This is a genomic window from Novosphingobium hassiacum (assembly GCF_014196055.1).
GTDB lineage: Bacteria > Pseudomonadota > Alphaproteobacteria > Sphingomonadales > Sphingomonadaceae > Novosphingobium > Novosphingobium hassiacum.
In genome coordinates this window covers 625,545-683,215 of sequence record NZ_JACICY010000001.1, presented here as the reverse complement: position 1 = coordinate 683,215, position 57,671 = coordinate 625,545, and the positions used below count along the sequence as shown (strand labels likewise).

Annotated in this window: 48 protein-coding genes and 1 pseudogene (2 of these 49 cut by a window edge); 29 read left to right on the top strand and 20 right to left on the bottom strand. The window is 62.0% G+C overall.

Annotated elements, in window-relative coordinates; genetic code table 11:
- Together GGQ88_RS03435 and GGQ88_RS03430 are read right to left on the bottom strand one after the other, a co-directional pair.
- A protein-coding gene (locus GGQ88_RS03435) for a diguanylate cyclase (protein ID WP_183611687.1) crosses the window boundary here: on the bottom strand, positions 1 to 815 show its 5' portion. Its footprint begins 187 nt before the window's first position; 815 of the gene's 1,002 nt are visible here — the first part of the coding sequence; its start codon is at positions 813 to 815; its stop codon lies beyond the left edge, outside the window.
- Positions 808 to 1,017: a hypothetical protein gene (locus GGQ88_RS03430; RefSeq protein WP_183611686.1), complete on the bottom strand. Its 210-nt coding sequence runs from the start codon at positions 1,015 to 1,017 to the stop codon at positions 808 to 810. The genes GGQ88_RS03435 and GGQ88_RS03430 overlap by 8 nt, the downstream gene beginning before the upstream one ends.
- A gap of 276 nt (positions 1,018 to 1,293) precedes the next feature.
- Between GGQ88_RS03430 and chrA the strand changes: the two genes are divergently transcribed.
- Positions 1,294 to 2,604, top strand: a complete 1,311-nt coding sequence (chrA, locus tag GGQ88_RS03425; protein WP_183611685.1) for a chromate efflux transporter — start codon at positions 1,294 to 1,296, stop codon at positions 2,602 to 2,604.
- Positions 2,605 to 2,735: 131 nt separating this feature from the next.
- Here the strand turns inward: chrA and GGQ88_RS03420 are convergent, their stop codons facing one another.
- Positions 2,736 to 3,653, bottom strand: a complete 918-nt coding sequence (locus GGQ88_RS03420; RefSeq protein WP_183611684.1) for an SDR family NAD(P)-dependent oxidoreductase — start codon at positions 3,651 to 3,653, stop codon at positions 2,736 to 2,738.
- Positions 3,654 to 3,733: 80 nt separating this feature from the next.
- Entirely contained in the window at positions 3,734 to 7,180 is a 3,447-nt protein-coding gene (putA, locus tag GGQ88_RS03415; protein ID WP_183611683.1) for a bifunctional proline dehydrogenase/L-glutamate gamma-semialdehyde dehydrogenase PutA, read from the bottom strand.
- Between the two features lie 103 nt (positions 7,181 to 7,283).
- Between putA and GGQ88_RS03410 the strand changes: the two genes are divergently transcribed.
- A complete protein-coding gene (locus GGQ88_RS03410) occupies positions 7,284 to 7,754 on the top strand; it encodes an Lrp/AsnC family transcriptional regulator (protein WP_183611682.1) in 471 nt (156 codons plus the stop codon).
- Here the strand turns inward: GGQ88_RS03410 and bioD are convergent, their stop codons facing one another.
- Genes bioD through bioB form a run of 3 tightly spaced genes read right to left on the bottom strand, consistent with a single transcriptional unit; the run spans position 7,755 to position 10,581 of the window.
- Complete coding sequence (gene bioD, locus GGQ88_RS03405) at positions 7,755 to 8,375, bottom strand: dethiobiotin synthase (protein ID WP_183611681.1); 621 nt, start codon at positions 8,373 to 8,375, stop codon at positions 7,755 to 7,757.
- On the bottom strand, positions 8,372 to 9,523 hold the full coding sequence (locus tag GGQ88_RS03400; protein WP_183611680.1) for an 8-amino-7-oxononanoate synthase: 1,152 nt from the start codon (positions 9,521 to 9,523) through the stop codon (positions 8,372 to 8,374). The genes bioD and GGQ88_RS03400 overlap by 4 nt, the downstream gene beginning before the upstream one ends.
- Complete coding sequence (bioB, locus tag GGQ88_RS03395) at positions 9,523 to 10,581, bottom strand: biotin synthase BioB (protein ID WP_183611952.1); 1,059 nt, start codon at positions 10,579 to 10,581, stop codon at positions 9,523 to 9,525. The genes GGQ88_RS03400 and bioB overlap by 1 nt, the downstream gene beginning before the upstream one ends.
- Positions 10,582 to 10,781: 200 nt before the next feature.
- Between bioB and GGQ88_RS03390 the strand changes: the two genes are divergently transcribed.
- From GGQ88_RS03390 to fdhD, 7 genes are all read left to right on the top strand, one after another.
- A complete protein-coding gene (locus tag GGQ88_RS03390; protein WP_183611679.1) occupies positions 10,782 to 11,669 on the top strand; it encodes a LysR family transcriptional regulator in 888 nt (295 codons plus the stop codon).
- A 68-nt stretch (positions 11,670 to 11,737) separates the two neighbouring features.
- Positions 11,738 to 12,154, top strand: a complete 417-nt coding sequence (locus GGQ88_RS03385; protein WP_246385414.1) for an NAD(P)H-dependent oxidoreductase subunit E — start codon at positions 11,738 to 11,740, stop codon at positions 12,152 to 12,154.
- The gene (locus GGQ88_RS03380; protein WP_183611677.1) at positions 12,151 to 13,665 is read left to right on the top strand and encodes an NADH-ubiquinone oxidoreductase-F iron-sulfur binding region domain-containing protein; all 1,515 of its coding nucleotides are present in this window, start codon (positions 12,151 to 12,153) and stop codon (positions 13,663 to 13,665) included. The genes GGQ88_RS03385 and GGQ88_RS03380 overlap by 4 nt, the downstream gene beginning before the upstream one ends.
- 118 nt (positions 13,666 to 13,783) lie before the next feature.
- Positions 13,784 to 14,317, top strand: a complete 534-nt coding sequence (locus GGQ88_RS03375; protein WP_183611676.1) for a molybdenum cofactor guanylyltransferase — start codon at positions 13,784 to 13,786, stop codon at positions 14,315 to 14,317.
- Positions 14,307 to 17,159, top strand: a complete 2,853-nt coding sequence (gene fdhF, locus GGQ88_RS03370) for a formate dehydrogenase subunit alpha (protein WP_183611675.1) — start codon at positions 14,307 to 14,309, stop codon at positions 17,157 to 17,159. Before GGQ88_RS03375 ends, fdhF begins: the two co-directional genes overlap by 11 nt.
- Complete coding sequence (locus GGQ88_RS03365; RefSeq protein ID WP_183611674.1) at positions 17,156 to 17,422, top strand: formate dehydrogenase subunit delta; 267 nt, start codon at positions 17,156 to 17,158, stop codon at positions 17,420 to 17,422. Before fdhF ends, GGQ88_RS03365 begins: the two co-directional genes overlap by 4 nt.
- Positions 17,403 to 18,197, top strand: a complete 795-nt coding sequence (fdhD, locus tag GGQ88_RS03360) for a formate dehydrogenase accessory sulfurtransferase FdhD (RefSeq protein ID WP_183611673.1) — start codon at positions 17,403 to 17,405, stop codon at positions 18,195 to 18,197. Before GGQ88_RS03365 ends, fdhD begins: the two co-directional genes overlap by 20 nt.
- Here the strand turns inward: fdhD and GGQ88_RS03355 are convergent.
- Positions 18,151 to 18,555 (bottom strand): response regulator, encoded by a 405-nt coding sequence (locus GGQ88_RS03355; RefSeq protein ID WP_183611672.1) that lies wholly within the window; start codon positions 18,553 to 18,555, stop codon positions 18,151 to 18,153. The genes fdhD and GGQ88_RS03355 overlap by 47 nt on opposite strands.
- A gap of 178 nt (positions 18,556 to 18,733) precedes the next feature.
- Here GGQ88_RS03355 and GGQ88_RS03350 point away from each other — a divergent pair, with 178 nt between their 5' ends.
- From GGQ88_RS03350 to GGQ88_RS03330, 5 genes are all read left to right on the top strand, one after another.
- Positions 18,734 to 19,480 (top strand): TonB family protein, encoded by a 747-nt coding sequence (locus GGQ88_RS03350; protein WP_246385413.1) that lies wholly within the window; start codon positions 18,734 to 18,736, stop codon positions 19,478 to 19,480.
- A gap of 209 nt (positions 19,481 to 19,689) precedes the next feature.
- Positions 19,690 to 22,062, top strand: coding sequence for a glycosyltransferase family 4 protein (locus tag GGQ88_RS03345; RefSeq protein WP_183611671.1), 2,373 nt, complete (start codon positions 19,690 to 19,692; stop codon positions 22,060 to 22,062).
- The gene (locus tag GGQ88_RS03340; RefSeq protein WP_183611950.1) at positions 22,049 to 23,335 is read left to right on the top strand and encodes a glycoside hydrolase family 130 protein; all 1,287 of its coding nucleotides are present in this window, start codon (positions 22,049 to 22,051) and stop codon (positions 23,333 to 23,335) included. Before GGQ88_RS03345 ends, GGQ88_RS03340 begins: the two co-directional genes overlap by 14 nt.
- A gap of 53 nt (positions 23,336 to 23,388) precedes the next feature.
- A complete protein-coding gene (locus tag GGQ88_RS03335; protein WP_183611670.1) occupies positions 23,389 to 24,429 on the top strand; it encodes a mannose-1-phosphate guanylyltransferase in 1,041 nt (346 codons plus the stop codon).
- On the top strand, positions 24,426 to 25,229 hold the full coding sequence (locus GGQ88_RS03330; protein ID WP_183611669.1) for a cupin domain-containing protein: 804 nt from the start codon (positions 24,426 to 24,428) through the stop codon (positions 25,227 to 25,229). The genes GGQ88_RS03335 and GGQ88_RS03330 overlap by 4 nt, the downstream gene beginning before the upstream one ends.
- 90 nt (positions 25,230 to 25,319) lie before the next feature.
- Here GGQ88_RS03330 and GGQ88_RS03325 read toward each other — a convergent pair whose 3' ends face one another.
- Positions 25,320 to 26,396 carry a polysaccharide biosynthesis/export family protein gene (locus tag GGQ88_RS03325; RefSeq protein WP_343057069.1) on the bottom strand — a complete coding sequence of 359 codons (1,077 nt, stop codon included), beginning with the start codon at positions 26,394 to 26,396 and terminating at the stop codon, positions 25,320 to 25,322.
- A 211-nt stretch (positions 26,397 to 26,607) separates the two neighbouring features.
- The gene (locus tag GGQ88_RS21635) at positions 26,608 to 27,735 is read right to left on the bottom strand and encodes a glycosyltransferase (protein WP_183611667.1); all 1,128 of its coding nucleotides are present in this window, start codon (positions 27,733 to 27,735) and stop codon (positions 26,608 to 26,610) included.
- 518 nt (positions 27,736 to 28,253) lie between these two features.
- Here GGQ88_RS21635 and GGQ88_RS03315 point away from each other — a divergent pair.
- From GGQ88_RS03315 to GGQ88_RS03270, 10 genes are read left to right on the top strand one after another with little or no spacing between them, the layout of a single operon-like run.
- A complete protein-coding gene (locus GGQ88_RS03315; protein WP_183611666.1) occupies positions 28,254 to 29,363 on the top strand; it encodes a KpsE/RkpR family capsule polysaccharide export protein in 1,110 nt (369 codons plus the stop codon).
- On the top strand, positions 29,363 to 30,172 hold the full coding sequence (locus GGQ88_RS03310; RefSeq protein WP_183611665.1) for an ABC transporter permease: 810 nt from the start codon (positions 29,363 to 29,365) through the stop codon (positions 30,170 to 30,172). The genes GGQ88_RS03315 and GGQ88_RS03310 overlap by 1 nt, the downstream gene beginning before the upstream one ends.
- Complete coding sequence (locus GGQ88_RS03305) at positions 30,169 to 30,822, top strand: ABC transporter ATP-binding protein (RefSeq protein ID WP_183611664.1); 654 nt, start codon at positions 30,169 to 30,171, stop codon at positions 30,820 to 30,822. The genes GGQ88_RS03310 and GGQ88_RS03305 overlap by 4 nt, the downstream gene beginning before the upstream one ends.
- Before the next feature lie 55 nt (positions 30,823 to 30,877).
- On the top strand, positions 30,878 to 32,641 hold the full coding sequence (locus GGQ88_RS03300; RefSeq protein WP_183611663.1) for a hypothetical protein: 1,764 nt from the start codon (positions 30,878 to 30,880) through the stop codon (positions 32,639 to 32,641).
- A gap of 15 nt (positions 32,642 to 32,656) precedes the next feature.
- On the top strand, positions 32,657 to 34,228 hold the full coding sequence (locus GGQ88_RS03295) for a DUF4214 domain-containing protein (RefSeq protein ID WP_183611662.1): 1,572 nt from the start codon (positions 32,657 to 32,659) through the stop codon (positions 34,226 to 34,228).
- Entirely contained in the window at positions 34,225 to 37,347 is a 3,123-nt protein-coding gene (locus GGQ88_RS03290) for a glycosyltransferase (protein ID WP_183611661.1), read from the top strand. The genes GGQ88_RS03295 and GGQ88_RS03290 overlap by 4 nt, the downstream gene beginning before the upstream one ends.
- On the top strand, positions 37,340 to 38,437 hold the full coding sequence (locus GGQ88_RS03285) for a glycosyl transferase family 90 (RefSeq protein ID WP_221214473.1): 1,098 nt from the start codon (positions 37,340 to 37,342) through the stop codon (positions 38,435 to 38,437). The genes GGQ88_RS03290 and GGQ88_RS03285 overlap by 8 nt, the downstream gene beginning before the upstream one ends.
- Positions 38,438 to 38,455: 18 nt before the next feature.
- Entirely contained in the window at positions 38,456 to 39,256 is an 801-nt protein-coding gene (locus GGQ88_RS03280) for an FkbM family methyltransferase (protein ID WP_183611659.1), read from the top strand.
- A 12-nt stretch (positions 39,257 to 39,268) separates the two neighbouring features.
- Complete coding sequence (locus tag GGQ88_RS03275; RefSeq protein WP_183611658.1) at positions 39,269 to 40,123, top strand: class I SAM-dependent methyltransferase; 855 nt, start codon at positions 39,269 to 39,271, stop codon at positions 40,121 to 40,123.
- A 16-nt stretch (positions 40,124 to 40,139) separates the two neighbouring features.
- Entirely contained in the window at positions 40,140 to 41,081 is a 942-nt protein-coding gene (locus tag GGQ88_RS03270; RefSeq protein WP_183611657.1) for a UDP-glucuronic acid decarboxylase family protein, read from the top strand.
- Between the two features lie 38 nt (positions 41,082 to 41,119).
- Here GGQ88_RS03270 and GGQ88_RS03265 read toward each other — a convergent pair whose 3' ends face one another.
- Positions 41,120 to 42,436, bottom strand: a complete 1,317-nt coding sequence (locus tag GGQ88_RS03265; RefSeq protein ID WP_425490402.1) for a capsule biosynthesis protein — start codon at positions 42,434 to 42,436, stop codon at positions 41,120 to 41,122.
- Between the two features lie 170 nt (positions 42,437 to 42,606).
- On the opposite strand from GGQ88_RS03265, the gene GGQ88_RS03260 reads away from it, so the two are divergent.
- Complete coding sequence (locus GGQ88_RS03260; RefSeq protein ID WP_343057068.1) at positions 42,607 to 44,073, top strand: LTA synthase family protein; 1,467 nt, start codon at positions 42,607 to 42,609, stop codon at positions 44,071 to 44,073.
- On the opposite strand, the gene GGQ88_RS03255 is transcribed toward GGQ88_RS03260, so the two are convergent.
- A complete protein-coding gene (locus tag GGQ88_RS03255; protein ID WP_343057067.1) occupies positions 44,054 to 44,809 on the bottom strand; it encodes an SDR family NAD(P)-dependent oxidoreductase in 756 nt (251 codons plus the stop codon). The two genes, GGQ88_RS03260 and GGQ88_RS03255, sit on opposite strands and share 20 nt — an antisense overlap.
- 243 nt (positions 44,810 to 45,052) lie before the next feature.
- Between GGQ88_RS03255 and GGQ88_RS03250 the strand changes: the two genes are divergently transcribed.
- The gene (locus GGQ88_RS03250; RefSeq protein WP_183611655.1) at positions 45,053 to 45,676 is read left to right on the top strand and encodes a sterol desaturase family protein; all 624 of its coding nucleotides are present in this window, start codon (positions 45,053 to 45,055) and stop codon (positions 45,674 to 45,676) included.
- On the opposite strand, the gene GGQ88_RS03245 is transcribed toward GGQ88_RS03250, so the two are convergent.
- From GGQ88_RS03245 to GGQ88_RS03225, 5 genes are read right to left on the bottom strand one after another with little or no spacing between them, the layout of a single operon-like run.
- The gene (locus GGQ88_RS03245) at positions 45,673 to 46,875 is read right to left on the bottom strand and encodes a glycosyltransferase family 4 protein (RefSeq protein ID WP_183611654.1); all 1,203 of its coding nucleotides are present in this window, start codon (positions 46,873 to 46,875) and stop codon (positions 45,673 to 45,675) included. The two genes, GGQ88_RS03250 and GGQ88_RS03245, sit on opposite strands and share 4 nt — an antisense overlap.
- The gene (locus tag GGQ88_RS03240; protein WP_343057066.1) at positions 46,872 to 48,353 is read right to left on the bottom strand and encodes a capsular polysaccharide export protein, LipB/KpsS family; all 1,482 of its coding nucleotides are present in this window, start codon (positions 48,351 to 48,353) and stop codon (positions 46,872 to 46,874) included. The genes GGQ88_RS03245 and GGQ88_RS03240 overlap by 4 nt, the downstream gene beginning before the upstream one ends.
- Positions 48,350 to 48,964 carry a histidine phosphatase family protein gene (locus tag GGQ88_RS03235; protein ID WP_183611653.1) on the bottom strand — a complete coding sequence of 205 codons (615 nt, stop codon included), beginning with the start codon at positions 48,962 to 48,964 and terminating at the stop codon, positions 48,350 to 48,352. Before GGQ88_RS03235 ends, GGQ88_RS03240 begins: the two co-directional genes overlap by 4 nt.
- Positions 48,965 to 48,974: 10 nt before the next feature.
- Positions 48,975 to 49,790 carry a 3-deoxy-manno-octulosonate cytidylyltransferase gene (locus tag GGQ88_RS03230; protein ID WP_183611652.1) on the bottom strand — a complete coding sequence of 272 codons (816 nt, stop codon included), beginning with the start codon at positions 49,788 to 49,790 and terminating at the stop codon, positions 48,975 to 48,977.
- 43 nt (positions 49,791 to 49,833) lie between these two features.
- Positions 49,834 to 50,832, bottom strand: coding sequence for a KpsF/GutQ family sugar-phosphate isomerase (locus GGQ88_RS03225; protein WP_183611651.1), 999 nt, complete (start codon positions 50,830 to 50,832; stop codon positions 49,834 to 49,836).
- 187 nt (positions 50,833 to 51,019) lie between these two features.
- On the opposite strand from GGQ88_RS03225, the gene kdsA reads away from it, so the two are divergent.
- The 3 genes and pseudogenes from kdsA to GGQ88_RS21750 form a co-directional block, all read left to right on the top strand.
- Complete coding sequence (gene kdsA, locus GGQ88_RS03220; protein ID WP_183611650.1) at positions 51,020 to 51,850, top strand: 3-deoxy-8-phosphooctulonate synthase; 831 nt, start codon at positions 51,020 to 51,022, stop codon at positions 51,848 to 51,850.
- A 50-nt stretch (positions 51,851 to 51,900) separates the two neighbouring features.
- Positions 51,901 to 52,923: a phytanoyl-CoA dioxygenase family protein gene (locus GGQ88_RS03215; protein WP_183611946.1), complete on the top strand. Its 1,023-nt coding sequence runs from the start codon at positions 51,901 to 51,903 to the stop codon at positions 52,921 to 52,923.
- Positions 52,924 to 53,004: 81 nt separating this feature from the next.
- Positions 53,005 to 53,103: pseudogene (locus GGQ88_RS21750) on the top strand (IS5/IS1182 family transposase); the annotation flags it as partial.
- A 40-nt stretch (positions 53,104 to 53,143) separates the two neighbouring features.
- On the opposite strand, the gene GGQ88_RS03205 reads toward GGQ88_RS21750, so the two are convergent.
- The 3 genes from GGQ88_RS03205 to GGQ88_RS03195 all read right to left on the bottom strand — a co-directional run.
- Complete coding sequence (locus tag GGQ88_RS03205; protein ID WP_183611945.1) at positions 53,144 to 54,064, bottom strand: formylglycine-generating enzyme family protein; 921 nt, start codon at positions 54,062 to 54,064, stop codon at positions 53,144 to 53,146.
- A gap of 661 nt (positions 54,065 to 54,725) precedes the next feature.
- Positions 54,726 to 57,020 (bottom strand): TonB-dependent receptor, encoded by a 2,295-nt coding sequence (locus GGQ88_RS03200; RefSeq protein WP_183611649.1) that lies wholly within the window; start codon positions 57,018 to 57,020, stop codon positions 54,726 to 54,728.
- A gap of 272 nt (positions 57,021 to 57,292) precedes the next feature.
- Positions 57,293 to 57,671, bottom strand: the end of a protein-coding gene (locus GGQ88_RS03195; RefSeq protein WP_183611648.1) for a TonB-dependent receptor. The gene runs 1,808 nt beyond the window's last position; the window shows 379 of its 2,187 coding nt (coding positions 1,809-2,187); the start codon falls outside the window, past its right edge; it ends in the stop codon at positions 57,293 to 57,295.

Sequence of the window (57,671 nt, the reverse complement as noted above, 5' to 3'; positions counted from 1 at the left end):
TGCTCTGCGATCTTGCAGCGTATCCGTTCGGCTACCATCAGCCCATCGGCGTGCCTGACGTCTGTGAGCAAGATTCCGAACTCTTCGCCCCCGAGGCGGCCGAAACTGTCGCTGCCGCGCAGGAAACCTGCGCAAACTTCAGACATCGCCTTAAGCACGATGTCTCCGGCCGGGTGGCCATAGCCATCGTTGACCGATTTGAAATGGTCGATGTCGAGCAACACGAGCACGCTGCTACCGCCATTCCGGCTGTGGTGCACGATCTGCTTGTCGACCTGTGCCACGAAGCCACGTCGGCTGAGCGCGCCGGTCATGTGATCGGTCTGCGCGATCCTGCGCAGTTCCAGTTCATCGACGACCAGCGAAGCAAAGCTGCTGAGGATGCTGATCTGCGCGGAAGTGAACTCGCGCGCGACGGTGTCGATCGCGCACAGCGCGCCGACATTATAGCCATCGGGGGTCTGCAACGGTGCGCCTGCATAGCTGCGGATATGGGGCGCACCGGTAACGAGGGCGTTATCTGCAAAGCGCGCGTCGGCCAAGGCGTCGGGCACGATCAGAACGGCCTTGTCCATGATGGTGTGCGAGCAGAACGAGACCGACCGCGCGGTTTCGGTGACGGACAGGCCCTGAACCGACTTGAACCACTGGCGTTTGCGATCGACCAGCGAAACTGCAGAAATCGGCACCTGCAGCACGTCGCGCACCAGCGCGGTGATCTTGTCGAATGGCTCGGCAGGCGGCGTGTCGAGCACTTCGTAGCGGTGCAGAGCGGCGATCCGGCCCTGTTCGTCGATCAGTTTGGGATCAAGCACGGGCACCTCCGACGGCTTTGACGGCTTCGACGAGTTGTGAGCGGTAAGTGCCCATCAGTTGATCGACGGCGATTTCGATGGCGTTGTCGTCAAGCCCCACGGTGCGCAACTTGCCGATCAGGTCGGCGATATGGCCCTGATGGCGGTCGGCGAGGTCGCGCAGCTCCTGAGGTATTTCGATGCCGTAATAGGGGTCAACCATCGTCGCCTCACCTTTGTGCCGAAGCGGATTTATGGGAGGAATTGGTTAACGCTTCGATAGCAAAAGTGTCTATTTTCAAAGCATTGTAGTTTACAAATGCTGAGGGTGAAGCTCCTGCGTTGCCATCGCTCGAGCGATGATGCAGAAGGCGACAGTCGGGGCAAAGCAACCTCCCGGCCCGGCTTTCGGCCAGTCAGACTTCGGTGCTTCCGTTGTCCAAGCGTTGCCTGTTTCGTCCGCTGCGAGCGAGCGGACCGCAGGTCGTGGGTCGAGGATATGAGTGTTTCGCTGGTTCACCCTACATTTGATGAATTGCTGCGCGTTGCGGCGCGGGTCGGTTGCTTGAGCTTCGGCGGTCCGGCGGGCCAGATCGCGCTGATGCATCGCGAAATCGTCGAGGAACGGCGCTGGGTCAGCGAAGAGCAGTTCCTCCACGCGCTCAATTTCTGCCATTTGCTGCCGGGTCCCGAGGCGCAGCAGCTTGCCACCTGGATCGGGTGGAGGTTGCATGGGGTGCGCGGGGGGCTGGCCATGGGCCTGCTGTTCGTGCTTCCGGGGGCGGCGGTGATCCTCGCGCTGTCGGTGCTCTATGCCTATGCCGCAAACTTGGGCTGGTTTGCCGCGCTGTTCCTGGGGATCAAGGCGGCGGTGCTGGCGATCGTCGTGCAGGCGCTCGTGCGGATCGCGGGGCGTGCGTTGCAGACGCGGTTCAAGCAGGGCTTGGGGGTGGGCGCTTTCATCGCGCTGGCGCTGTTCGGGCTGCCGTTCCCGCTGGTCGTGCTGGGCGCGGGCGCGATCGGAATGTTCGTGGCGCGCAGGCGGCCCGATCTGCTCGGGGTAAGGCCTTCCAATGGCGCGCCGTCCCATGGAGCGCGGCCGTGGATGGGGACGATCAGGGCCTTGCTGGCAGGGTTGGCAATCTGGGGCTTGCCGCTGGCGGTAGTGCTGGTGACGCTCGGCCCCGATCATGTGCTGTGGCAGATCGGGGTGTTCTTTTCGAAGCTCGCGGTGGTGACCTTCGGCGGGGCCTATGCGGTGCTGTCGTACATGGCGCAGCAGGCGGTCGACGGATACGGATGGCTGAAACCCGGCGAGATGGCTGACGGGCTGGGCTTGGCCGAAACGACGCCGGGGCCGCTGATCATGGTCACGCAGTTCGTCGGTTTCCTTGGCGCATTCCGCGTGCCCGAGCCATTCTCGCCGCTGGTGGCAGGCGTGATCGGGGCGGTGCTGACGACGTGGGTGACGTTCGTTCCCTGCTTCACCTGGATCTTCGCGCTCGCGCCGTGGATCGAGCGGCTGGAGAACGCACCAGCGCTGAAAGGCGGGCTTGGCGCGATCACGGCGGCAGTGGTCGGTGTCATCGCCAATCTGACGCTGTGGTTTGCGATCCACGTGCTGTTTCGTGCGACCACGGCGGTATCGCTTGGGTCTAACGACCTGTCGGTGCCGGTGCTGCAAAGCTTCGACTGGCGGGTCGGCGCGGTCGCGGTACTGGCAGCGGTGCTGATCTTCGTGCGGCGGATGGGGATCATGCCGGTGCTGGCGATATGCGGGCTGGCAGGGCTCGCTGTATCGGCGATCTGATCTCACCGCGCCTTTTTTTGTTAACTAGTGAAACCTGCGTTATCTCAACGCGTTAGGTTTGCAGGATGAGACGCATGACCCCTTGCGGGGGACGCCGGTTACAGCAGCCGGTGTCCCCCGTTTTTGTTGGGTCAGGTAAGGTCGGCAAGGCTGATCGATTTGCCCGCCGCAGCCGCCTTGTTGCCCGCGCGGCGCAGGGCCTCGATCTGCAGGCGGCCTTGGGGAATCGCCTCCTTTGGCAAAGCGGCGAGCGAGGTTTGGTAGATTTCCTCGAAGTCCTCGGCAAATTCGCCATGGGTCAGGATCAGGCCGTCGTTGGCGATCATCCCGGCAAGCGTCTTCTGGCCGACTTCGAGCGGGTCCATGCCGAGTTCGAAGGCGGTGCCGAATTGTTCGAGTTCGGCCGCATCGGCGGGGGCGAAGCCAGACTCGGCGAAAGCACCGGGCCGTTTCAGTGCGCTGGACCAGGCGTTGGTTCGGGTGAGGCCCGGGCACATCAGCGACACGCCGATGCCGTGGGGCGCCAGGTTGTAGCGCAGGCATTCGGTGAGCCCTCGCACCGCGAACTTGCTGGCGGTGTAGATCCCGGCCTGCGGACCCGACAGGTACGCGGCCATCGAGGCGACATTGATCACGTGGCCACCCTCGCCATGAGCCTTCATGCCCGGCAGGAACGAGACGAGGCCGTTGACCACGCCGCCGTAGTTGACGCCCATGATCCAGTCGTGATCGTCATAGCTGGCCTCGTCGGTCGGCCCGAACACGCTGACGCCTGCGTTGTTGACGAGGACATGAACCTTGCCCGCCTCTGCCGCCACCGCTGCAAAGCGGATACGGTCGGTGACGTCGAGCTGGACGAAGCGCGCGGGCGGCAGGCCGTTGTCGGCCAGCCAGCGTGCGGCATCATCGCGGTCCTGTTCCTTGCGGTAGCTCAGGATCAGGTCCATCCCGGCCATCGCGAAGGCACGAGCGATGCCGAAGCCGATGCCGTTGACGCCGCCCGTGATGAACGCGGTCTTGCCCGCAAAATCGCGTGTCGTACCAATCATGTGTGGTTCCTCTTCCGTTCGGTAGCCTAACGATTGTGATGATCGTCGGCAACCGGCGGAAGTGAAACCTCGCGCAGATCTTACGCCAGCGCCATCAAGCTGGCATTGCCGCCCGCAGCGGTGGTGTTGATCGAGAGCGACACCTCGCTGACCAGCATCGAGTCATCGTCTGCGGGGCACAGCACGGGCACGATCGGGCCATCGAGCGCCGCGACCGCGCGCTGGATCGCGAGCGTGAACGGCGCGTCGCCATCGACCAGCGCGCGGGCAAACGTGCCTGTGGCTTGCCAGCCGGGATTGGCGGCGACTGGTGTGCCGCCAAACTTTTGCACTCGAACTGCAAGCGCCTTCAGACGCTCGGCGTCCTGGGCGGCAATCAGCACGCGGCCGACCGGGCGTAGCGCGTGGATGTTGCGCTCACCCACCGGACCCACCAGTTCGCGCTCACCCAGCGCGACGGCTGGTGCTGCGGGCGCCGTCGCGACGAGGCGACGCAAGTAGAGCGGCCCGCCCGCCTTGGGGCCGGTGCCCGACAGGCCATGCCCGCCGAATGGCTGGACCCCGACGACCGCGCCGATCACGTTGCGATTGACGTAGATGTTGCCCGCATTGGCCCGCGCCGTGACACGCGCGACGGTCGCGTCGAGCCGGGTGTGCAGGCCGAAGGTCAGGCCGTAGCCCCAGCCGTTGATGCGATCGACCAGCGCGTCGAGATCGGCGCGGGCGAAATGGATCACGTGAAGCACCGGGCCGAATACCTCGCGCGTCAGCAGGTCTGGATCGGACAGTTCGATGATCGTCGGCGCGACGAAAGTGCCATGCGCGGTGTCCGGGCCGAGATCGAGGCGCTCGACCGGACAGCCTGCCTTGGCGAGACGGTCGATGTGCGCCTCGATCGCTTCGCGCGCTTCGGCAGTGATTACCGGGCCGATGTCGGCAGACAGGCGATCGGTCGGGCCGACGCTGAGTTCCACCAATGCACCGCGCAGCATGGTCAATACGCGGTCGGCGATGTCCTCCTGCAGGCACAGCACGCGCAAGGCCGAACAGCGCTGGCCCGCGCTGTCGAAAGCTGAGGCGATGACGTCCGCGACGACCTGTTCGGCCAGCGCAGAGCTATCGACGATCATCGCGTTCTGGCCGCCGGTCTCGGCGATCAGCGGGATCGGGCGGCCTTGGGGTGAGAGGCGCGTGGCAAGCTGGCGCTGGATCAGGCGACCGACTTCGGTCGACCCGGTGAACAGCACGGCGGCGGTTTCGGGTGCTTCGACCAGTGCCGCGCCGACCGCGCCATCACCGGGCACCAATATCAGCGCATCATGCGGAACACCGGCAGCATGGAGCAGCTTGACCGCTTCGCAAGCGATCAGCGGCGTTTCCTCGGCGGGCTTGGCCACGACGGGATTGCCCGCCATAAGCGCGGCGGCGACCTGGCCCGTAAAGATTGCCAGCGGGAAGTTCCACGGGCTGATGCACAGCGCCGGGCCGAGCGGGCGAGACCCCGCCAGCACTTGCGTGCCCTGGCCTGCATAATAACGCAGGAAGTCGATCGCCTCGCGCACTTCGGCAATCGCGTTGGGCACGGACTTGCCCGCTTCGCGCACGCACAGCGCGATCAGTTCGGGCATGGCGACCTGCATCGCATCGGCAGCGCGTTCGAGGATGACCGCGCGGGCTGCGACGGGGAAAGTGCTCCAGCGCGAGGCTGCGGCAATGCGCATCGCCTCGGCAGCGGTCTCGGGCAGGGCTTGCGCGACCGTGCCGACCACGTCGCGATGATCGGCCGGGTTGCACACCACCTGCGGCTTGGCAGCGGCAAGGTCGGACCCGGGCGCCGCGTGGCGGACGAGCGCGGCATCGGCGCTTAAGCGCTCGCTCAGGAAAGCGAGCGTGGCCTCGTCGGCAAGGTCCATACCGGCGCTATTGCGGCGGTCTTGGTAGAGCGCCTGTGGCAGCGCGATCATCGGGTGCGGGGAGCCGGGATCTGCCGATGCGGCGACTTCGGCCACCGGATCGGCGATGATGTCCTCGATCGCGACGTCGGGATTGGCGATGCGGTTGACGAACGACGAGTTCGCACCATTTTCGAGCAGGCGGCGGACAAGGTAGGCGAGCAGCGTCTCGTGTGTTCCGACCGGGGCATAGATACGGCAGGGGCGGTCGAGCTTATCCAGGCCGACGACCTCTTCATAGAGCGCTTCGCCCATGCCGTGGAGGCACTGGAATTCGTAGGCACCCGGCGTGAAATCCGGACCGGCCATGCGGTAAATCGTCGCCAGCGTCTGTGCATTGTGCGTGGCGAACTGCGGGAACACCGCGTCGCGCGCGGCAAGCAGGCGGCGGGCACAGGCGATGTAGGCGAGGTCGGTGTGGGCTTTGCGCGTATAGACCGGAAAGCCCGACTGGCCGTCGACCTGCGCGCGCTTGATCTCGGCGTCCCAATAGGCGCCCTTGACCAGACGCACCATGATCCGGCGGCCCGAGCGGCGGGCGAGGTCAACGATCCAGTCGATCACCATCGGGCAGCGCTTGCCATAGGCTTGCACGACGAAACCAAGGCCGTGCCAGCCCGCCAATTCGTGATCCATCGCCAGCGCTTCGAGCAGGTCGAGCGACACTTCGAGGCGGTCGGCTTCCTCGGCATCGATGTTGAGGCCGATGTCGTAACGCATGGCAAGCAGGGCCAGTGCCTTCACACGCGGCAGCAGTTCTCCCATCACGCGGGCCTGCTGCGCACGGACGTAGCGCGGATGCAGCGCTGAAAGCTTGATCGAGATGCCGGGGCCTTCGACGATGCCCCGCCTCGCAGACGCCTTGCCGATCGCGTGGATCGCGGTCTCGTAGTCGGCGAAATAGCGCGCGGCATCCGCAGCGGTCATCGCCGCTTCGCCGAGCATGTCGTAGCTGTAGCGGAAGCCGCGCTCTTCCAGCGGTCGCGCGCGCTTCAACGCTTCCGCGATCGTCTCGCCGGTCACGAACTGCTCGCCCATCATGCGCATGGCCAGATCGACGCCGCGCCGGATCACCGGCTCTCCGGCCCGCGCGATCAGACGGGTGAGAGCGTTGCCAAGGCCGCTGTCATCGACGCTCGCGGTCAGCTTGCCGGTGACGACCAGACCCCAGGTCGCGGCGTTGACGAACAGCGAGCGATCCCCGCCGACATGCGCCAGCCAGTCGCCGCCCGAGATCTTGTCGCGGATCAGCGCATCGCGGGTGTCGTTGTCAGGAATGCGCAACAGCGCCTCGGCCAGGCACATCAGCGCCACGCCCTCCTGCGTCGACAGCGCGTATTCCTGCACGAGCTGCTCGACGCCGCTGCCGCGCGGCTTGGCGCGCATGGCCTCGACGAGCTTGCGGGCAAGCGCCTTGGCTGAGGCGCGAACCGGGGTGGGAAGGGTCGCCTCGGGGAGGAGCGCTTTGACGCATTCGCGCTCGGGGCGGCGCGTCGCGGCGGTGATCGCGCCACGCAGCTCCGACGCGGCGGCGAGTGGGGGGGCAAAGGCGGAGAAAGGGGGAGGAAGGGTCATGGATAAGGTATACAACTATACCGCGTGTACTTCTGCCTCAGATATCCGCATAACGTAGGCAATAGGTCTTTATTTACGGATCTTTGAAGCGCATGGTATGCGTATGGCTATACCGGACAGGCAATTAGACCAATTCGATCGCAAGATCATCGAACTTCTTTCGCGCGATGGAAGGATGTCGGTGACCGAACTTGCAGAGAAAGTCGGGCTGTCCAAGACACCTTGTCAGGTGCGGCTCAAGCGCCTGGTCGACGACGGGGTGATCAAGGGCTTTCGTGCAGTGCTCGACATGGCGCTGCTCGGGCTCGACCATATCGCATTCACCGAAGTGAAGCTGTCCGACACGCGCGAACAGGCGCTGGCCGAGTTCAATCGCGGCGTCATGGCTATCCCCGAGATCGAGGAATGCCACATGATCGCGGGCAATTTCGACTACCTGATGAAAGTGCGCACTGCCGATATCCGCAGGTTTCGCACGGTGCTGGGCGAGAAGATCTCCACGCTTCCGCACGTTGCGAACACCTCGACCTTCGTGGTGATGGAGCCGATCAAGGATCAGACTGCACGGTTCTGATCAGGTGAAGTCTGTGATCCGGAAGTTCTGTGCGAACGCGACGGCAAGACTCTGCGAAGTGAGGCGTTCGAGGTGCGGCAGGCGGCCCAGGCGCTTGATACCGCCCATCGAGCAGATCGTCGCTTCGGAGTCCTCATTGGCATCGCCGACAAATGCCACGCCATGGATGGTGATCCCGCGCGCGCGCAGGGCTTCGAACGTCAGCAGCGAATGGTTGATCGTGCCGAGAGCGGTGCGCGCGACGACGATCACCGGCAGGTTCCACCATGCGAACACATCCGCGTACGTCGTCTGGCGCGTAACCGGCACCAGCGCGCCGCCTGCGCCTTCGACGATCAGCGGGCGAGCTTCGGGCAAGGCAAGCCGGGCGAGATCGACCGTTACGCCGTCCAGTTCGGCCGCGCGATGGGGCGAGCAGGGCGTGGTGAAGCGGTACGCTTCGGGCAGCACTTGCGCCGGATCGACGCCGGACAGTTGCGCCACATGGTCGCGGTCCCCGCCGTCATCGAGGCCTGCCTGCACCGGCTTCCAGTAATGCGCGCGCAAGGCTCCGGTCAGGGCGGCGGCGAACACCGTCTTGCCGACGCCGGTATCGGTGCCGGTGACGACGAATGCGCTCATCTCAGGGCGTGGCCCAAGGCGTCGGCCAGGGCATCGACATCGGCGCGCGTGGCGTTGAGGGTAAGCGAGATGCGCAAGCGGCTCGTGCCTTGTGGGACCGTGGGCGGGCGGATGCCGCGCACGTCGAAGCCTTTGGCCTGAAGGGCGGAAGCGACGGCCATGGTGCGGGCGTCCTCGTGCAGGATCAGCGGCAGGATCTGCGATCCGGTGGCAATGGCGCCATGGCGACCGAGTACCACTTCGGCATGGGCGACCAGATCGTGCAGGGCATCACGCCGGTCGGGTTCGTCAGCCAGCATGCAAATGGCCTTGCGCACGGCGGCGGCGACAAGCGGTGAGGGCGCGGTCGAGAAGATGAACGGGCGACCGCGATTGACGAGGAAATCGCGAACGATCTTCGGGCCGAGCACCAGCGCGCCTTCGCAGCCGAGCGCCTTGCCGCAAGTGCGCAGAACGATCGTATCGGGTCGCCCGTCGAGATCGCAGGCAAGGCCGCGCCCGTCGCGTCCGAAAACGCCGGTTGCGTGGGCTTCGTCGATCAGCATGATTGCGTGGTGTCGCTCTGCGACGGCGGCCATCTCGGCGACGGGAGCGATGTCACCGTCCATCGAATAGAGCGTTTCGAAGGCCAGCCATATGCGACCCTTGTTGCCCTTGGCACGCCATTCACGTGCCGCATCGTTGAAGCTTTGCGGATCGTTGTGCGCCGCGCTGACCGAAGTAGCGCGGGTCAGGCGCAGGCCTTCGTGCATCGAGGCGTGGACCAGTTCGTCATAAACGATCAGGTCACCGCGCTGCGGCAAGGTCGAAAGGAGCGCGACGTTGGCGGCGTAGCCTGCCGAGAAGAACAGCGCGGATTCACTCCCGAAGAAACGCGCGGCTTCCTCTTCGAGCAGTTCGTGTTCGGGATCGTTGCCGCGCAACAGCCGCGATCCGCCCGAGCCGAGCGGAACCCCACGTCCGATCGCATCCTGCACTGCGCGGGCCAGGCGCGGGGAGGAAGACATACCGAGATAGTCGTTCGAGGCAAAGTCGATGCCCTTGCGCGCCGACAACGAGCGTAGGCGTGCCCTTTCGCCCAATGCCGCAAGATCGGCGGTATGCGCCGACCAGAGCGATGTCCCGGACATGGTCGAAGCCTCAGCCATCAGGCCGCGCAGCCCCCCGAGCACCCTCCGACCGCCTTCATCGCGCGCAAGGGTTCCTCCCCTTCCATCGGCTTGAGGCCAAGGCGGGCGAACATCGCGGAGTCGGCATCGTCGCCTGCGTTGGCGGCAGTCAGCAGCTTGTCGCCGGTGAAGATCGAGTTGGCACCGGCCATGAAGCACAGCGATTGGGTCGCCTCGCTCATGCTCTCGCGCCCTGCCGACAGGCGGACCATCGACAGCGGCATGGTGATCCGCGCGACTGCGACGGTGCGCACGAACTCGATATCGTCGATCTTGGCGAGCGGGGTGTCGGCCAGCATGTTGCCGAGCACGGTGCCCTTGACCGGAACCAGCGCGTTGACCGGCACGCTTTCGGGATGCTGTTCCATCGTCGCCAGCGCGTGGACGAAGCCGACGCGGTCGGCGCGCGTTTCACCCATGCCGACGATACCGCCCGAACAGACGTTGATCCCGGCGGCGCGCACGTTGTCGAGCGTGTTCAACCGGTCGGCAAAGGTGCGGGTGGTGATGACTTCCTCGTACCGTTCCGGCGAGGTGTCGATGTTGTGGTTGTAGTAGTCGAGGCCCGCGTCGGCCAGTTGCTTGGCCTGTCCCGGCGTCAGCATGCCCAGCGTCATGCAGGTTTCAAGCCCCATCTCGCGCACGCCCTTTACCATCGCGATGACGGCGGGCATGTCGCGCTCCTTGGGGTTGCGCCACGCAGCGCCCATGCAAAACCGCTTCGATCCGTTGTCCTTGGCCTGCGCGGCGGACTGCAGCACGGCCTGGACTTCCATCAGCTTGGTCGCCTCGATGCCGCTATCGGCCTTGACCGATTGCGAGCAGTAGCCGCAATCCTCAGGGCAGCCGCCGGTCTTGATCGAAAGCAGCGTGCACAGCTGAATTTCGCCAGCGCGATGGTGCGCGCGGTGGACCTCGGCGGCGCGGAACACCAGTTCGGTAAACGGCAGGTCGAACAGCGCGGCGATCTGCTCGCGTGTCCAGTCGGAGCGCGCGGCGGGATTGGCCGCAATCGTTGAATCTCGCTCCTGAAGCATGGTGTCCTGCACGGCGGGCGTCCTTGTGATCACTATCTGGCGCGGCCTTTAGCGCAAATTCGTGCAGCATGCGCCAGTGAATTAGCAAAGTTGCAATGTGTGAATTTGCCATCGAAGTTTGACTGCTGCGGTCACGCGTGTGGTTGACAGATTTGGCACGGACGCATTGATAGCCCCACTCTATCAGGCAGCGTCCGACAATGCACTTTCGCCAACTCCGCTATTTCGTAACGATCGCCCGGTTGCGCCACTTCGCGCAGGCCGCGTCTGAGTGCGGCGTTTCGCAACCGACGCTGTCTGCTGGCCTGTCCGCACTGGAGCAGGAAGTGGGCCGCAGGCTGGTGGAGCGCGACCGCCGGTTCATCGGGCTGACGAGCCATGGTGAGGCGATGCTGCCATGGGCGGAGCAAATCCTCGGCGCGATCAGCAGCATGACCAGCTCGGTTGCTGCCAGTGCCGCACCGATCAGCGGCGAGTTCGGATTGATGGCCATCCCCGCAGCGCTGCCCTTGGTGGGTGCTTTCGGGGAGGCGCTGCTCGGGCAGTTTCCGGCGCTGACGCTATCGGTCAGGTCCGCGACATCGCGCGAGATCGAGCGCGCGCTCAACGCTTTCGAATGCGACGCGGGATTGACGTACCTCGATCATGAACCGCCCGGAAACGTACTTTCGGTGGCGTTGCATTCCGAACGGTACCTCTTCGTGGCGCGTGCCGGGGCGGGGTTCGAACAGCGGTCCGATATCGACTGGCACGAGGCGGTGGCGCAGCCGCTGTGCCTGCTGCATCAGGGCATGCAGTTCCGGCGTATTCTCGACGCGCGGATCAAGGCCAAGGGGCTCGCCATCGCGCCGCGTGCAGTGGCTGACAGCTATGTGACTTTGTTCGAGATGGTGCGCTCTGCCGGGTTCTGCACGATCGTGCCTGATACTTACGCGCCGTTGCTGGCAGGGCTGGAATGGGCGCGGTTCATGCCGCTGGATGGCGACGCGGACGGGCGCAGGATCGGGCTAGTGGTGATGAACCGGTCGCCACTGGGGCCGCTGGCCGGTGCCGCGATGGCCGTCGCGCGTGAATTGGCCGAACGCTGATAGGAAAGCTCTATCAAAGTTCGGCACTTTCGATTTGACCTTGGCCGTCTTTGCAGGAAGCAGGTGCGATGATGGAAAGACTACAAGAGATCGTCGCGGCGCATGCTGGTCGCGAAGGGCCGCTGCTGCCGATCCTGCACGATGTGCAGGCGGAATATGGCTACGTTTCCGAAGAGGCGATCCGCGCTGTTGCCCTGGCGCTGAACCTCAGTCGCGCCGAAGTGCATGGCGTGGTCAGCTTCTATCACGATTTCCATGAAGCGGCGGACGCTCGCCCCGTGCTCAAGCTGTGCCGAGCCGAAGCGTGCCAGTCGCGCGGGGTCGAGGCTCTGGCTGCCGGTCTGCCCGACAATCCGCGCGTCAAGGTGGAGGCGATCTACTGCCTCGGCCTGTGCAGCGTGGGGCCTAACGCGATGATCGGTGACAAGGTCTACGCGCGGCTCGATGCGGCGCGGCTTGGCGCGCTGGTGGAGGCGCTGGCATGACACTCGTGCGGATCAGCGACGACGCGCTGGCGATTGCCTGTGGTGCGGACGAAGTTGCCGATGCCTTCGCCAAGGCGGGGTGCACGGTTGAGCGCGTTTCCAGTTGGGGCATGCACTGGCTTGAACCGCTGGCCGAGATCGATGGCGAAGGTTTCGGCCCGCTCAATGCCGCGGATGTTGCCGCCGTTTTGGCGGGGGACTCGGATAAGTCCATCGGACGGATCGAGGATCATCCGTTCATTGCCAAGCAACAGCGCTTCACCTTCGCTCGCGCGGGCAAGACGCGGCCGCTGAGCCTGGACGATTACGCCGAACATGGCGGCTGGCTCGGGCTTGCCAAGGCGCGCGAGATCGGCGCGGCGGCGACGATCGCTCGAGTTACCGAGTCCGGCCTGCGCGGGCGTGGCGGGGCAGGGTTCCCGGCGGGGATAAAGTGGAACACCGTGGCGGGCGCCGTGGCCGACCACAAGTATATCGTCTGCAACGCCGATGAGGGTGACAGCGCGACTTTTGCCGACCGCATGGTGATGGAAGGCGATCCCTTCATGCTGATCGAGGGCATGGCGATCGCCGCGCTCGCGGTCGGGGCGCACATGGGCTATGTCTACATTCGCAGCGAATATCCGCATGCCATCGCCAAGATGGAAGCGGCTGTGCGTGCCAGCGCGCATATCGTTGCCCCCTTCGTGATCGAAGTGCGCACAGGTGCAGGTGCCTATGTTTGCGGCGAGGAAACATCGCTGCTGAACAGCCTTGAGGGCAAGCGCGGCGAAGTGCGGGCAAAGCCGCCGTTACCTGCCTTGGAAGGCTTGTTCGGCAAGCCTACTGTGGTCAACAACGTGCTGACGCTGGCCGCCGTACCGTGGATCATGGCCAATGGCGCTCAGGCTTATGCAGCGGTCGGGCTTGGCCGGTCACGCGGGACGATGCCGATCCAGTTGGCGGGCAACGTCAAGCATGGCGGATTGTTCGAGGTCGGCTTCGGCGTGACGCTGGGCGAACTGGTGATGACCATCGGTGGCGGCACCGCGTCGGGCCGTCCGGTGCGCGCGGTGCAGGTGGGTGGGCCGCTCGGAGCCTATCACCCCCCTGCCGAGTTCCATCTGCCGTTCGACTATGAGGCTTTTGCTGCCAACGACGGGTTGATCGGGCACGCCGGTCTGACGGTGTTCGACGACACGGCCGACATGAGCGCGCAGGCGCGGTTCGCAATGAATTTCTGTGCGGTCGAATCGTGCGGCAAGTGCACGCCGTGCCGGATCGGATCGACGCGCGGGGTGGAGCTGATCGACCGCATCCGTGCCCGCGCGGGCCGCGCGCCGGACAAGGTCGAAGCGCTGCCGCAGATGCATAACGCGCGGAAGGTGGAGCGGTCCTTGGGCGATGAAATCACGCTGCTCGAAGACCTGTGCGAGACGATGAAATTCGGCTCGCTTTGCGCGCTGGGCGGGTTCACGCCTTATCCGGTGCTGTCGGCCTTGCGGCATTGGCCGGAGGACTTCGGGGCGTGAGGTTGCGCGTTATCCTTCGACAGGCTCGGGATGGGCGGGTCTTGGTGCCTGGAAACTCAACCAACTCCGCTCATGCTGAGCTTGTCGAAGCACGCGCACCACAGTCGAGCCAGTCGCAATGATCCTCGGCGCAGTCCTCGCAGGTGGCCAATCCACCCGCTTCGGCAGCGACAAGGCGCTCGCCGAGCTTGGTGGCCGCACCTTGCTATCGCGCGCGGTCGAAACGCTCGAGGGCCTGTGCGATGCGGTCGTGGTGGTTGGGCGCGAGACTGCCCCTGCGCCGGCACTGCCCGACTGGCCGCGCCCGGGTATGGGGCCGCTCGGCGGAATCGCGGCGGCGCTGCACCACGCGCGCGATGCAGGTTATGAGGCGGTGCTGACCTGCTCGGTCGACAGCGTCGGCCTCGGCGATGATCTGCGGCGGCAGCTCGGCGCAGCACCTGCCTATTGCGCGGACCAGCCGGTGATCGGCCTTTGGCCTGCTGCCGCGTCGGTGACCGTCGATGCGATACTCGAAGGTGAGGGCCGCCATTCGATGATCGCATTCGCGCAAGCCATCGGCGCGCGCGCCGTGCAATTCAACCGCAAACCTGCCAATATCAACACGCCGGCGGACCTAAGTGCCGTCGAGGAGCAATCCCATGGGCTATGAACGTCAGGCCGATTTCGGCACCCCGGCTGTCACCAGCGACACCGCAGTGACCTGTTCGATCGACGGGCGCGAGGTCACGGTTCCTGCTGGCACCACCGTGATGCGCGCTGCTGCGTTGACCGGCGGGTCGATCCCCAAGCTCTGCGCCACCGACAATCTCAAGCAGTTCGGATCGTGCCGCCTGTGCCTGGTCGAGATCGACGGGATGCGCGGTACGCCCGCATCGTGCACCACCCCGGTCATGCCGGGGATGAAAGTCCACACCCAGACGCCGCGGTTGCAGAAGCTGCGCAAGGGGGTGATGGAGCTGTACATTTCGGACCATCCGCTCGACTGCCTGACCTGCAGTGCCAACAACGATTGCGAGTTGCAGGATCAGGCTGCGGCGGTCGGTCTGCGCGATGTTCGGTTCGGGTACGAGGGCGAGAACCATCTTGCGCAAGGGATCGACAGTTCGAACCCCTACTTCGATTTCGACCCGAGCAAATGCATCGTCTGCTCGCGCTGCGTGCGGGCGTGTGACGAGGTGCAGGGCACGTTCGCGCTGACCATCGACGGGCGCGGGTTCGGCTCGAAGGTCTCGGCGGGGTTGACCTCCGACAGCTTTCTGTCGTCCGAATGCGTATCGTGCGGAGCCTGCGTGCAGGCGTGCCCGACCGCGACCTTGCAGGAAAAGGCGGTCAAGGAGATCGGCAAGCCCGAGCGCGCCGTCGTTACAACGTGCGCCTACTGTGGCGTCGGCTGCACCTTCCGTGCGGAAATGCGCGGGGAGCAGGTGGTGCGGATGGTGCCGTGGAAGGACGGCAAGGCCAATCGTGGGCATTCCTGCGTCAAGGGCCGCTTCGCCTGGGGCTATGCCCAGCATCAGGAGCGCATCCTTTCGCCGATGATCCGCGAGAGCATCGACCTGCCGTGGCGCGAAGTTACGTGGGAAGAGGCGCTTACCTACGCCGCCACCCAGATCAACCGCATCCGCGACACTTACGGCCGCAACGCGCTGGGCGGGATCACCTCGAGCCGTTGCACCAACGAGGAAACCTTCCTCGTCCAGAAGCTGATCCGGGCGGGTTTCGGCACCAACAATGTCGATACTTGTGCGCGCGTGTGCCACTCACCGACCGGCTACGGTCTGAAGACGACGTTCGGGACATCGGCTGGCACGCAGGACTTCGACAGTGTCGAGGAGAGCGACGTGATCCTGGTGATCGGCGCGAATCCGACCGATGGGCACCCGGTCTTCGCCAGCCGCATGAAACGCCGCCTGCGTCAGGGCGCAAAGCTGATCGTGATCGATCCGCGCCGGACCGATCTGGTGCGCTCGCCCCATATCGAGGCGGACGTCCATCTGCCGTTGCGTCCCGGCACCAATGTCGCCGTCCTGACCGCGCTGGCACATGTGATTGTGACCGAGGAGTTGGCGGATGAGGCGTTCATCCGCGAGCGCTGCGACTGGGACGAATACCAGCACTGGGCCGAATTTGTCGGGCAAGAGCGCAACAGCCCCGAATTCCTTGCGCCCGTCATCGGTGTCGATGCCGACGCCATCCGCAAGGCGGCGCGACTTTACGCGACCGGCGGCAATGGCGCGATCTACTATGGCCTCGGCGTCACCGAGCATAGCCAGGGTTCCTCCACCGTGATGGCCATCGCCAACCTTGCGATGGCGACCGGCAACATCGGGCGTCGCGGCGTGGGCGTGAACCCGTTGCGCGGGCAGAACAACGTGCAGGGCGCTTGCGACATGGGCTCGTTCCCGCACGAACTGTCCGGCTATCGCCACGTTTCGGACGCTGCGACGCGCGCGCTGTTTGAGGCGGAATGGGGCGTGGCCATCGATCCCGAACCGGGCCTGCGCATCCCCAACATGCTCGATGCCGCGACCGACGGGACCTTCAAGGCGATCTACATCCAGGGCGAGGACATTCTTCAGTCGGACCCGGACACCAAGCATGTCGCGGCTGGCCTTGCCGCAATGGAATGCGTGATCGTCCACGACCTGTTTTTGAACGAGACCGCCAACTACGCGCATGTCTTCCTGCCGGGTTCGACCTTCCTTGAGAAGAACGGCACCTTCACCAACGCCGAACGCCGCATCCAGCCGGTGCGCAAGGTGATGGAGCCGCTCAACGGGTATGAGGACTGGCAGGTCACGCAGGAACTGGCGCGCGCCATTGGGCTCGACTGGAACTACACACATCCGTCCGAAATCATGGACGAAGTCGCGCGGCTGACCCCGACCTTCGCGGGCGTGACCTACAAGCGGCTCGATGCCGAGGGTTCGCTGCAGTGGCCGGTCAATGAAGCTGCACCCGATGGCAGCCCGATCATGCACATGAACGGGTTCGTGCGTGGGCGAGGCAAGTTCGTGGTGACCGACTACGTGCCGACCGACGAGCGCACCGGCCCGCGTTTCCCACTGCTGTTGACCACCGGACGTATCCTCAGCCAGTACAACGTCGGCGCGCAGACGCGGCGCACCGCCAACACAGTGTGGCATCCCGAGGATCTGCTCGAGATGCACCCGACCGATGCCGAGAACCGTGGTGTGAAGACCGGTGACTGGGTCAAGCTCGCCAGCCGTTCGGGCGAGACGACGTTGCGCGTGACGGTGACGGAGCGCGTTGCGCCCGGCGTGGTCTACACCACGTTCCACCACCCCGCGACCCAGGCAAATGTGGTGACCACCGACTACTCTGACTGGGCGACCAACTGTCCTGAGTACAAGGTGACTGCGGTGCAGATCACGCCTTCGAATGGTCCGACCGACTGGCAGGAGGACTATGAGGCGCAGGCCGTTCGGTCGCGCCGGATCGCCGGAACCGCAATGGAACCGGCCGAATGAGCGCGCTGACGGTCGACAAGCTTGCCTATATGGCCAACCAGATCGCGCGTAACATGGCGCTGGACGATCATCCTGAGAAGTCGGTCGCCGACCATATCGTCAGCTTCTGGACCCCGGTGATGGTCAACACCCTGATCGCACACGGCAGCGCCGGGTTGGACCCGATCGCCACTGCTGCGATGGCGCGCTTGGCTGATGGCCGTATCCCCGCGCCGCAGACGCGGGCGACCGACCCGGCGGTGCATGGCTCCGATGCCGGTTGAGGGCGCGCGCGACTTCGCGTTCACCGAGCATTTCGCCGATGGTTCGGCACCGCGCGGGATCGCACGCGCGCTGGCAGAGGAAGCGCCGATCGCGCTTGAGATCAATGGCGTCGGCTATGCGGTGATGATGGCGACGCCAACCGATCTGGAGGATTACGCGCTCGGCTTCTGTCTTTCCGAACAACTGATCGCTTCGCCAGCCGAGTTCGTCTCGGCCGATGCGGCGGCGGTCGATGCGGGTGGGTGGATGCTGCGTATCCAGCTGGCAGCGTCAGGCGCAGCGCCCTTGCTCGAACGCGCACGACTGCGCTTGTCCGAGGGTAGCTGCGGGCTTTGCGGGATCGAGAGCCTCGAGCAGGTGATGCGCCCGCTTGCGCCGGTCAGCGCGGAACTGGATGTGGACCCTGCCGCGATTTTCCGCGCGGTCGATGCGCTGGGTGATCTGCAGGTGCTGGGCCGAGAGACCCGCGCTGCGCATGCCGCCGCGTTGTGTGCCGCAGATGGGTCGATCCGGCTAGTCCGCGAGGACGTGGGACGGCACAATGCGCTCGATAAATTGCTCGGCGCTGCTGCACGCGCCGGTCATGCCATAGCCGATAACTTCATCCTGCTGACAGCCCGCTGCAGCTTCGAGCTCGTGCAAAAGGCGGTGATCGCCGGGTGCCCGCTGCTGGTCACGATTTCGGCAGCATCGACTTTAGCCGTCGATCAGGCCCGCGCACACCGCCTCAGGCTGATGAGCCTTGCCCGGCCGGACAGTCTGCTGGAATCCTGAGATTCGCACCTGTCTTGCTCTCCATCTGATCGAGCGCCGCCTCGAGGTGCACGATCGAAACAGGCTTGGTCATCATCGGTGCGTCGGGCGCACCTGATCCGGTGTCGAGCGAACTGTGACCGCTCAGGTAGCAGAACGGCACACCTGCCTGGCGTAGGCGTTGTGCGACCGCGACCGAGTTGTCATTGCCCCCCAGCGAGAAGTCGAGCAGCGCACAATCGACGGTTTCCGAGTCCAGCAGTGCCATCGCCTGCGATACGGTCGCGACGGCACCGACCGGCTCGTGGCCGAGATCGACGAGGCTTTCTTCGAGCAGCATCGCCAGCAGCGGTTCGTCCTCGACAAGCAGGACTCGCATTACATATCCTTCGCGCAGCCTGCGCACGCCGAGGATCGGCGGGGTTCGCGGTGCCGCTCAGTCGAGCCTACATGATTAACGCAGGCTGGACTACGGGCTCGTCCTACGCAAAAGTCGGTTTATCGCGTTTTTCAGCGACAGGTGTGCCCCACGGTATGACGGACAGGTTTGATTGCCGATGAAACCAGGCGATTCGCCTTCCCCCCCACGCTATGCCGATCGTCCGGCTGCAGCAGGGCGCGAACGTGTACTGGCCATGGTGCTGGCCGTGTCGTTCCACCTTGGCGTGCTGTGGATTGTCATTCATGGATTTGGCGGGGTTCCGCCGATCCTGGGCAAGGCCGAGCCCGCGTTCACGACGCGCACCTTCGACGTACCGCTCGATCCGCCCAAGCCTGCGCCGGAGCCGACCAAGCCAGATCCCGCCGGCGCGTCGGGGGCTGAGGGCCGCAAGGCCGTGGCAAAGCCTGTGATCGCCAAAGCGCGGGTGCCTGCAAAACCGGTGCCTGCGCCCCCCGTTTCGTCGACCGGCGATGATGTTCGCTCGGGCGCGGCGGCGCAGGGGCAGGGCACGGGCGGGGGCGGAGAGGGTATCGGGACTGGCAGCGGCGCGAGTGGCAACGGTTCAGGTGGAGGGCAGGCGCGCAAGGCCGAGAAGATCGCGGGCGATATTCGTTCGACCAGGGACTATCCGGCGCGCACCCAGCAGGACCGCATCGGCAAGCGCGTGGTCATTCTGCTTACGGTTGGAACCGATGGCCGCGTCGCGTCTTGCAAGATCTGGCGGGCGAGCGGCGTGCCCGAAGCGGACGCCGTTACGTGCAAGCTCGCCACCGAGCGCTTCCGCTTCCGACCCGCAACCGATGCGGATGGGCGGCCGATCGAGGCGACATACGGCTGGGAACAGCGCTGGTTCGCCCCGTGATGCTATAACATATGTTGCACCGCACAACGGTGCGACAAAATTGCATCTCTTGTAAACCGATGAACTGAGGCCACTTTGAGGTGAGTGGCACGGTGTCGGTTACATTTTTGCTGCGTTGCGATGCAACCGGATGACCTGATGTGCGTTCATTCATCAACGGTCAACGTTCCGCACCATGCCGGAACCCGGCTCATTCGGAAAACAGCGCCATGCCATTCAGAAACAATGATCAGCGATCAGAAACGGTCCCCGGCTCGGTCCTGTCGTTCGTCCGTCAGGCCCAACCCGGGCATGTCGTCGCCAAACGTCCGCGGATTGCGCTGATCGGTGGGTTCCGTCCGCGCAAGTGCGGGATTGCAACGTTCACGACCGATATCCTCGATCAACTCGCTGCGCATCACGATGATATCGCGGTCGATCTGCACGTAATGGACGACCCCAATGCATCGCTTCCGTATGAGGGCGTGCGTGGCGTAATCCGTGCCGATCGCGTCGATGACTACCGCTTGGCCGCGCGCCGGATCAATGAAGATGCTGTGGATGCGGTCTGGCTCCAGCACGAATATGGCATCTTCGGCGGCGAAGCCGGCGATATGGTGCTTGAACTTGTCGATCGTGTCGCTGCACCCCTGATCGTGACCCTGCATACCGTGCTTGCAGACCCGTCGCGCCGCCAGCGCGAGGTTCTCGAGCATCTGCTTCGCCATGCGTCGCGGGTGATGGTCATGTCGCGCCACTCGATGGAGCTTCTGCAAAAGCTGTACGGCGTCTCCGACGATCGTATCACGGTGATCGCGCACGGTGCGCCCGACCGTCCGTTCGGGCGCGAAGAACTGCATAAGGCCACGTTCGGGCTTGCTGGCCGCCGTGTGATGATGACGTTCGGCCTGCTTGGGCCGGGCAAGGGCCTTGAGACCGTGATCTCGGCACTCCCCGCGATTGTAGAGCGACACCCCGACGTGGTCTACCGCATCGTCGGTGCCACGCATCCGAACCTGGTTGCCAGCGAGGGTGAAGCCTATCGCGACGGCCTGATGGCGCTCGCAGACCAGCTTGGCGTGGGCAACAACATCCAGTGGGACAACCGCTTCCTCGAAACTGACGAGCTGCTCGACCAGCTTGAAGCGTGCGACATCTATCTCACGCCCTACCCCAACATGCAGCAGTCGACCTCGGGCACGCTGAGCTATGCCGTGGCGCTGGGCAAGGCCGTCGTCTCGACGCCCTACGTACATGCGCGCGAATTGCTGGCTGATGGCGTTGGTGTGCTCGTCGAGCCCCGTCAGGCCGATGTGATCGCCCGTGCGGTAAACAGCCTGCTCGACAACCCGGACGAGCTGCGCGCGGTGAAGTTGCGCGCATGGGAAAAGGGCCGGGAGACGATCTGGCCTTGTTTTGCAGGGGCCGCGCGCGATCTGGTGGAAAGCGTGATCGTGCAGCCGGCGCGCGCGGTGCCTTTGTTGGCCACCCCGGGCTTTGCGGGCGTGGCGGCGATGAGCGATTCGACCGGCATGTACCAGCATTCGATCGGTATCGTGCCCGACCGTCGTCATGGCTATTGCCTCGATGACAATGTGCGCGCGCTCATGCTGATGGGCGTGGCCGATACCGTGCCGCTGGCCGACCGCCAGCATTGGTCGATGATCTACGCGTCGTTCATCCAGCATGCGTGGAATCCGGACGAGCAGGTCTTCCGCAATTTCATGAACTTCAACCGGACGTGGTGCGAGGATGTCGGCTCGGACGACAGCAACGGTCGTACCGTCTGGGCGCTGGCGCATTTCATGCGCCGTGCACCAGATAATGGATTGCGCGAATGGGCGGCTCAATGGTTCGAGATCGCCTTGCCCCCGGTAACCGAGCTGGAATCGCCGCGAACAGTGGCATTCGTGATGCTGGGCTGTGCCGAGATGCTGCGAATCAATCCCGAGCACGCTGTGGCACGTGCCAGCCTCGCGCGCGGTGCGGCGTTGCTCGACCGCCTGCTGTCCGAATCGCGCCGACCGGACTGGGCATGGTTCGAAGCCGTGCTCGGTTATGACAATCCGCGTCTGTCGCAGGCGCTGATCGAGGCGGGTGCCTTGCTCGGTCGCGATGACTGGCTCGAGAGCGGGCTTTCAAGCCTGCGCTTCATTGCGCACCAGCAGCTTTCGGCGCAGGGCCACTTCCGCCCGGTGGGATCGGAAACCTTCGGTCTGCGCTATGAAAGCCTGCCGTTCGACCAGCAGCCTGTCGAAGCCTGGGCCGCGATCGACGCGTCTGCGGCGGCCTTTGCCGCAACCGGCGACCAGACCTGGTTGCGCCATGCCGAGGTCGCCTATCGCTGGTTCCTTGGTGGAAACGATCGTGGTGAAGTCCTGGCGGATTTGTCGAGCGGGCGCTGTCGCGATGGAGTCACACCGCAGGGTGTAAACATGAACTGCGGTGCGGAATCGATTCTTGCCTTTCAACTTGCGCATTATGCGATGTGCGGACTGGCCAATCGCACCGATAAAGGGCACACAGCGGCCAATCGGGCGGTCGGAGAGGCTGTGCCCGAACGGATCAGTAACAAGGGTGCGCAACAGCTTGCGGGTGCTTGAGCAAAAACTTCATGCCGACCCGTCACGGGTCGTGCTCCGTCCGTTTCATCTAGGTTGGCAGGGTCCGGGAGGCACGAACGCCCGGGCTGCGAAGCTCGTCGCCGATGTCGTATCGTTGAGCAACGACGACGCGGACGAGGAGTACGCGCGCGTACTTCACGACTTCGAGGAGCGGCACTGGCAGACCGAGCAGCTGTTTCAGGAGCGCTACGACGATATCGAGCAGATGCTCGAGCTCGATGGGTCGGGGTTGTCCGAAAAGCGCAAGCGACTGATCGGCGCGTACTTCTGCCACGAATACACTTATGCGGCAGCAGCGCTGATGAATCCGAGCATCGTGCCTCATCCCGACCAGTCGGGCATAAGCGGCGGCGCGGTGCGCTTCGTCATGAGCCTGCGCGCGGTGGGCGAGGGGCATATCAGCTCGATCGTGTTTCGCGAGGGGATCGCCACACCCCAAGGTGATTTCGAGCTGTGGCCGCAAAGCCACTTCGCCACGGCGATGCAGGCCGATGACCGCTTCTCTGCAACGCGCGAAGATGGCGCTGTCGGCGTTCATCGCCACACCGAGAGCAGCCTGTCGAATAGCGTGATCTTTCCGATCACCGAACAGCAGATGGGCGGGCTGGAAGATCTCCGGCTGGTTCGCTTCGACCACGGGGGGGGCGATTTCGAATGGGTCGGCACTTATACCGCCTATTCGGGGGCTTCGATTCGCTCGGAACTGCTGCGTACGCGCGATTTTCGTCATTTCATCCTCGAGCCGATCGAGGGGCGGGCCGGGCGGAACAAGGGCATGGCGCTGTTCCCCGAAAAGGTTGCCGGCCAATACTGCATGGTCGGGCGGCAGGACGGCAAGAACCTGTTCCTGCTGCGGTCGGATCGCCTGGATTGCTGGGACGATGACGGCGTCCTGCTGATGGAGCCGGAATTCCCTTGGGAATTCGTGCAGATCGGCAATTGTGGTAGTCCGATCCTGACCGAACATGGCTGGCTGCTGTTCACCCACGGCGTCGGCGCGATGCGCAAGTACGCGCTGGGCTGCGCGCTGCTCGACCGCGACGACCCGTCGAAGGTCATCGCCCGCTCGTCGAAGCCGATCCTGACCGCGATCGATGCCGACCGCTTCGGCTATGTCCCCAACGTGGTGTATACGTGCGGGGCTCTGCTGATCGGCGAGCAGTTGCTTATCCCCTACGGCATATCCGACAGCGCGGTGGGTTTCGCATCTACATCGGTTTCCGATCTTCTGGCGGAAATGACAAGGTTCTAGTAGGAGCCTTCCAGGCCATTCCTACCTCTCTCGAACACGCAATAAGGTGGCAAATGAGGCAGACAGTCCCCGTCGTTCTTTGTGGTGGCAGCGGAACGCGGCTGTGGCCTCGGTCGCGCAAGCAGATGCCCAAGCCGTTCCTGCCGCTGATCGGCGACACGACGCTGTTTACGGCGACGGTTCTGCGCTGCGAGCCGAGCGCGGGCTTCGGCGACCCGGTGATCGTGACGGGCGAGGCGCATCTGGCGCACGTCGAGGCGCAATTACCCGACCGAGACCGCACCCGGATCATCGTCGAACCGGCGGGCCGCAACACCGCTGCCGCGATCGCTCTGGCTGCATTGGTGCTGGACCCGGACGACGTCATGCTGGTCTGCCCGAGCGATCATCATATCGGCGATGTCGCCGCGTTTCAGGCGGCCGCGACTGAGGCAGCAGCTCTCGCCGCAGATGGCTGGCTGGTGTCGTTCGGGATCTCGCCCACTGCACCTGAAACGGGGTTCGGCTATCTCAAACAGGGTGAAGCCATTTCCGGAACCGGTGGACGCCGGGTGGGGCGCTTCGTCGAGAAGCCCGACCTTGCCCGCGCCATGGAATTTCTCGCCAGTGGGGAATATGCCTGGAACGGCGGTATATTCGCCTTCCGCGTCGGCACGTTCCTCGAAGAACTAGGCCGCTACCGGCCCGATATTTTCGATGCGGTGCGCCTGGCCGTTGAACAGGGTCATTGGGATGACATGCGCTTTCATCCCGATGCACAGGTGTTCAATACCGTGCCAAGCGTATCGGTCGACTATGCGGTGATGGAAAACACCGAGCGCGCCGCGATGGTCCCTGCGGTCATGGCATGGTCCGACATCGGCAATTGGCAGGCGCTGCACGAGGCGCTGGAATGCGATGATTCCGGCAACGCGGTGAACGGTCCTGCGGAACTGGTCGACTGTTCAAACGTCATGGTGATGAGTGACGGTCCCCGTGTTTCTGTGGTCGGCGCCTCGAACCTGATCGTGGTAGTCGATGGGAACGAGGTTCTGGTATGCACGCCGGAAGGGGCGCAGACCGTCGGCAAGTTGTCAGGAGCAGCCAATCAGTGACACTTCTGACCAAGCGAATGGTCGAAAAGCCCTGGGGTGTGGACACGCTTCCGCCCCCGTTCGTCGCGCCGGAAGGCAAGCGCATCGGTGAAGTGTGGTTCGAGCCACCGCCTGAAATGCCCGACATTCTGGTCAAGTACATCTTTACCAGCGAAAAGCTCTCGGTTCAGGTCCATCCGAGCGACGAACAAGCCAAGGAACTGGGCGAAAGTGGCCGCGGCAAAGAGGAATGCTGGCTGGTGATCGATGCTGAACCGGGTGCCACGCTGGGTATCGGTTTCAAGCGGCCGATAGATGCAGAGGCGATGCGTGCAGCCGCGCTCGATGGCAGCATCGAGGACCTGATGGAATGGTACCCGGTGAAGGTCGGTGATTTCTTCTATATCCCCGCTGGCACAGTGCACGCCATCGGAGCAGGCGTCAGCTTGATCGAGATTCAGCAAAATAGCGACATTACCTATCGGTTGTACGATTACGGTCGTCCGAGGGAACTGCATCTGGATAAGGGTATCGCGGTGGCGCGGGGGCAGGCGCTTGATCAAAAATGGTATCGCACCGTGTCCTTCGATCAGACCGCGGAACTAGTTGACGGACCCTTTTTCATTCTTGATCTGGTCCGTGGAATCCCCGAGCCCGAAATTCGCGCGAGGCACCGTGGTGTCTGCCTGATAATTCCGCTGGCTTCCGGAGGAGCAACGCAAGCAATAGGACTACAGCCAGACGTTTGCGAGGTGGCCGATCTTAGCCTTTTTGCGTTCGCTGAATCAGGACTACATTTGGTCGTCAGCCGACCCTCATGAACACGGCTGACGCGGCCGTTACCGTTCTTGGTAGTCCTGCGCTTAGTACCCTGAGACAAGTGCAGCCTAAAATTTGTAGTCAAAGAGCGATCAGTTCGCGGCATTTCCGATCGTGATAAGCGAGAAGGCCATCTGTGAAGCGATGCCGACAAACTTCTGCAGATCTGCGCCGGGCGCATTCGAGACGTAAAGAATGTCCTTGTGCCGGACAGGGAAGTTTTGAGCGATGAACAGGTTTGCCGCGTTGGCAAGGTCGAGCTGATAAATCACGGGCACTTTGTTGCCCGGAAGCCGCGGGGCGTTATCGAGATACTGCGGAGGCACTGCGGCAACGTCCTCGAACCGGAATATGAACACGCCGCGAATATCGGCACGCTCATCCCGCAGTCCGCCTACACGGCCAAGTGCCTGAGCTAGTGAAATGCCGGTAGCCTCAAAATTGATCTCGGCATTTGCACCTGTCGCGCCCAGTGCCGTGAAACTGAATGACTGAAACGATGCCGTCACAACATCGTTCGGCGCGAGCCGTATGTTCTGGCGGGGATCGGCAATGATGCCTTCAAGTGGCATCGAAACGAGTTGCCCCCTCCGGGCGACCTGTATGGTGGTCTTGCCTACGGGTTGTCGCACGCCACCGGCCAGTGCCAGGACGTCCAGCAAGCGCTCACCCTGTGGCGACAAGGGTATTCTGGCGCTCTGGCCGACCTCGCCGATTACGGTGACGTTGGTATTGGCATTACGTACGATGCGAACGATGGCTTGAGGTGAATGGGCTTTCCCCGTGAGACGGGAAACAATTTCTCGTTCGATTTGCTTCGTCGTCCTTCCAGCGGCCGCGATATCGCCCACAAAGGGAACCACAATGCGCCCATTCTGATCGACGATCTGTTCGGGAATCGCATTTGAGCGACTTACCGCCGCCGCTGCGCTGCTCCCGCGGCTGTCGGATATGGAGGATCCGAACAGGGCCGCAGGAGGCGCTTCCCAGATCGAGATGTCGAGCACGTCACCGCTGCCGACGACCGCACCAACCGGCATTGTGTCGCCAAACGTCTCTGCAAATTGCTGGCTGCGGACAGCGCTCAAGACCTGCGAAGTAACAGTGGCGTCCAACGGGATGATCCGAATCCGATCCGATTCAAACGAACTCTTGCCTGCAGCAAGCACAGCGCGACGCGGCGGCCCAGATGATCCGAGCGAGGAGCAAGCAGCCAATACGAGCGAGCTGGCCGAGGCGATGGCAAGAATGCCTGCCCGCTTGATATCATGCGAATTCATTGAGTTTCCTGCGGAAAATGTAACCTGGGTGGCGTCTTGTCGTCAGGCCCTTCAGCAACATGCAAAGCGCATTCCACGTTAGCATGAACCGGTCAAGGGATTAGAGCCCGACGGATTCAAGCTCTGACCTTTGCTTTTGTTCGACGTTAATTGAACCTAGCCTTGCCATGATGAATTCCGCCGCGTCGCGCCACTTTGCGAGCGGAGGTGCTACAAATGACGCTGCGCTTTGAAGCCAGCATGCGATGGTTTTGGCAATTGCATGAGCCTCTGCATCTTCCGCAAAGAACCAAACACCGTGCGCTGTCATGGGCTCAAAAACTTCGATGTTGCGCGCGAGAACCGGTTTGCCATGCCCCAAAGCCTCGATTAGCGGCAACCCGAAACCCTCGGCGTGTGAAGGCACCAGTACGCCTCGGCAGGCCGAGTAGAGAAGATCGAGCGCCTCATCGCTCAACCTCCCCGGCCACAGTAGCCGTTTGCCCATTTCCGGATGAACGCGAAGCTGTTCGACGAACGCATCCATTTTCCAGCCTATGCCGCCCACGAAAAGCAACTGGAAAGGTGAACCGTTGGCCCAAAGATGCTCGAACGCGCGAAGTGCATCAGCGTGGCCTTTCCGCGGCTCGATCGTGCCCACGACGAGCACTGTAGGTGCATTAGCCATCTTTTTGAGCAATTCGCCGAAGGCTGGCGGGAGACCAAGGGATGGCTTGCTGCCGGCCAGATCTGCTCCCATCGGAATAACGTTCACGCTGAACGGCTGCCGGGCACCAAACTGCTCGCCTATTATGCATGGTAGTTGGCGGGCAACGACCTGTGAGACGCAAAAGAAGCCATCCGCCGTGGCAGCCATAATCGCAAGCCAATTTCGAAACCTCAGGACGGTGGGCGCAGAAAACCAGTCAGGCTTCTGAAGTGGCAAGAAATCGTGCACCAGATAGTGGAAGGAGACCCCGCTGCGCCGCAACCGGGCAAATTCGCGCCGCATTTGCCAGATTGCATCGAGCGAGAAATCAAGCCCGAAGAAAACATCCCCTGAGCGGTATTCCACGCGCCGCGTCGTCTTTGAAAACCCAGCGTGACCCTTTTCTAGCAGGTGGTGTTTTCGTTTGTAGGTGTAGACGAAATGCACTGACGCCCTTTCGTCGATATTCGTTGCGATAGCGCGAACCACGCGCTGGATGCCGGTGCCCGCATCGTCCTGGCTTATCACCGAAAGATCCACGAAAATGCGTGATTCCTGTCCATCGGAAGGCAATCCGGGGGCGCATGTTCGAAGGCTCCCGATATAGAAGCGCCAGCCAAACCTGCTGAACCACCTCTTCTGAAGTCGATCGATGGCCCAATTGAACTTGCGTAAGAGCCATCGGAGGGGTGTTGGCCGCTTGGCACTGCTCGCCTGGGCCGAGCGACTTGGCGCTTCTGTCCCGTTCGGCGAGGGACAAAATGAATCCCGGATGACGCTCATCAAACTTGGCTTTCGACAAAAATCTCACGCCTCGCAGTTGATTCGGAAGCATTTTCGTCGCACGCAAACCGTCCGATCGAACTGCATGGCAAATTCGTGGCGAGCCGGGCGTCAAAGCAGAAAATCGCGCATAAGCCAAGGAGAACAGCTGCGAAATCGCGACGGATTGCTTCGTGGCGGGCTTGCAAACTCACTTGCGGGAGCGCATTAGGCGCGGCCTGACGTCATGGCACTGATGCGGCAGAATCCATAGAGAAATAGGTAAGTCGTTGCAAATGTATCAACGGATCAAGCAGCGTTTTCAGGCTTTGGGCCCTTTGTTTGTATTGATCGTTCTGATACCCTCGGTATGTTCGTTCATCTACTTCGGCATGATTGCTTCGGACGTCTACATTTCGGAATCGCGCTACGTTGTCCGGTCCCCGGAGAAGTCGGCACCAAGTTCTCTGGGCATGCTTCTGAAAAGCGGCGGCTTCACCAACGCCAGCGACCAGATTTTCGCTGCTCAAGCATACCTGAGCTCGCGTGATGCACTGCACGAACTCGACAAGGGCAATGCTTTCAAGAAAGCCTTCAGCACAGGCGATATCTCGATTTTCAATCGTTTCGATCCCCTCGGCCTCGATGGGTCGTTCGAAGCGCTATATCGCTATTATCAATCCCGTATTGGCGTTGAGTTCGATTCTGCGACTTCGATCACCACTCTGAGCGTGCGGGCCTATGATCCCGCAACTGCGCGCAAGCTCAATGAAAACATGCTGCGGATGGCAGAGGCCACCGTCAACCGCCTCAATGTCCGCGGGAGGCAGGATCTGATTCAGTTTGCCGTTGCAGAGGTGGCGCAGGCAAAGGACCGGTCGCGCAAGGCGGCACTAGCCCTGTCTGCGTTCCGTAACGAGAGGGGCATTGTCGATCCAGAAAAGCAGGCCGCGATCCAGTTGCAGATGATCTCCAAGATCCAAGATGAGCTTATCACCGCGCGAACACAACTAAGCGAAATCCGCGAGTACGCTCCACAGAGCCCGCAGGTCCCTGTGCTGCGCACACGGATTGCCGGACTTGAAGAGGAAATCCGGCGGGAGTCCGGCCTGATTGCGGGCGATCGCAAATCTCTTGCCGCTGCAACGGCGCAGTATCAGCAGCTGTCGCTCGAGGCCGAGTTTTCTGACCGCCAATTGGCTGCGGCCATGGCTTCTTTGCAGGATGCGCAGAACGAGGCGCGCCGAAAGCAGGCCTATGTCGAACGCCTTGCCGAGCCAAATACGCCCGATGCAGCTCTCGAACCGCATCGCCTGCGCGGCATCCTTACGACCATCATGATGTGTCTCGTTGTCTGGGGCGTCGCAGCGATGTTGATCGCAGGCGTGAAAGAACACCGACACTGATGACGGGTCCCCAAGAACCGGTAGTCTCCGACGGATTTTTCCAGTCTTGGAAGATTCAGTCTCGTGTCGTAGGCGCCTTGCTCATGCGCGAGGTGCTGACGCGCTACGGCCGCCACAACATCGGTTTCTTGTGGCTTTTCGTAGAACCGATGCTGTTCACCTTGGGCGTCACCGCGCTTTGGACGGCGTTGAAAGCGGTCCATGGATCCAATATTCCGATCACGGCGTTTGCCCTGACCGGCTATTCGAGCGTGCTGTTGTGGCGCAACATGCCCAACCGCTGTGTGGGCGCGGTCCAACCGAACCTTGCGTTGATGTATCATCGTAACGTCAGGGTTATGGACATTTTCCTCGCACGGCTTTTGCTGGAGGCCGCTGGCGCCTCGATCTCGTTCCTGCTGCTCTCGCTAGTGTTCATCTCGCTCGGCTGGATCACTGTGCCCGAGGATCTGATGAAGGTTATCTCCGGCTGGCTCATGCTCGCGTGGTTTGGCTTTGCCTTGGCAATTCTTTTGGCTTCATATTCCGAAGAATACGAGATCGTCGAAAAGCTGTGGCATCCTGCATCCTACCTTCTGTTTCCACTGTCGGGTGCCGCCTTCCTCGTCGGTGCTCTGCCTGTTGAAGCCCAGCAGTACGTGCTATACCTGCCTATGGTCCACGCGGTCGAATGCATTCGTGACGGGTTTTTTGGCACCAAGATCGAAGCGCATTATGACTTGTTGTACATGGCGGAAGTCAACCTTGTGATGACGTTTGTAGGACTGCTTCAGACACACCGGATCAGCAAGAGGGTGATTCCGGAATGATCCGGTTGGAAGATGTCACCAAGTCCTACCATACCCGCTCGGGCCTGAAGCAGGTACTTCGCGGTATCGACTTCCAGATGGTGAAGGGTGAGCGGGTTGGTTTCCTCGGTCGCAACGGTGCAGGCAAATCCACACTGATCCGCCTCATTTCAGGCGCTGAACTGCCTGATACCGGCAGCGTGGTGCGTGAAATGTCTGTGTCGTGGCCGCTGGCTTTTGGCGGCGCGTTCCAGAATGCGCTGACAGGGATCGACAACCTTCGCTTTATCTGTCGCATCTACGGTGTCAGCGTCGAAGGCAAACTCGATTACGTCCAGGAGTTTTCCGAACTGGGCGACTATATCTATGAACCGCTCAAAAGCTATTCCTCGGGTATGCGCGCAAGGCTCGCCTTCGCGATATCCATGGTCATCGAGTTCGATTGCTTCCTGATCGACGAGGTCTTTGCGGTCGGTGACGACAGGTTCCAGCGCAAATGCCACGTCGAGCTCTTTGAAAAACGCGCCGACCGGGGCATGATCTTCGTCTCGCACAACGAGCACTTCATTAGGGAACGTTGCGATCGTGTTGCGATCCTGCACGAAGGGCGGGCGCTGACGTTCGACGACATGGACGACGCCTATGATTTTTATAAACTGAATTATGGCTAGGCCTGTGCAGAATGTTCTGCGCCACGGTGAGCCGCGTCGCGATGGGGTGGTTCTGGTGGGCGACTGGTTCCGCGCCGCCCCAGCAAATGGATCGGGTCCCGGTACGGCTCGCAACAATGTGGTCTGGTTGGCGAGTCTCCTAGCGGCGCCGTTAGGTCTCGATCGCCGCCATCTGCCGGTCATCATGCCCGCTAAGGATGCCCAGAGCTTCACGCAACAGGTGGGCGATGCAGGGCTGGTCGCGCGGTTTGCCCATGACCCCGTTCGCGCGTGGCTGGAATCTTACGATGCCAGCCCACAGCCCGAGGTCTTTGCCGAACTTTACGATCTACTTCCCCCCGCTGCGATTGTCGTCGGCTTCGAATTGCCTCCCGTCATGCGGCGGGCGCTCGCCTTGCGCGGCCACAGATATGTGTCGCTGCACAACCATCCGCTTCGCTTCCTTAGCGACCTGGGGTTCGGGGTGCACTCGAATGACGCTGGGTTTGTTCGTTCCTTCGAGGCGATTGCTTGTAGCGTCAGCAACATAGATCAGCAGGTGTCCCGCCTTTCCGCGCGTTTCTCGCGCCTTAATCCGGTGCAGGCCCGGTTGCCTGAGGGCTGTCCAGTGCTCTTGGGACAGACTCCAACGGATGCCTCACTTGTCGTCGACGGGAAAATTGTCTCGTGGGAGGATCGCGCCGAAGATCTTGCGGCTTTGCTGGGCAGTTCGCGTGAGGTCGCATATCTCAAGCATCCGCATGCCGTTTGGCCGCAGGCTGATCTCGACTTCTTTCGATATACTTTGGGCAAGACGGTCATCGCAATTGCCGGAAACAGCTATCCACTCATCATGTCACGTCAACCAACCGGGCCGGTGGCGACATTGTCGTCCTCGCTCGGCGTCGAGGCCAACGCTTTCGGTTGTGACTGCCACTTCCTGCTTGCCGACCCGCAGGCGAAGTTCTGCGTTCCCGGCCTCGACAATGCCGTTCAGGTCATGGTGGACCACCGCATTTTGGAGCGCGAGTTCTGGGATCGGATGCTGGCAGGTGATGGCGACTTGCCCGCCCCACGCGAGACACCCTTCTATCTTGGCGACAATTTTGTCCGCAGCACGCTGGAAAGCTGGGGCTACGCCGCGCTGCTTTCATCGCACCCGTTTACGAGGATGGACAAGCTGGTCCTGCCAGCGGCAGACATCCAGCCGGGCCGGGGACGCGCCCTTTGCGCTGCACTGGTCGATGCGTCCGAAGCAAGCGGCGAGAAGATAGCTTCTGTGGCGGCCGACAATGACATCACGCTGGGTCTGGCCCCCGACCCCCTAGTTGATGGCGCTCACTGGGAGTGGAATCCCCGGATCGAGTTGCTCGGCCTACCAGGCCTTTCCGGTCTCTTGAGCGCAGAGCTGGACGGCTCGTGGACCGAAGGCGAACGCTGCAGGATCGATCTGACCATCGGCCCTGCCGCAGATGGTTTCATGGCGCTGGAAGGCGAGATTCGCTTTTCGTTCTTCCGTGGGTTGCTTGGCCATAATCCAGCCCTGCTGGTTAGTGTGGACGGCATCCCTTGTTCCGCGATCATACACCGAGAATGCGAAGATCCGTATCACACACTGCGCTGGAGGGCCGTCGTTCGGTGTGGCCAGCCGTGCCGTATCGATCTTGCGTGCAGTCATTCCGGAACCCCAGTCGAAGCCGGATTGGGAGATGACTCGCGGCTGCTCGGATTTATCCTTCATGGTGCAGAAGTATCCGCGAAGATGGCACGCGGGCCTAGCGGCTCGAAGACCTTGCGCATATGGGGATTGGGCGAGCGCCCCATTGAAGCCGACGTATGAAAGATGGTGTCATCAATGTCTGAAGACGATCAAAAGCCGGTCGACGCGCTGAGTATCAGTCAGCTGGGGCGCGCCTTCGATCAACGATTGCGGGAAGAGACGGGCTTTCTGGAGCAGGAGATCGCTCGGCAGGCGACGGACGCGGCCGGCGTCGTCCGGAAGATCGAAATCCTGTTCGAACTGGCGGAACAGAAGATCGGTCGCTTCACCGGGGCGCTGTCTGCCACGGAGATAGAGCGCGAGCGGATCGCAGAAGAGTTGCGCAAGGGCCGCGAAGCGCTCGAAGTGCAGCATACAGAAAAAGCGCGCGCCTTTGCTCGCCTCGAGCGGTACGAGGAAGAGATTGCGCGCTTGTGCGGAGTAAATGCTGAGTTGGAGCGTGCGCTGGCTGATGCTGTCGCCAAGGCGGACGTCGCTGTCGCGCGGTATGCTGAAGCAACGAAAGAGCTTGCCGCTTTGAAGGCCAGTTTCGACGTCGCTCAGGAATACGCTGGTGCGGCGACAGAACGTGCCGATAGCTTTGTGCGTAATGCCCGGGCACGGGAAGCCATGCTGCAAGATGAGGTCGCGAAGGTCCGGCTAGAGGAAGGCATCAAGGCGATGCGCGAGACGGTCCGTGCCGAGTATCTGGCCGCCCAACTTTCGCTCACCGCTCAACGGACGCCGGGGTTTTCCGGAATTCCCGAGCTTACAAGTACTAACTGCCCTTCGTCAGCCGATCGCGATGCGGTGGGGCCTGCGGTAGTGTGGCTTGCCGAGAATGCAGAGAAGTTCGTGGGCACGGCGCCTGACACCGGCTTCGAGGCTTTGGCGGGCCAAGCTCTTTGCGACCCAATTTTCATAGCTGCCAGCTACATGTGGATTCTCGGACGGCCTGCCGATGATGGTGGTGTCGCACATTATACTGGTAAGCTCGCTGATGGACTTACGCGCGCTAAGTTGCTCGAAAATCTTGTCTCGTCGGGTGAGGGCCGTAGCCGGATTGCACTTTTTTGCGACGCTCTCGGTCGCGATGACGATGCGGCGATCGCTGCTGCATACAAGCTCATCCTTGGCCGTTCGGTTGACGCCGCTGGCGCAGAACACTACCGCAGGATCTTAGCCAAGAGAAACGGTCGCAGGATGCTCGTGTCCGATTTGGCAAGCTCGCGCGAGGGGCGATTGTCAGGCACCCCGCTTGCCGCAGCGATCCGCATCCACAGCAAGTTTTCCCTGCCGAGCGTGCTGACCAAGCGCAAGTTGGCCGGTATGTTCAGCGCGCAATCGGGCCAGACACTTCAGGCGTGGCAAGCCGGGCGTCTCGGCATGCTCGCGCGTGAGGCAGCACAGCGCGCGCGCGAACTCGACGCGCGGCTCAACCTGCTCGAGGCAGATGCACGTCGTCGTCCAACGCGGTCCGATCACGCATTGAACGCACCGACCGTGCGCGCTTTCGAGCACGGCGTGGGCAGGTTAGTGAACGTGAAGCCTGCGGTGACGTCCCCCTGCCTCGATATGCTCCTTGGCGATAGTGCGCACGACCGCACGCCTGCTTCGATCCGGAGTGCGATAAGGTCCGAGCTCGGCGAACTGGAGGCCCGACCTTGAGCAGCAGCGTTGAGTTTCCACTGCGGAAGGATGACGGTCGCTTCCGGGGGCGGCGTGTTGCGATTGTTTCGGCGGGCTCCCCTACGGCAGGTGCAGGCGGCGCCGAGCGTTTCTACGCGGGGCTGAAAGCCGGTTTCGAATTAATCGGCTGTCAAGCAGATTTCGTCGAGGTCCAGGCAGATGAACCGTCGGTCGACAAGATCGTGCTGAACTATGAACTCGCTGCGGCGAAAGACCTCTCGCATTTCGATATAGTCGTTTCCAGCAAGGTCCCTACTTATGCAATTCGCCACCCGCGCCATGTAGTTTTTCTGAACCATGCGGTCCGGATCTTTGACGACATGTTCGAAACACACTTCCCCAATGCCAGCGCAGATGATTATTGCGACCGCGCGCGTATCCATCGCGCCGATCTAGATGCGCTGCTCGCAGTCCCGGCGCGCATTTGTCAAGGTTTCGAGGTTTCGCGGCGCTTGAGGCGCTGGCGTGGGCTTGGCTCCCGCGTTGTGCACCCCCCGCTTGGCTTCAACGGCTTTCGCCCAGGTGATGGGGAGGGGGAGCATTTTCTGATCGCGGGCCGACTGCACCCGTGGAAGCGGTTCGACCTGCTGATCGAGGCCGTACGGCATTCCAGCAAACCAATGCGCTTGCTGATCGCCGGTGAGGGTGAGCATGGTCCAGCGTTGCGTGCGCTGGCGGGCGACGATCCCCGCATCCAGTTTCTGGGCCGCATCAGCGACGGGCAACTAGTGGATCTTTATAGCCGCGCAATTGCCATTCCGTTTCTTCCGCAGCGTGAGGACTACGGCTATGTAACGCTTGAGGCATTTGCGAGCGCTTGCCCGGTTTTGACCTGTACGGACTCGGGTGAGCCTGCGCATATCGTTCGTAACCACGAAACCGGTCTCGTTGTTGAGCCAACGCCCGAAGCCGTCAGTGTCGGCCTGGAATGGTTTTGGTCGCACCGCGACGATGCGCGACGGATGGGGCAGCGCGGCCTTGCCTTGGTCGAAGCTATGTCGTGGCGGGATACGGCTTTCGAACTTGCTTGCGCCGCGACGGGAGAAGCGTCAGTCGTCGACGAAGTTCCCCTCAACGTAGCTGTGCTCGACATGCAGCCGATAGCTCCGGCAGTGGGTGGCGGGCGATTGCGCCTGCTTGGACTCTATCATAATCTAGGTAACAACGTTTCGTCCAACTACGTTGGCACGTATGACTGGCCTGGAGAAAGCTACCGGGCGCACTATCTCAGCCCCACGCTACATGAAATCGACGTGCCGCTAACGACTGCGCATTTCGTAGCTGCGGACGACATGGCAAGGCGCGCTGGGGGCAAGAACGTCATCGACCTGGCGTTCAGTCGGCAGGCGCATCTCTCGCCCGAATACGTCGCTGCCGCGCGCAAGGCGGTCGATGAAGCGCGAGTCGTGGTGTTTTCGCATCCGTGGATCTACCCCTTGGTCAAGGATAGACTGCGGCCCAATCAGATCGTGATCTACGAATCGCACAACGTCGAGGGATACCTGCGCGCGCAATTGCTGGATGATCGCAATCCCGTCGAGCGTGAAGTTCTCGAAGGGGTGATTGCCGACGAACTGGAGTGCGGCAAGCGGGCGGACTGGATTCTGGCCTGCTCGCATGAAGACCTGCTGCGCTTCAACCGCCTCTACGGCTTCTCACCGGCGAAGATGCGGGTCGTGCCCAACGGGGTGATGGCGTTTGCAAAAGGCATGCCAGCCGATGCCGACAGAAAGGCCGCGCGCCTTAAGGTTGGCCTCAATACGGGAGCCTTTGCGGCGATCTTCATCGGGAGCGGCTACGGCCCCAATCGCCAGGCTGCCGCTTTTATAAACGAGCGCTTGGCTTCGCTATGCCCGGAAGTCATCTTCATCGTCGCGGGCGGGGTGGGCGAAGGCATGGTGCCCACAAGTGGCAATGTCATCATCACTGGGCAGATCGACGACGAGACACGCGACTTGTGGTATGCTGCATCAGATTGCGCGGTGAATCCCATGCTTGCCGGTTCGGGCACGAACATCAAGATGTTTGACTTCTTCTCGTCTGGGCTGCCGGTCATATCGACCGACATAGGCGCGCGGGGGATCGACACCTCCGGCCAGCCATTCCTGCAGATCGTGCCTGCCGTCCCCGAAGCCTTTGCAACCGCACTTTTGCAACTTCGCAAAGATCCGGCGTTGCGAGCTGAGATGGGGCGTGCCGCACGCCTCTGCGTAGAGGACGGCTACTCATGGGAACGTATCTCGGCGCAACTTGGCCATTTCATCAGGATGCGCGAAGCGCTTGCCGGTCAATCCAAGCCCAAGTTTTCCGTTGTCATTCCCAGCTACGAAAGGCCGGAGAAGCTCACTGACCTGATGGGGGCGCTGCGCGATCAGGCAGAGCGCGACTTCGAAGTAGTAATCGTCGATCAGTCAGCGCAGTCATGGCAGGGCGCCGAAGGTGATTGGGGTTTCCCGTTGTTCTATCACCATAGCCCCGTGAAAGGGGCAGTGCGCGCTCGCAATACCGGAGCAATGCTTGCGCAAGGCGACATCATCGCCTTTGTAGACGATGATTGCCTTCCTTCGCAGGGTTGGCTCCTCAATGCCCGCAAATACTTCACGGACGACGGTGTGGTCGGCGTAGAGGGCCTGATCCGATCCGACCGGCAAGATGATCCTGAATGGCGGCCAGTTACCAACGTCGGCTTCGAAGGGATCGGCTTCATGACTGCCAACCTGTTGGTTCGGTCCTCGGTCTTCCAGCACTTGGGTGGCTTCGATTTGCAGTTCGACAAGCCGCATTTCCGTGAAGATACCGATTTTGGCTGGCGCATGCTCGATCTGGGGAGGGTGCCCTACGCTTCTGACGTCGAGGTATTCCACCCGGCACAGCCGCGGGCATTGGAACGGGAATCGCTAGCCACGCGGAACCGCTTTTTCGTCAAGGACGCGATCTTGTGGCAAAAGCATCCCGAACGCTATCGTGAGTTATTTCTGGCGGAGGGGCATTTTCTGCATACCCCCGGATTTGGTGCGGTAATTCGCGATGGGTTCGCTGCCATTGGTGTCTCGGCCGAACATATCCCTGCCTGGATCAGGGAGCGGCTCGATGATTGATTGCGGTATCGTCCCGCTCTCGCCCACGCCGGTGGACTGGACCGACGTGGAGATGTGGGGCTTCGTCAATGCTGTCGATACGGCTCGCCAATCGGGCACCTTGCCCGATGGCCAAGCAGTTGTGGCAGTCCGGGGCGAAGGTGGCGCCAGGCCTGTGGCGCTTGAGTTTTCGCGTCCTGGGAAAGTTGCCGAATTTGGTTGGAGCTGGGCCAACCACAATTACGACGAACAGGCCGAGGTTCTTTTCCAGCAGGACGCGGTGTTGGTTCGACTGAGCACTAGCGCGTCGAAGATCATCGTTTCGCGATGCATCGTGATTCTGGCAATCATGCGCCTGTTTTCCCACAAGCACGATGTTCATGGAAAGGGCGTGATCTGCAGCCTTGGTGATTCAGACGGCGATGAACCGATCTTGAGCTTCTCGTCGAAAGCGCATGGCGACTTTCTCCTCCCCGATCCCTATTTCATGCTTACGCGCAGCTACGAGCGCGAACGCGGCCTACTGGCGGAAGACTGGCAGCCCATAGAAGAGCGAGACGCGCGTATGTATTGGCGCGGCGCGCCAAGCGGTCTGGCGAAGTACGCGAACCAGCTTGACTCCCAGCGCGTGAAGCTGGTTATGATGGCGAACACGCCGGCGAACCGCTTGAATTTTAACGTACGTTTGGCCAGCCGCAGCGGTCTTGATGAAGATGTCACAAACGCTCTTGAGGCATGCGACGGGTTCAGCGCGCCGGAAGATCAGATGGAGATTTCCCGCTACGCCTTCAACATCGACGTCGACGGTGTAAGCTCATCCTGGACCGGCTTCTTCCTCAAGCTTCTGGCCGGCGGGACCGTGGTCAAGATTGCATCGGATGCTGGATATCGGCAGTGGTATTACACTGCTCTGAAGCCGTGGGTGCATTATGTTGAAGTGGCGCCTGACTTGGCGGATTTTTCTTCAATCGGACGCATGCTGACGCTGCGGCGCGATTGGGCGGCCGAGGTCGCCGAGGCGGGACGTGCATTTGCACTTTCACTTGATCTGGCAAGCCAGTTGAGTGGTGCAATAAGCGCCGTGCAGCGTGCTGTCGTTCGGCAAAATTGATCACGGATTGGAGCGAGAATGACGAGCAAACGGATAATATCGATCCACACGACTGCCACGATTACGGGAGTTAGTGAGGGCGACAGCTATATCGAAATTGTCGAAGGACAATTCGAGAAACGATTTCAGCAGCTTTTCGAGAAATATCTGCCGGAGAACGCAGTTGTCTTTGATATTGGGGCGAATATCGGTCTCGTCTCGATTATTGCCGCCAAGATCAGACCAGGTAGTAGGGTTTATTCCTTTGAGGCGGGCGCGCACGTCTGTGAAGTTTTAAAGGAGAACGTTGCTAACAACTACTTGAGCAACGTGTTCCCCCAGCACTGCGCGGTGGCAGACTTTGACGGCTCGATCAGCTTCATCGAAAATTCGGCCTATGGGCACGCTGTTGAGGGTGGCAGTTCGAATGACGATGGCAGCACGGTTGCGGTTCCGTGTTTCCGGATCGACAGTCTCGTTCAGAAATTCAGCCCGCAGGGTGTCGATTTGATCAAGCTCGACATCGAAGGCTTTGAGCCTCAGGCACTCAAGGGTGCGATAGCGACCATATCCGATTTCGATCCAGTATTTCTCATGGAGATAAATCCATGGTGCATTGAAAATTATGGGAAAGTAGATTTTAAAATCTTCTGCCAAGAAATTTTTGCGCAGTTTAAATTCGTCTACATTATCAACAAGAATTGGCATGAAGAGCACCCAATTCGTCCGATCAATTTTGACGAGTTGATGGGGTTTATCGATGAAAGCGAAAGCCTTTTCGTCGACGATTTGGTTTTCTGTAACAGTCCGAAATTGTGCACCATCGCGGAGCATGGATAAGGTAGCTGTATAATGACTGTTGAAAACGGCAGGCGGGATTTCGTCTCTACTATTGCGGGCATTTTGGACAAGACCGATGGGGACGCAATTGGCCTTCCTAATGCCCCCGGTGTTCCGGCAGTCATTGAGACTTCGATAGCAGGTGCTTTTGACGCTTGCTTGACCGAGATCGGTGTTGCTGCCGACTCTGATGAATTTCGCTGTAGTCGAGATCGTTACCTGACAATGGCATCAATCGTTCACGTGCGCTTGTCGTGCGGCTCGCGATTGCTGGTGGGATATGCCGCGCCAGGGCATCTGCCACTTCTGCTCGAGAAGGCGGGCTATGATGTTTCCGTGTTCGATCCCAATCCGCACTGGCGCGAACGCTATAACCCGAAGGCTCTGGCCGACCGCTGGCCGTCCGAAGTCCTCGATCTTGACGGGGGTGGTCTTTCGGCGGCTACAGGCTCGGTCGATGCCGTAGTTCTGACTGGTGTACTTGAGCGACTGTTCATGCACCATCCGCGCGCGATGGTTGCCGAAGTCCGCCGTGTCCTGCGGCCTTCCGGCCTCGTGATCCTGACAACTCCGAACGTTTGCAATATTAGTAACGTCGTTTCGTTGCTTCAGGGCAACAATGTCTTTTGGGATACGGACATCTTCTATGGCGGAACCGACCGTCATAACCGTGAATACACCCCGCGAGAGGCGCGTGCCCTTTTCGAAGGAAACGGGTTCGAAGTGGAGCAGTTTTTCGGCATGAATGATCACGCGAATTGGCGTTCCGGGTCTGCTCACCATGTCTACGATTTTCAAGCAATCAACGGTGATGTCGATCACCCGTTGATGCGTAACACCATCATCGGCGTCTTCAAAAAAGCATAGGCCTAAGGATTTCAGGATGAATAAAGTGCTAGTTACAGGCGGCGCCGGCTTTCTCGGCTCTCATTTGTGCGATCGATTGATTGCGCGCGGTGACGACGTCCTGTGTGTCGACAACTTCTACACCGGCAACAAGCGCAACGTGGCGCATCTTATCGGCAACCCGTCCTTCGACATCATGCGTCACGACGTTTGCTGGCCGCTTTATGTTGAGGTTGAGCGGATCTTCAATCTGGCTTGCCCGGCCAGCCCGATCCACTATCAGAACGATCCGGTGCAGACGACCAAGACCAGCGTTCACGGCGCAATCAATATGCTGGGCCTGGCAAAGCGCGTCAAGGCACGGATCCTGCAAGCCTCGACCAGCGAGGTCTATGGTGACCCTGCGGTCCACCCGCAGACCGAGGACTACTGGGGCAACGTCAACCCGATCGGCATTCGCAGTTGCTATGACGAAGGCAAGCGCTGCGCTGAAACGCTGTTCTTCGACTACCATCGCCAGCACGGCCTTGAGGTCAAGGTCATGAGAATATTCAACACTTACGGCCCGCGGATGCACCCCGAGGATGGTCGGGTTGTCTCGAACTTCATCGTTCAGGCTCTGCGAGGGCAGGATCTGACCATTTATGGTGACGGCATGCAGACACGCAGCTTCTGCTACGTGGATGACCTGGTCGACGGCATGATCCGGCTTATGGACAGTCCGGCGGACTTCACGGGTCCGGTTAACATCGGCAATCCCGGCGAGTTCACGATGATCGAACTGGCCGAGACTGTGATACGGCTCACGGGAACTTCGGCAAAGCTCGTGTTTCAACCACTTCCGCAGGACGATCCCAAACAACGTTGCCCTGACAACTCCCTCGCCAAGGAAAAGTTGAACTGGCAGCCAAAGGTATCGCTCGAGGATGGTTTGAAGGAGACTATCGCCTATTTTCGGTCGACCTTGACAAACGATTGAATGAGAGAGGCAGCCGGAATGAGCGCCGGACGCGCGCCTCATTCCGGCTGCAGTGGGTGACCTTCGAATCGCGCGACAGAATGGCGTACTACCTGCGCCAGCGCTTCCTCCGAAAAAAAGCCCCCCGGTATCAGACAGCGGTCGATCAGCACGCGTCGAAATGCCTTGAACGTTCCCTCATCAGGCGCGTTGGGCGAGTTCCAGAACGTGTCCAGCCCGCCTTGGTACGTGATCCCGTCGATGTCGTAGATCGCATTGCCCAGCACGACGGCAGGAATTCCCATCGACAGACCCAGCGTGCCGCTCGTGCTGTTGATGGTGATCATGCCGCGTGAGCGACGCGCAACCGGCACGATGTCTCCGGCAGGCAGGTAATCCACGCGGTCTGCCACGCCATAGCGCACCGCCATGTCGCAGGTGACCTGTTGCCAATCACGGACGCCGTTATCCAGCGGGTGTTCCTTCACCACCAGTCGCGCATCGGCCGGGGCATGTGCGGCAAAAGATTCGACGACCAGCTTGAGTGGTTCGGCGATGCCTGCGAACGGCGAATGCAGCCGGATTTGCGCGTCTGAATCCAGTTGTAGCGGGAAAAGGTAGTACGGTGCGTCCGAAGCCTCCAGACGCGCCATCAGATTGGCCGCTTCGGCCTCGCGCTCCTTGCGACGGCGCAGCTTGCGCACCCAGCCCATCGCCTCGACCAGCGGATGCCACGGGCGGTGGTTGTTCCAGTTGCTGTAATACCAGCGTGTCAGCACGTCCGCGGCGTTGTAGGCAAGCCCTTCGGTCGCGCGGCGGCGGAACGAGGATGGCACTTGGCGATGCTCTGGCACCGGCGGCAGCTTGGCGGCGGTCTCGCGGTACCACTGCGGATCACGCGGCAGCGTTGAATGGCCGTTCACGCCGTCGCGTTCGAAGGTAACCCAGTCTGGCCGGATGTAGCCTTCTTCGAATACATGGACCGGGATGCGTAAGGTCCGGCAGACCTGCGTTGCGATCATGTGATGGTCGCGGCAATCGCCGAACAGGATCACATCGGTGATGCCGTTCTGTGCGATGATCGATTCGAGCGCCTTGGGCCAGTCGTCGAGCGTGCCGCGATAGTCGATGCCGCCGGGAAGGCGCCAGAACAGGCGGTCACCGCCGTTGAAGTTGACCTTGTGAACCCGGTGTCCGGCTGCAATCAGGCCCTGCCCGAGACGCCGGAACAGCGGCCCCATCAACCCCTGGAGCAGCAGCACGCTACGCTTACCACGCGGCGCGGCAGCAGGCGCAACAGCGGCCATTCCCGCGTTGCGCACTTCGTTGTGAAATCCGGTGCCGAGGACCGTTGACGGAGACTTTTCGAGCGACATGCCGACCGCCCTAATCGCTCGAACCTGTCTGGTCGATGAGCCAGATCACGCTTTTCACCGGTCAATTTGATCCGCTTCGCCATGGACCGATGGTGACAGCGCCGGTTCGGGTTGATAAGCCGCAACGTCTCCAGTCCGTTCACCCCGTACGGCAGCCGGTGATGAGGGTCGTGGCAGACAAGCTTCTGATATATCTGGCATTGCTGATCGGCACCTTGCTGCTTGATGCCTTCGTGCGTCCGCGTAGCGGCCGATTGGGCGAGCCGTGGCTACGCAGTCCGGCAGGGACCTGGCTGCATTCAGGCCTTGTCACGGCGGTCTTCGGGCTATTCCTGACGCTCTGCGCAAATGCGCCCGCGTCGGCGGCACTGACGCTCGCCTTGGTCGCCCTGTTCACGACAGTGTCAAACGCCAAGCGCGCGATGCTGGGCGAGGCGTTGGTGTTTTCGGATCTGGCGTTGATCGGCGCGGTGTTCCGCCATCCCCAGTTCTATCTCTCCGCGCTCAAGCCATCGCAGAAACTGGCCATTGTGGTGGTTGCGCTGGTGGCTCCGGCGTTGCTGTGGTGGATGTTCGTGCCCGAACTCGCGGGGCATATCCAGGGCCTCTTGCTGCTGACGGCAGGGATTGGCGCGATCTGGCTATCACTCCGGTGCCCGCCATGGTCACGGCTTGCGACCGAGCCGGACGCCGAAGCCGATCTGGCGCGACACGGCCTGATCGCCACCCTGCTGCTTTACCGCGCGCGTTGGCGGCAGACCGACGATCCGGTACCGCTTGCGCCGATCGCTGGGGTGGCAGATCCGCACGAATTGGCGGTGATCATCCAGTGCGAATCGTTCGCCGATCCGGCCGAGCTGTTTGGCGATCCGGCGCTGGCCTTGCCAGGTCTTGCCCTTGCGCGCGAAGACGCCTGGCAGTGGGGTAACCTGCTCGTCGGCGGGTTCGGTGCCTATACCATGCGCACCGAGTATGGGGTACTGTTCGGGCGCAACGAAGACGACCTGAGCTTCCGCCGGTTCGACCCGTTCCTGACCGCGCTGGGCGAGGCGACCTACGCATTGCCCAACCGGCTGGCGGGCTGGCGCAGCGTGTTCGTCCATCCCCACGACATGCGCTTCTACAACCGCGAGGTGATCATGCGCGCAGGTGGCTTTGCCGACCTGGTCGGCGAGGATCGCTTCGACCCGCCGTCCGCGGGGGAGGGGCGCTATGTTACCGACGCGGCCATGGCCGATGCCATCGCCGACCTCGCGCATGCAGCCGACGAGCCGACGCTGCTCTATGCCGTGACCATCGAAAACCACGGGCCGTGGGAAGCCGAGGCTGGCAATCGGCCGGACGACCTCAAGCAGGGCTACCTGCGCCTCGTGCGCAACAGCGACGCCATGCTGACCAAGCTCATGACCGAGCTTGCAGGCTTGCGCCGACCGGCAACGCTGGTGTTCTTCGGCGATCATCGCCCCAGCATTCCGGGCGTGTCGGTGCCGGGCGGCGCGCGGCACACACCCTACGTCATAGTCCGGATCGATGCCGAGGGGCGCTGTGTTCGCAGGGAGGGCGAGCGTACCGACCTCACGCCCGCGCAATTGCACCACGCGATCCTCGGTCTGCTGACTAACGCCCCGGAGGACTGAGCGCGCGCAACAGCCGGTCACGCAACGGGCGCGGGAGGATTCGGTCGACCACACGGAGCAGCGCGAAGGGCCACGGCGTAACAAGATGCGCTTTACCTCGCGCCGCTGCCCGCACGATCCGTGCCGCCGCCACGTCAGCCGAGATCGCGAGCGGCTTCGGCCCTGGCACCTGCCGCGCTGCTGCGGTGTCGATAAATCCGGGCGACACCAGCGTCACCTTCACGCCATGTGGCGCGACATTGATCCGCAACGCTTCGGCAAAGCGCGCGAGGCCTGCCTTGGACGCGGCATAGGCGGTGGCAAACGGCAAGGCGTGGAAGGCAGCCGCCGATCCGATCAGCACGATGTGCCCGTGCCTGCGGGCCGCCATCCGCGCTGCCAGTTCGGTGGCAAGGGCCGCAGGGCTTACGAAATTCACCACGCCGAGCCGCGCGACCTGCGTTGCCGATTCGACGAGGTCACCGGCTGCGCGGATATCACCCAGACCCGAGGCGAACATGGCAACGTCGAACGGGGTCGCGCCGTCGTCCAGCACGAGTGCCGCGATCGCTGCGTCGGTGTCTGCTAGGTCGAGCGAGCGCACCTGCGTCCCCGTGGCTCCTGCGGCAGAGCAGGCTGCGGCAATAAGGGAGAGGCGCGTCGCATCACGCCCCCAAAGCGACAGGAACGCGCCTTCACGCGCAAATTCAAGCGCAAGCGCACCGCCAAGTTCGCCAGAGGCTCCTGTCAGCAACACCCGCGCGGGAATCTGCGCATTTGCGCCATTTCGGAAGTGATTTCTCGGCATGTACGGGCTAAGTGACGATTCTCGATGTGCGCGTGAAGGATAGCCCGACCCAGTGGTAAGACGAAGCGAGAAATGTGCCTAAAATGGAACCACTTCGCACTTGCGTCGTCTTCCTTTGGGCCCGGTTTCGATTGTCGAATGGTCCTAATAGTCCTTGACACTCAAGCACATGTCCTGTCCAGAATTGAGCCAATGGTAAGTCGTAATTCGCACTCGCAGCAGGTCCGGCTGTTCCGCAACGAATGGTTGGAGAGACTCACCATAATCTCGCCTGCGGGCTTTGCCGTGGTGTGGAGTATTTCCTTGCCGATGATCGCCTGGGTAGGCTGGGGAACTGCCACCGTGCTGCCCGCGCTTGGGCTCGTCGCGCTGGGTCTCGCCGTCTGGACGCTGTTTGAATATTGCATGCACCGTTACCTGTTCCACTGGGAACCAAACGTGCGGCTGCTCGACCGCTTCGTGTACCTGATGCACGGCAATCACCACGCCGCACCCAACGATCCCTTGCGCAACCTGATGCCCCCGATCGTCAGCTTTCCCATCGGCGGCGCGGTCTGGCTGGTGCTGGTTGCGATTGCCGGTCCTGTCGGAACCTGGATATTCCTTGGCTTCATGAGCGGTTACGTCATTTATGATATGACCCATTACGCCTGCCACCAGTGGGCAATGCGCGGACCGCTGGCTTTTGCGTTGAAGCGCCACCACATGCGGCATCACCATGTCGGGCAGGACGGCAATTTCGCGATCACCGCGCTGTTCTGGGACCGGGTCTTCGGCACGTCGATCACCTCGCTCAAAGCGCGCGAGGAAGCCTAGCTTCCTGCAAGCTCGCCAATAGCGAGCGCCACAGTTTGCATATGCTCGGCCCATGTCGGTTCGTGCCATGCCGGCAGTCGCTGCATCTGCGCCTGATGGGCCGGACCTTGCATCGAATGATCAAGAATGAGCGCCTGCCACCTCGCGCCATCGAGCGGCCCCACGTAGTCGGGCACATCCCCGCCGACTTCGCGATGCGCCGCGATATCGCTACACACCACCGGTACCCCGACTGACAGCGCCTCTGCCACCGGCATGCCGAAACCTTCGGCGAACGAGGGCATCAGCAGCGCGCGGCTGCCCCGTAACAGCGCTGAAAGCTGTGCGTCGGAACAGCCGTTGATTTCCTCGACGTGGGAAGCGAGTGCAGGGCAGCGATCGAGCATGTCGAGGACCTGCTCGTTCTCCCACCCGCGCCGCCCTATGATAACCAGCCGCGGTACTTGGCGCTCGGGCAGGCTCCCGGCCATCTCGCGCCACAGGTTCAGCAACAGCAGGTGGTTCTTGCGCGGCTCGATGGTACCGAGGCAGACGAACCACGGGCGCGTGTCGTTTGATACTACAATGCTGGCGGACGCCAGCTTCTCCGTGCCAAGCAGCGCCACATGCACAGCGATATTGCGGCCGCTACGTTCGATCCACGGCTGGAATGACCGGCCGGTCGCGGCGGAATTGACGATCACCGCGTCTGCGTGATCGGCCAGCGTCTGCATCCGACGCCGATGCAGGCCTGCGCCGTTCGGTCTGGCGTACTCGGGGTACTCGATCGGGATCAGGTCATGGACCATGCACAGGAACCGCGCGTTCTCGCGGTCGAGGATGCGATAGACCTGCTCGCCGCGCGTCAGGTGATGCGGCGAGACCTGCACGTAGACCGGGCGTTCAGAGCATGTCTGGCGCCGCACGCGCGTTGGCCACAATCGCGCCAGCCACGGCAGCACCGAAATCAGCGAGCGCTGGGCGGGTCCGCCATCTTCCCGCCCCCAACGCCGCTCAAGTTCGTCGAGGTAGGCCAGTGCGGCCTCACGCTTCAGTCGGCCATAGACGCCCGTCGGATGCGCCGCCGCAAAGGCCAGACGCTCACCGTACTTGCCCAGCAGCCCGCGCGCGTAGGCCATCTCCACCCGGTCTACCCCGGACGGCGTTGAATGACGCACCCTTGAGATCAGGCGCGAGATATCGAGAATTACCTGGGTCATCGCCAGTATGCCATGAACCGGCCCTGCCATCGGCGCAATGGAGCGACCCATCCGATGCGGTTTGGCGTAGCGGCACTGGCCATGCGGCTCACCAGCACTTCGGGCGGGCAGGGCAGGCCGGTCACCGGATCAAGATAGCGCGGATAGAGGATCAGCACACCCGCCACCAGTTCATCGAGCGTCAACTTGCGGCCGCGCCGATCGGGCACTGCGCCCAGATCGCGGGTGAGGCCCCAGCCGGCGTAGAACGGCGTGCCATGGCAGGTCACGTCACGGCCCCGCATGAGTGCCTCGAACCCGGTCAACGAGGTGTTGCAATGGACCGCATCGACGACATTGAGCAGCGCCGCCATCCCGCCGCCGCGTACGATCCGGTCGGCGAACTGCAGCGCGTCGGCGTCCGGAACCGCACCTTTGCGATGCCCGGCATCGACATCGGGGTGGGGCCGAAACCAGATCTCGGCCTCGGGTTCGAGCGCGCGGACCCGCTTTAGCAGTTCGAGATTGGAATGAAGTCCGCCGCCGCCTGCAAGTACGGACATGTCGTCCTCGACTTGCGCGGGCACCAGCACCAGTCGGCGTCCCTCCGCGCGCTGCGGGACGGGCGATCCTCCACCGGCTGAATACTTGCTGATTCCGGCCGAGACGATCGTCTCGCGCAAAGTTGCTGCGCGCTTGGTCAAGTCCGGTGAGAAACCTGTGGTCGCAAGGATGTGCTCCAGGTCGCTGGGCGCAGACGGATCGAAGTGGATGCCGCGCGCGTCCACCACCACCGACGAGGGCGGCACGAGATTGCTGCCAAGGCCCACAGAGCGAACGAAGCCGTCCTCGACGCGAACCAGCCCGGTGCCCTGTTCGCGCGCCTTGGCGATCAATTCGGGCGAAACCCGCGATGGCCAGATCGCCACCGCGCCGCCGTGCTTGCGTGCGACTTTCAGCGCCGCCGTCGCGCGCGAGACGATCGGCAGCTTGCGACCTGGCACCCACAGGAACCGCCGGATTTCGTCGCGCTTCCACCACGCCATGCCACTGGCGACGCTGACCGCGCGGTTGGCCTCAATCTCGCGCCGCCATTGCGCAAGCAGGGCAACTGTCGTCGCGAACGTGGCCGACGCACCGGTAAACGGGTCGATGTATCGGATATCCGCAAGGGCCTGCCTGGCCCGCTCGCGCAGGGTCTCCGGCTTATCGCCGGGATGCCCATATCTGCCGCTCGAAAGGACCTCGACTGGCAGCCCGAGGATCGCCGCGATCGCGACCTGTTCGTCGTCGCCATGCGCGGCGAGACGCGTGGCGGTTGCAAGCGCGGTCCAGGGGTCATGCGCGCCATCCGCCCAGAACGCTCCGCCCACGCGCGCATCGCTGAGCATATCGAGCGCATTGGCGGGCAATGCTACGGGCGTGGCGGAAGGCTCGGCCACGACTGCCGACGCCTGCGGGAATGGCGGCGCGCGAAGCAGGAGGGGCAGGGCGCTCACGGTCGAATGCTCCACTGCGCCACCGCAAACGTCCCGTCCGCCGCCTTGTGGACCACGCCATAGCTCCCGGTCGCAAGCTTGAGCCCGTCGCCTGGCGCAACTCCGGCGGCCATCAGCGCAAACCGCGCCGCGCCGTTGCTGGTAACCAGCAGCGTCGGCGGCTGGCCCGGCAGCGCGCCTGCGAACAGCTCGCGCCAAGCGGCAATCCTTGCGTCGGCATCGACCGACCAATCGGGCGGCGGGGTGGCGTCCCGGTCCCAGGCTGCCAGCGCCTCAGCACCGATCCGCGCGAGCACGACATCTTCGGTCTGATTCTCGTCCGGCCCATGGTCGATCTCGCGCAGGAACTCCGCCTTTTCGGGCACGACCCGATCGACCTGCGCTGCGATGATCGCGTCTGCCGTCTGCCGGGTGCGCTGCAGAGGCGATACGAGGATCCGGCCGAACCGCATGCCCAAGGCCGCAAAATGCGCACCCAGCGCCTCGGCCTGCTCGGCTCCGCGCAGGGTCAGCGCCAGATCGGTGCGCGCGCCCACCCGCCGGGCAGGTTCCCCTGCCTCGAACGTGTTGCCGTGGCGTACGATGATGAACAGCGCGTCGGTATCGGGCATCGGTTGGGTATCAGACAGGATAGGGATCACCGAACCGGGTAATCGCTTCGTCCGCCTTGGCAAGGTCTTCGGGCGTGTCGATCCCCGAAAGCAGATGCGCCGGAACGTCGACTTCGACAGTATCCACCCGCCAGCCGTTCTCGATGAAGCGGAGTTGCTCCAGGCCTTCGAGCGCTTCGTAGACACCGGGCGCTGCGCCCGCGAACCATTCGAGCGCGCGCATCGTATAGCCGTAGAGCCCCAGATGCTGCCACACCGGAGACATTGGCTGCTCGCGCAGCTGCGCCTCGTTGCGCATGGCGGGCAGGATCGATTTGGAAAACCACAGCGCGCGTCGGTCGGACGCTCTGACGCATGTCGTGCCGCTGAACGGGGCGGTTTGCTTGTGCGCTCGCAGCCGGTCGAGCCGCGCCCAGTCGAGCTGGAATACCGGCGTCGCCACGTCTGCACCACCCTTGCGCAAGGTCGCCATCAATCCGGCCACGATAGCAGCGGGAATGAACGGCGCATCGCCCTGCAGGTTGATCACCCGCGCCGGGGCAGATTCTCGTTGCCGAGCCGCCGCGAAGGCCCTGACCGTGCCTGAATCGAGTTCGGCCGCGGTCATCGCGACCTCCACCCCCAGCGATGCCGCATGGTCAGCAATCCGCGCGTCGTCGGTCGCGACCAGCACATCGCAGTTGCCAGCCTGCACCGCTGCCGCCCGCGCGATAGCCACAACGCGATCGAGCAGCGTCCGCCCCGCAATCGGCAATAGCGGCTTGCCCGGAAGGCGCGAGGAGCCGAACCGGGCGGGCACGACGATGAGGTCAGGGACTGACACCATTGAGCGCGCTTATGGACGCACGGCCCGCGACCCGCCAGCGCGTTCAGACAATCCCGGTCCTCACGATATCGTGCATATGCGCCACGCCCACCAATCGGCCGTCATCGACTACGAAAATCACCGAGACCGCATTTTCATTCATGATCCGCAGTGCTTCGGAGCACAGCGTGCCGGTCCGCACCGTAACCGGGCTTGGCGACATATGCAGCCCGATCTGGTCCTCGAGGTTATGCACCGCGATGCAGCGGCGCAGATCGCCATCGGTGAATACGCCGATCAGCATGTCGTGCTCATCCACCACCGCCGTCGCGCCATAGCGCTTACGGCTCATCTCGATCGTCGCGCTGCTCAAGCTAGCCTCGCGCCGCACTTTCGGGATCGCGCCATCGGTGCCCATGACCTGGTCAACCGCCAGCAGTTGCGCGCCGAGCTGTCCGCCGGGATGAAACACCCGGAAATCCGAAGGGGTAAAGCCGCGCGCCTCGATCAGCGCGACCGCCAGCACGTCGCCCAGCACCAGCTGGAGCGTCGTCGATGATGTCGGAGCCAGGTCGTTCGGGCAGGCTTCGCGCACCAGCGGCAGCGCCAGACAGATGTCGGCCGCGCGCGCCGCCGTGCTCTTGGGCCAAGCGGTCGCGACGATCAAAGTCACTCCGAAACGGTTGCAGTAGTGAAAGATATCTCCCAGCTCGCTGGTCTCGCCGGACCATGTGATCGCGAAGACGACATCGTTTTCGGTGATGAGGCCAAGGTCGCCGTGACTTGCTTCGCCAGGGTGGAGGAACAGCGCTGGTGTTCCTGTAGAGCGAAGAGTAGCCGCAATTTTTCGTCCAATATGGCCGCTTTTCCCCATTCCGCTGACAATAACCCGGCCATGCGTGCGGGCCATCGCCTCAATAGCGCGGTCGAGAGACAGTCTAAAGCTCGACGTTTCGAGTACGACCTTCAAGGAATCCAGGGCGTGGATCTCCGTTTCTATGGTCTTTAAAGCTGATTCTGTGTAAGTGGGTGCCGTTTTACGTGTGCTCATGTCGATCTTCATATCATGCATATCGCACCGCTGTCATCTCCCTGTCGAGAGCGCCTTCCTTTGATCAGGAACCGACTTCCCGGCAGATCGTTGCCAGCAGCCTTAGTCTCTGCGTTGGGGTCTTCAAGCTCGACTCTTCACCCTGTCTACACGCATGGGCAATGTGCCAACCATCCGGACGACGAATTGGATCCCGAGAATGCTCTTGTGTGGACATAAAATTGGACGTGATGCACCCCTCTTCGTGATCGCCGGTCCCTGCGTGATCGAAAGCGAGGCGCACACGCTGTCCATCGCCGAAACGTTGGCTGGATGCGCCCAAAGACTAGGGTTGCTGCTCGTTTTCAAGGCGTCGTTCGACAAGGCGAACCGTAGTTCGGACAAGTCGTTGCGTGGCCCCGGCTTGGACGAAGGGCTTCGCATTCTCGAAAAGGTCAAGAATGTCACAGGCTTACCCGTGATCACAGACGTTCATGAACGCGAGCAGGTGAGCGCGGTGGCCCAAGTCGTCGATATCCTGCAAACGCCGGCATTCCTTGCCCGCCAGACCGACTTCATCGCCGCCGTGGCTGCCTCGGGAAAGCCGGTGAACATCAAGAAGGGCCAGTTCATGGCCCCATCCGATATGACCCAGGTCGTCGCCAAGGCGCGCAATGCGGCCATGACGGCTGGGGTCGAGCCTGATTCGTTCATGCTCTGCGAGCGCGGCGTCTCGTTCGGCTACAACACGCTGGTCTCGGACATGCGTGGCTTGGCAATCATGGCGCAGACCGGCTGCCCGGTCGTGTTCGACGCCACCCATTCGGTGCAGCAGCCCGGCGGCCTCGGCGACAAGTCGGGCGGTCAGCGCGAATTCGTGCCCTTGCTCGCGCGCGCTGCCGTGGCGGCGGGCGTATCGGGCCTGTTCATGGAAACCCACCCCGACCCCGACAACGCCTGGTCGGACGGGCCCAACGCGCTGCCACTCACCGATTTCGAGCCGTTGGTGAGACGGCTCCAGGCGATTGACGCGCTGGTCAAGGGCGCTTAGCGGCTTGGCGATGTTCGAATTTGTGCAGGCGACGTAAGTCCGTGGTTACGATGATCGGCAAGGTTCTGCTCGGTCCCTTGTGGCTGCTCCAGCTTGCTACCGGGGCCAAGAGTTTCCTCGATAATCCGCTGATCGGGTCGCGTCGGCTTAACCGCCACGGCCTTCATCTGGGCAGGACAAGGCTGGCTGACGCGATGAGCCGGTGGCGCAGACGTCGTCTCGCGCGCGATGTGCCGCCCGCTTGGCGCGAGGCGTTCGATCGCGACGGCTTTGTCGTCATCCCCGACATCGTTCCGCTGGACCAATTTCCGGCCCTGCGCGACGCGATCCTGACCTATCAGGGGCCAGCGCGCGAAATGCAGCAGGGCGATGCCATCACCCGCCGTATGGCGGTGGACCCGGTCATGCTGCAGGCGATTCCAGCCCTGCGCACCTTGCTCGAACGCCGCGATATCGTCGCGTTGCTGCATTACGCGGCCAGCTTCCGCACGACTCCGCTGCACTACATCCAGACGATCGTCGCCCACGCCGGCAGCGCCGGCCCCGATCCGCAAGAGGTTCTCCACGCCGACAGTTTCCATTCCTCGCTAAAGTCGTGGCTGTTCCTCAACCCTGTCGCCGCCGACGGTGGCCCGTTCTGCTACGTGCCGGGTTCGCACCGCTTCACGCCCGAACGTCTGGCGTGGGAGAAACGCCGCAGCCTCGCCGACCCGCGCGCGATCGATCGTCTGTCAGCGCGCGGCTCGCCGCGCGTCACCTCGGCCGATCTCGACGCGATGAAGCTCCCGCCCGCGCAAGCCGTCGCTGTTCCCGGCAACACGCTGGTCGTCGCCGACATGGCCGGCTTCCACGCGCGCGGCGCGTCGGTTCACGCAGGTGAGCGGGTCGAGATCTGGTCCTACGCGCGGCGCAACCCCTATCTGCCGTGGCTTGGCGGCGACCTGCTCAGCCTGCCCGGCCTGGCCGAGCGCCGCGTCGGCTGGCTGTGGGCGTTCCGCGACCGCTTTGAAGCCCGGATCGGCCAGCCTTGGCGCCCGGTGGGGGTCCGCACGCCGATCGACAGCCAGTCCTAGCATAAAGCGCAATCATTTCGCGCTTGAGCTAGTCCGCCAAGGCCCCAGCTTGGGGGGGGGCAGCGTAGACCGGCACCGTTGCGCCACCTGATCGAGATTGATTTTTGTCGGATCAAGGACTTCCGCCGTGTCGCAACCCGCTACGACACACTCGCAACCACCCTCGCGTGCTGGCTCTGATTGAGTCTCAGCCCTAACTTTTGCGGCTCACCCAACTCGCTCAGCGAGCCTTGGGTGCTCGCTTTATGCAACGAAACCCGATGTGACTCGTCGATGTATCAAGCGATTCGGGGTGCCGCGCTGCCGGGCGATAACGCTGACAATAGTTCGCAGCGCACAAGTGCGAGCCGCCTTTGAGAACCTTGCGTGGTATGCGCGCCGGTGACTGCGGATCAAAACTGGCAGCCCGTGACGGCCCCCGGGGGTTGCTGGGTGTGCAACATGATCTGTTCTGCCCAGCGCTCGCGCGCGGCGCGAACCAGTCGCTGGTCCATTCCCAGACATTGCCGATCATGTCGAACAACCCGTAACCATTGGGAGGATAAGTCCGCACCGGCGAAGTTCGCTCCCACCCGTCTTCCAGTGTGTTTGCGAACGGAAAAAGTCCCTGCCAATAATTTGCCAGCGGTTTGCCGCCGGGCGTCAGCATGTCGCCCCATGCATATTCGGCGCCCTCCAGCCCGCCCCTTGCTGCAAATTCCCATTCGGCCTCGGTCGGCAGACATTTGCCTGCCCACTTCGCATAAGCCTCGGCATCGGAATAAGCGACGTGGACCACGGGATGGTCATCGAGCCCGTCAAGAGAGCTGCCGATTCCCAGAGGATGGCGCCAATCCGCGCCGAATTCGAACGACCACCATTGCATGGGGTCGCTCGTATCGACGGGAGTGGTAGTCTTGCGGAACACCGCCGATCCCGGCTGCCCCATCTCGGGCAACATGCCGGGATAGTCCGCAGGATCAGGCGCTATTTCGGCAACCGTAACGTATTCTGTCGCAGCCACGAATCGCGCGAATTGGGAATTGGTAACTGGTGCTTCGTCGATCAGAAAGGGATCGACCCGGACGGTTTGGCAAGGTGCTTCTTCCGGGTAGAACCGCTCCGATCCCATCGTGAAGGTGCCACCCGGCACTTCAATCATCTTTTCCAGCATCATGTTCGCGAAATCCATTGGCGGCTGCGGTTGCCGCAATGCAACCAATATCATTCAACGTCGATGTACCGTCAGGCAGATCGGCGCGCGTAAATTCCGAACACCCCAATAATTGCATAGCATACCGCCGACAACGCCAGCGCGGGTCCGAGGCGTCCCGTCAAACCGCGACCGCGCCCGTGGCCAGAGGGACGATAGCGCCGCCATTGATGGCGACGCTGATGATACCGGAACCATCGCCGGTCGCGCGCCGAGCTTTTCTGGCGCCAGACGGAAGGTCGTCGGAAACATGATTGCGTTCATCAAGCCAACGGCAAGCAGGTTATAGTCGGCAACTATGCCGCTCGTGTTAGTCGAGATCAGGATTTGCGTGATACCGCCAATGGCTGCGAAGGCGAGCGCCTTGCCTGGGCTGACCGCACGCAGCACCGCAGAGCCGACCGGCCATCGCGCCGCTACAGTCAAGGCTTATCAACTTGCCCGCGCTTTGTTCGGGCAGGCCATCACTGCAGGATCTTGCAGATAGCTCAGGATCGTGGATCCGATTGTCGCTTCGGCGCCGACGCCAAGAAGGATGCGTCATGCGCCGAAGCTAAACCGTGGACGGTGCAACAGATCGATCCCGCTGCACTCCCAGGATATCAGGTTGTCAGAACTTGTGGCTGACGTTCAGGCCGATCGTGCGCGGTTGCGTGTAGTTGAACCAGTTCGGATTGAAGGAGGTCTGGTTGTTGAAACCACCACCAATCACGCCACGCTTGTTGGTCACGTTCTGGAGAAACACCTGCACAGTGAAGGCATTGATATCAAGTCCCGCGTTGAGGTCCAACGCGGCATATTCGGGATATACCTGACGCAGCGGAGCATCGGGCGCGGTGCCATCGGGCGCCTTGTTCACGAACTCGCCACGGCGGTTACCGACATAGGTCAGCGAAGCGCCGAAGCTTGCCGTGACGCTATCCGACAGAGGCCTGACGTAATCGACCGAGAAGCGACCCGACCACTTGCTGTTGTACGGCAGGGCATCGCCCTTGAGACCGAACAGGGCGTTGGAGTTGATGTCTTCGGCCAGTTTGGCATCGATATACGCAAGCCAGGCCTTGACGTTCAGCCCTTCGACGGGCCGGGCTTCAAGCGAAACCTCGACGCCCTTGCTTCGCGCCCTGCCGGCATTGCCGTTGTAGGTGAAGCCGTTTTCCCCGACGAGCTGAGAGATCTGAATGTCTTTCCAGTCAATCAGGAACGCCGAGACATCATAGGACAACAAGCGATCCAGCAGGTCGCCCTTTGCGCCAAGTTCATAGTTCACGATCTTGTCGGGCTTGAACTGGCACGGAACGGGAACTGCAGACAGCGGGCTGTTGCAGTTCGCATTGGTGCCGCCGGGCCGGTATCCGCTCGCCACGCGTCCATAGATCATGTGATCGGGCGATGGTTTGAAGCGCGGTGAAACTTGATAGGTGAAGGAGTGCCCATCGGCCCTTGGATCGGTGTTGGCAATGATGACCTGGCTTTGACCCAGAATCGGGTTCCCGTCATTGTCAAAAACAGGGAAGATATTGCGCTCTCTGTGCTTGAAGTTCTGGGTGTTCTCGCTGTAGCGGCCCCCAAACTGCACGTCGAACTTGTCTGAAAGCCGAACGGTCGCATTGCCGAAAGCTGCCCATTCGTCGAACTTCAGCGAATCCCGCCACTGAATCGGAGTGCCGTAGATCTCTCCGGTGTTCGGATTTGTAGCATTCGCATCTACCCGATACTTTGCGTCTTCGTGCGTATAGAACCCACCCACGATCCAGTCGATGTTGTCGCCCACGCCGCCTGAGAACCGCAGTTCCTGCGAGAACTTGTCGACATCATAGCCCTGGCGGAAATTGTCGCCGAATTCCGTGATCGGGAAGAAGATCGGCGGAAAGACGAAGAATGTCAGGCCGGTGTTGGTGAAGTCGATAAAGTCGTAATTCTTGCTGCGAGAGTAGGCGCTGATCGAGGCAACGTTTACCGTTCCGAGGTCAGCGTTCATCACTGCGCTGAACATCTGGTTTTCTGCACGTGAACGGCCGGCTCCGGCGATATCGGTCTGCTTGCTGAACGAACCGGTCGTGATGTCGGCGTTCGACGAGCCATAGATGTTGCGAACCTGATGCATCGCACCGAGCTTCAACGAGAAGGAATCGCTTGGTTTCCACAGTGCCGACACGCGGCCGCCGGTTACCTTCGATGCGTTTACATCATTCCTGCCGGTGCGCGCGTTGTCGATGAAGCCGGGTTCGTCGCGGTGGAACATGCTTGCGCGCACGGCAAAGGTTTCGCCGACCGGCAGGTTGATCGCTCCGCGAAGATTGTAGCCCAGCGTGCCCCCGCCGTCTTTCACCAGAAGGACGCCACCACCGACAGAACCGCTGATCTTGTCGGTTGACGGGTCGATGGTCACATACTTCAGGAGACCGCCGATGCTGCTGGCTCCGTAAAGCGTGCCCTGCGGGCCGCGCAGCACTTCGATACGCGCCAGTTCGCTTGGGTCGAGGTCAGGGGCAGAGCCGAACAGCCCGCCTTGCCCGGTCGATGAGCCATAGGGCACGTCATCGACGGTGTACCCGATCGTGGGGTTGCCGGTCACCGGGCCAGTGGTGATGCCACGGATCGCAAGCTGGGCGCGACCGTTCTGGAACTGGAGGTTGACTGCAGGAATGGTGGAGAAGAAGTCCTGCGCCTTCGTCTGGTTCTGGGCGAGCAGGGAATCGCTCCGGATCGCGGTGATCGGCACCGGGACGTCCTTGAGGCGTTCCTCGCGCTTTTGCGCGGTAACAATGATCTCGTTCGCGTTCTGCGCCGCATTGCCGGGCGTTTCCTGGGCAATTGCAGCTCCGCACAGCGCCAACGATAGCACCGTGCCCGAGCAAAGTGCTGTAGTCGTGTATGTCAGTTTACGATTCAGAATAGTCATTTTATCCCCCCTTTAGAGATATAATTTAGGGTTTTGGTGAAGTCGTGTAATTATTAATTTAATAAGGCAATTAATTGTGATTGTAATTTGTCATTAATAGACGAATAATTACTGACTAGTTTAATGGCCGTTCAGATATTGGCGCTTCTCTTGGGGAAAGGCGCACAACTTATTGCCGTCGTCTCGTCAAAAATTCCCGTTCGACGTTTCGACGATCGAGATGTCGGCCATTGGTTCTGCGGTTATTCTTCCGCAGGATAGCTGCCCGTGTTTCAGAAGGCCTTGGTGATGGTGACACCGAAGGTTCGCGGATCGCCGTGCTTGGTGAAGTAGATGCTCATCGGAGAGAAGGGCACCGACTCGTTCAGGTACTGCGTCTCGAAAAGGTTCTTCACATAGGCTGAAACCGTCAGCCCCGTACCTTCGTGTTCGAAGTTCACGAACGCGTTGGTGATCGTGAAAGCTTTCTGACTGGCGATCGGGTCTTCGTTGTTATCGAAGTATTGCAGGCTGTTGTAAGTCGCTTCGACCCGTGGCGTCAGTGTCACGCCTTCGCTCAGCGTGAAGGCGTATTGGGCAGAGGTCGTGAGGTTCAGGCGCGGCGCGAGTGGCAGGCGATTGCCGGAGAGCGCTACCAGATTGGCGATGGTG

Excerpts from the sequence above, each read along its gene's own strand:
- GGQ88_RS03375 (WP_183611676.1), top strand. The coding sequence starts at position 13,784 with ATGATCCTCGGCGCAGTCCTCGCAGGTGGCCAATCCACCCGCTTCGGC.
- GGQ88_RS03225 (WP_183611651.1), bottom strand. The coding sequence starts at position 50,832 with ATGAAGATCGACATGAGCACACGTAAAACGGCACCCACTTACACAGAA.
- chrA (WP_183611685.1), top strand. The coding sequence starts at position 1,294 with ATGAGTGTTTCGCTGGTTCACCCTACATTTGATGAATTGCTGCGCGTT.
- GGQ88_RS03245 (WP_183611654.1), bottom strand. The coding sequence starts at position 46,875 with ATGACCCAGGTAATTCTCGATATCTCGCGCCTGATCTCAAGGGTGCGT.
- GGQ88_RS03355 (WP_183611672.1), bottom strand. The coding sequence starts at position 18,555 with ATGCGAGTCCTGCTTGTCGAGGACGAACCGCTGCTGGCGATGCTGCTC.
- GGQ88_RS03305 (WP_183611664.1), top strand. The coding sequence starts at position 30,169 with ATGATCCGGTTGGAAGATGTCACCAAGTCCTACCATACCCGCTCGGGC.
- bioD (WP_183611681.1), bottom strand. The coding sequence starts at position 8,375 with ATGAGCGCATTCGTCGTCACCGGCACCGATACCGGCGTCGGCAAGACG.
- GGQ88_RS03200 (WP_183611649.1), bottom strand. The coding sequence starts at position 57,020 with ATGACTATTCTGAATCGTAAACTGACATACACGACTACAGCACTTTGC.
- GGQ88_RS03335 (WP_183611670.1), top strand. The coding sequence starts at position 23,389 with ATGAGGCAGACAGTCCCCGTCGTTCTTTGTGGTGGCAGCGGAACGCGG.
- GGQ88_RS03315 (WP_183611666.1), top strand. The coding sequence starts at position 28,254 with ATGTATCAACGGATCAAGCAGCGTTTTCAGGCTTTGGGCCCTTTGTTT.
- GGQ88_RS03280 (WP_183611659.1), top strand. The coding sequence starts at position 38,456 with ATGACGAGCAAACGGATAATATCGATCCACACGACTGCCACGATTACG.
- GGQ88_RS03400 (WP_183611680.1), bottom strand. The coding sequence starts at position 9,523 with ATGGCTGAGGCTTCGACCATGTCCGGGACATCGCTCTGGTCGGCGCAT.
- GGQ88_RS03235 (WP_183611653.1), bottom strand. The coding sequence starts at position 48,964 with ATGCCCGATACCGACGCGCTGTTCATCATCGTACGCCACGGCAACACG.
- GGQ88_RS03365 (WP_183611674.1), top strand. The coding sequence starts at position 17,156 with ATGAGCGCGCTGACGGTCGACAAGCTTGCCTATATGGCCAACCAGATC.
- GGQ88_RS03275 (WP_183611658.1), top strand. The coding sequence starts at position 39,269 with ATGACTGTTGAAAACGGCAGGCGGGATTTCGTCTCTACTATTGCGGGC.
- GGQ88_RS03285 (WP_221214473.1), top strand. The coding sequence starts at position 37,340 with ATGATTGATTGCGGTATCGTCCCGCTCTCGCCCACGCCGGTGGACTGG.
- GGQ88_RS03420 (WP_183611684.1), bottom strand. The coding sequence starts at position 3,653 with ATGATTGGTACGACACGCGATTTTGCGGGCAAGACCGCGTTCATCACG.
- GGQ88_RS03230 (WP_183611652.1), bottom strand. The coding sequence starts at position 49,790 with ATGGTGTCAGTCCCTGACCTCATCGTCGTGCCCGCCCGGTTCGGCTCC.
- GGQ88_RS03350 (WP_246385413.1), top strand. The coding sequence starts at position 18,734 with ATGAAACCAGGCGATTCGCCTTCCCCCCCACGCTATGCCGATCGTCCG.
- GGQ88_RS03205 (WP_183611945.1), bottom strand. The coding sequence starts at position 54,064 with ATGATTGAAGTGCCGGGTGGCACCTTCACGATGGGATCGGAGCGGTTC.
- GGQ88_RS03215 (WP_183611946.1), top strand. The coding sequence starts at position 51,901 with ATGATCGGCAAGGTTCTGCTCGGTCCCTTGTGGCTGCTCCAGCTTGCT.
- GGQ88_RS03345 (WP_183611671.1), top strand. The coding sequence starts at position 19,690 with ATGCCATTCAGAAACAATGATCAGCGATCAGAAACGGTCCCCGGCTCG.
- fdhD (WP_183611673.1), top strand. The coding sequence starts at position 17,403 with ATGGCTCCGATGCCGGTTGAGGGCGCGCGCGACTTCGCGTTCACCGAG.
- GGQ88_RS03430 (WP_183611686.1), bottom strand. The coding sequence starts at position 1,017 with ATGGTTGACCCCTATTACGGCATCGAAATACCTCAGGAGCTGCGCGAC.
- GGQ88_RS03385 (WP_246385414.1), top strand. The coding sequence starts at position 11,738 with ATGATGGAAAGACTACAAGAGATCGTCGCGGCGCATGCTGGTCGCGAA.
- GGQ88_RS03390 (WP_183611679.1), top strand. The coding sequence starts at position 10,782 with ATGCACTTTCGCCAACTCCGCTATTTCGTAACGATCGCCCGGTTGCGC.
- GGQ88_RS03265 (WP_425490402.1), bottom strand. The coding sequence starts at position 42,436 with ATGTCGCTCGAAAAGTCTCCGTCAACGGTCCTCGGCACCGGATTTCAC.
- fdhF (WP_183611675.1), top strand. The coding sequence starts at position 14,307 with ATGGGCTATGAACGTCAGGCCGATTTCGGCACCCCGGCTGTCACCAGC.
- GGQ88_RS03250 (WP_183611655.1), top strand. The coding sequence starts at position 45,053 with ATGGTAAGTCGTAATTCGCACTCGCAGCAGGTCCGGCTGTTCCGCAAC.
- GGQ88_RS03410 (WP_183611682.1), top strand. The coding sequence starts at position 7,284 with ATGGCTATACCGGACAGGCAATTAGACCAATTCGATCGCAAGATCATC.
- GGQ88_RS03270 (WP_183611657.1), top strand. The coding sequence starts at position 40,140 with ATGAATAAAGTGCTAGTTACAGGCGGCGCCGGCTTTCTCGGCTCTCAT.
- GGQ88_RS03380 (WP_183611677.1), top strand. The coding sequence starts at position 12,151 with ATGACACTCGTGCGGATCAGCGACGACGCGCTGGCGATTGCCTGTGGT.
- putA (WP_183611683.1), bottom strand. The coding sequence starts at position 7,180 with ATGACCCTTCCTCCCCCTTTCTCCGCCTTTGCCCCCCCACTCGCCGCC.
- kdsA (WP_183611650.1), top strand. The coding sequence starts at position 51,020 with ATGCTCTTGTGTGGACATAAAATTGGACGTGATGCACCCCTCTTCGTG.
- GGQ88_RS03310 (WP_183611665.1), top strand. The coding sequence starts at position 29,363 with ATGACGGGTCCCCAAGAACCGGTAGTCTCCGACGGATTTTTCCAGTCT.
- bioB (WP_183611952.1), bottom strand. The coding sequence starts at position 10,581 with ATGCTTCAGGAGCGAGATTCAACGATTGCGGCCAATCCCGCCGCGCGC.
- GGQ88_RS03295 (WP_183611662.1), top strand. The coding sequence starts at position 32,657 with ATGTCTGAAGACGATCAAAAGCCGGTCGACGCGCTGAGTATCAGTCAG.